Here is a 43,688-nt window from a genome sequence, read left to right on the forward strand (position 1 = left end):
AAAAATGCCACCCTGAATACCGGAGCGCTTAGCAGCGTATTGTTTCACCATGCTAACCAGGTGGGCTATCAGGCCACGGACGTGGACAGCATTATTTTCAGCAATGGCGGCACTATCGACGTCAGCACTGAAAACTCAATACTGTATCAGGTCAGTAATGGTGGCGATGTCTATGCGCGGGTGCCCGGTACGGTAACGTTGAGCGGAGCCAATACCACCGGTGTGTCGGTAGCCGGCGAAACCTCCTACGCCTATCGCACCGATGTTTATAACGTTAACGGTCGGGATGCCGCAGCGATACGCGTATACAGCCTCGGGGAAGCGATCGTCGGTAGCCCAATCGCGCTTAATGGAGAAAACGCCACGGCGGTGGTAACCACCGGCGACCGGGCGACGGTTTATGCCGCTTCCAGCATCGGCGGGAATGGTCGAAATATCACCGCTTTTGATGCCGGTGAATATTCGGCGATATTCAATCAGTATCAGGGCGTGGTGGATGTAAATGGTCCAGACAGCACCGGCGCGCGTGTGCATGACAGCGCGACGTTCATTAACCGGGGCAAGGTGCGCGTGGCATCGGGCATCGGCGTGGACGCCACCGGCGGGGCTGGCTATTACGAAGCGGTGGACAGTAGCCAGCTGCGCGTTGATGACGGCATTGCTGCGTTACGGGTCGGCAGCGGTGCCGGGCTGAATGTGCAGGGTGACGGCCAGGGCTACAGTACGATAAGCGCCAACGGCAGCGCCGATGGGGTATTACTGGAAAAGGGCGCGGAGTGGTTTTTGGCTAACGATATCACCATCGGCGCTTACGGCAGCGGCAGTACGATTAATAACCGTGCCGGAAGCGACGTGATAGCGCTGCGTAATGTCCGGCTGGAGAGCGGGCGCGGTGCCGCGATTCGTTCGGCGGTGTCGTTCGATAGCGGAGGCTACGCACAGATTTACGTCGGCAATGGCGGTACCGGTTATCTGTTTGCCAATGAAGATGGGTCAACTACCAGTAACGATCTGGTCATCGGCCAGGGCTACTCAATTGTGGTGCCCGGTGAAGGCACTGGCGTACGGGCGAATACCACCGGCGAGGTTCTGGTGGGCGGTATCATCGATATTCAGTCTGCCAACGGCGGCTCGGCGATTATCACCCGCACCGCCAGTCGGGTCATCAACCAGGGTGCCATATCATCGCAAAGCGTGGTCGCGCCGATCATCGATTTGCGCGGTGGCGAGTCAGTGTTCATCAATGAAGGCACCATCACCGCGCCCAATCCACAAACCGTGGTGGTTGCTGGCGGCGCCACCAACGATGTGGTCGCACTGCTGAATGGCAACGTACTCGGCGATATCAACACCGGCAACGGCAGTGATTCGGTGTTTGTCACCGGCGGAACGCTGGAGGGTAGCCTGACGATGGGCAACGGTCGCAATAATATTGCCACGGTGCAAAAAGTTAGCCTTGCCAATACAGAGCATATCACGACGCAGGGTGGCGTCGGCAGCACGCTGAATCTGAGTGAAGTTGCGGCGCGCGGCGGATCCTTCGTCAGTGATGATTTAAACAAAGGTACCAACATTGGTGCGGGCTGGAGCACCCTGAACTTCTACCGTAGCCAGTGGACGCTGACTGACAACATCAAACTCGCCCACAGCACCATTAATGTGGACAGTGAATCGACGCTGTTTGCGGGCGATGGCGTCCATTCACTGTTGCAGGGAGCAACCAGTGATTCTCTGGTGGTCAATAACAGCGGCACGCTGGATCTGACTAACGGCGACGGGGCAGCCAGGGATACGTTGACCATCATTGGCGATCTGTCATCGATGAATGGCACGTTGCGGCTCAATTCCGCCGCCACCCAGAGCGACAGTTTGCGCGTCAACGGTAACGTCAACGGAACCACCCTGGTCGAGGATTCGCTGATCGGCGGTGCGTTGATGGATACCAACCGTGACGGCACGATCGACGCCACGGAAGGGCTTTCGCTGGCGCAGGTTTCTGGCAGCGCCACGGCGGGCAGCTTTGCAGTAAAACGCGGCTACGTGGCATCAGGGCCGTGGCAATACAGCCTCTACAGCTTTGCGCCGGGCAGCAGCGACGGCAGCCAGCGTCAGCTCAACGGCAGCGGTGACAGCTTTTGGGATTACCGGCTTGCCAACACCTTCGTGTGTGATGCGGGCACGCTATGCCAGCCGCAGGCAGGTAGCGGCATAACAGGCGTGCGTCCGGCCGTGACGCCGCAGGTGCCCGCCTATCTGAGCGCCCCGCTCGGTTTGGCCTATTACACGCTGGCTATCACCGATGATTTGCATCAACGGCTTGGCGAACTGCGTCATCAACCAGCGCATTCAGATGCCGTTGGCGGTGAAATGTTTATTCGTTATCTTGGTTCGAACATGAAATATCAGAGCAATCGCGGGCTTAGTGACTACGGCTTTGACTTCGATCTCGACTACAGCGCGGTCCAGCTTGGCGGCAACCTGTTACGCATGGAGGGGGCCGAGGATAGCCTGCGTGGCGGCGTGGCTTACACACGCGGCAATGCGCGTATTAAACCTCAGGCTGCAGATGGTTACAGCTCAACCGCTTTTGACAGTGACAGCGTGGCACTGTATGGCATCTGGCAGCGTAACGGCGGTTTGTATATTGATGGCTCATTATCCTGGAACCGTTATCGCGGCGAAACCGATATTGCTCGTCAGAAAGCGGTGGCGTCACCAAAGGGCAGCGGCTGGACGGCTTCTCTGGAATCGGGTTACTCATTTGAACTGAGCAATGGCCTACGGTTTGAGCCGCAGGCGCAACTCACCTGGCAGCGTGTGAATATGGACAGTTTTACCGATAAGGATCGAACGCGTGTTACCTATACCAATGATGATCAGACCATTGGCCGGCTTGGTGCGCGGCTGGATCGCACATGGCAGGATGACAGTCTGCGCCAGTATACGCCCTATTTGCGAGCCAACTATTATCACGGCTGGGGTAAAACGGCGAGGGCAACCATCGGCTCTGTCGATAGCCCAGCCAGTGAGCGTTTTAACAGCGGCAAATTCGGTCAGATGTGGGAAACCGGCCTCGGTGGAACGGTGAGCTTCAGAAACGATCTCTCCCTCTATGCCGAAACGGATTATCGCAAAGAGATTGACGGCAACGGTGCGCATGGCTGGCATTATAACGCAGGCGTTCGCTGGTCATTTTAGCAGTATGCCGTGTGGCCTGCGGGCCACACGGCCAATGACAGCAGCGTGCCTTTTTTGCGTTGATCTCGCCTGCTTTACCTGAAATAGCGTTAATGACGACGTCCTGCGACCTGGCTCCTGAACAACCGTCAGAGCACGGTTAAGGTCAATAAGGGTTAGCTCATCGCATTGCTCATCCAGGGATAGCATGCAATACCGTAAAAGTGCTTCAAATTATCAGCACAGACTGTCAGGTCAGGTTGATTTTTTCCAGGCCCCGCCAGCAGCGGCCTGAAGACTCAGTCACCATCACACCCGGCGCAGGTAAAAACTCAGTCAGCAGGTCGTGCACCTTATCCATTATCTCGTAGCGCGTCAGAAAGCCCTGGTAGCTGAATACGTCACGAGGCAACCAGTAATGCATACCCGTTTTGTCAACAATATTATGCCTGAACCCATGTTCATTCATCATCTCCCGTAGCCGACGATAGTCTCCAGCTGCATCAACCTCACCACGTAATTCAATAGAAATATCAAAATTTGGCATGGCAAAACTCCTTCTTTGAAATAAGAGATTTAAGTTTACTTAAATTTCTTGCTTATGCCACCCTTTATATTGCTGGTGAAAATAATTGATGTTGACCAATAGCTTTTTACAATGTCAAAAATGTTGCTTCACTTATTGTAATTTTTGAATTTTGACCAAACCTGTACATTAATAATGTTCTCTGTCCTGTGTATCACGGTATTTCTTTCTGGTTGAAGAGTGCGCCTTTGCCACACGAATTGTTGAATAAAACCCTTTCACAATCAGTATGTAAATTTCTTCATTCCGAAGAAAATCCTTTATTGCAACTGGCATCGGGCGATGGTGGCGCTAATATTTGTCCAGGTTACTGCACTAAAAAAGGTTTTTGTACAACTTTCCTTACGGCTGAATAAGTCAACTTTTTGCGCCGGAAAGAAACCGCTGCGGGCAATAATGAATTTTTAATTTCGCGAGGATGATCGTGAATCAGAGCATAGCCATTGACTGATTACAGCCGTGCTGGGTTCAGGATAACTATTCATCCCGCCCGGCAGACAGCGAAAAGATAAATGAGACGCTACATTGATAAGCGTTGATGTGCGCGGATAAGAAAGAAGATGTTAACGCCAGGCTACAGGGATTTCTTTTATTTGTTTAAAAACAATGTTTTATGTTGAGGTGTTGAGAATAAAAAAATGCTTTCAAGACAGAGATCATAAATATTGTTCGGTCAGAATGTGTTGAATGAAAAAATGTGACTAAAGGGCTTCTGCACCAGGCAAATATTACCTCAGTGCATCTTTTTCATTAGCATTTTGATCACCTTCAAGCAGTTTTCGTGTGTGTCAGGGCTGGACGATGTCTGACTTAAAATATGTAATGCATCGGTTAACTGCTGCGGTTGAATGACACTGTGCTGAACCAGTAAATCCCTGACAATTTTGCCAATAAGTGCGTGTGTATCTTCAGATATAGCGGTTTCTTTGTTGTTCAATACGCCTCCATGTTATGCACACATAGTGAATAATCTGTGCTTATCCAATACTCTGCCACCGATGATTGACGTCTTCGGGTAGATCACAGGAAAATTTCAGCTTACTCAGCCCACCTTTATTTAAAACAGGTTAAGGAGAGCCGCTAAACCATCGGCGCCAGTATGAGTCACCCTGAACAGGAAAGATACCGGAAACGCTAACAGCTACAGCAATCGCAGAGATAAACGTTTTTATTTTGCCATTTTAATGAGTGTTGCGCGCAATTCTGTAACTTAGGGCTACAGTCACAGGTGAGGTTGTCATTAATCGTGCAAATGGAGGATTTACCTTGTTACTTCAAGACGACGAGAAAGGCCACGTCATTATTGGTGAGGCGGCGTTGCACCTTGCACTGGCAAACAGAGAGATCAATGTGGTGTCTCTTATTGCTGAGCTTGGATGTATGGCTGTAGACATTAGCAGCGATGCACGGTTAATCGAGCTGTCGGAGGCCAGACGCTGGCTGAAGAGTTTGATTACGCCTGTTCATGCTAATCAGCCAATGCCGTTCCTGCGTACTTTTGCAGGCCTGAACGAAGAAAAGAACTGACACCAATGGACGTAGTCCGGCTCCGGCCGGAAGACGACGACGACAGATGACCTCATCGGTCGCGTGAAAGCGCAACCGGCCGGAGAAAATGTCATGGATGACGCCTCCGCTCCCTGTATTGTTGTTACGTCCCCTTCTGCAACACCACCTTCCTTTTAGCCGCTCCGTTGATGTTCGCGGGCATGCCATGCTGGCAAGACAATCGCGCCTTTTACCTGGCTGGGCGATGGACACTATCAGCAACATAACTCATGTCGGGCAAAATAAAATCGATAACAGAATCAACGTAACGCTCACGTATGCCACCATAGTGAGCGTCTATTTTGCTGGCCAAACCTGTACAAAATTTAAAGTCGCGTATAACTTTAGAGTCAAAGAAGGTTATTTCCTGAACATCTGGAGAAGCAAAATGCGCCACGAGACTTGTACGTTATCAACCGGTCAAAACACGTTTCGGCCCGGCGACATGGAAGCCGGATCCTCCGCTCACCGTGCCATTATGCCTGTCCCAGGTGGCGATGAGGCGGATAAAACAACCCGCTGTATGCTGCTGCTGCGTCAGCTTGCGGCCGCTCGCAGCTCGGAAGAGGAAGCCCGGTGTCGCGAACAGTTACGGGCATTGCCCGGCTGGAACGTCGGCAGTTAACCGCGCGTGGGCACCTGATTTTGCTGTCTGGTACCAAACAATGGATTTACGCCAAAAGGGTATTATCGTTAGAGCCAGGCGAGAGATGGGGGTACATTGTGCGGCTTCAGCAATACGATTGCTGCGCAGCTGGCTGTGAAAGGGGAAGTAGAGTTAGCCTGACTGTACTTCCCCTGGAAATAACGCGCGTATTCACTCAACCTGAAGACGATGCGTTACCGCCGTCGGTCAGCGTTGCCCGTACGTGAGGAAGGCCGTGAGGATAGTTTTTCTGAATAAATTCAATCATTTTTTCCCGTACGTGACAGCGTAAATCAAAGGCGGTGGGCGAATTCTGCGCTGTCATCAATAATCTGATGGTCATGGTTTTGTCATCAGTATCCGTAACCTGCAACACCTGAGTTTCCTTATCCCACAGCTTTGTTTCACTCAGCACCTTTTCAAAATGCTCGCGCAAAGGCGCTAAAGGCATCGAGTAATCAACGTAAAGAAAAACGGATCCGAGAATTTGTGCGTTATTACGCGTCCAGTTCTGAAACGGATTTTCGGTAAAGTAAGTAATGGGTAACACCAGGCGACGCAGATCCCAAAGACGCACCACAATATAGGTTAAATTGATCTCTTCAATCCATCCCCACTCTTTTTCAACCACCACGGCATCATCAATCTTTATTGGTTGCGTAAAGGCTATCTGAATGCCGGCAAACAGGTTAACCAGCGACTTCTGTAACGCAAAGCCAATAATTATCCCGGCAACACCGGCACCGGCGAGAATAGTAGTACCAAATTTACGGACGCCGGGGAAACTGAGCAGGATCAGAGAAACACAAAAGGTTACCAGCACAACGATAGCGATCTTTTTAACATACATGATCTGTGTGCGAATCTTGCGGGCACGAAGATTGTTAGAAAGATTAATGTCATAGCGTATAAACAACATATCCTGAGCAACATTGGTCAATCGAATTAATATTGAGCAGAAAGATAATATGATGAATATATTGATGGTTGTTACAATAAAACTCAGCGATCGCGGATCAATATTTACATAATTAACCCCTAAGCTAATTAACACCAGGGGAATAAAAAGAAACATCGATCCACGAAGATGTTTTTCCAGGGATTTAAACAGTTTTCGGTCGCGGCTCTGCCAGTAACGAATGAATCTGAGAATGATAAATCGCGCCAGAAAACCCAGTGCGAGCGAGACAGTGACGAGCAATACAGCAGGCACCCATGTTGGCATACCAGATAACTCACCAAATATCAGTGGCATCATTTTCCCTTATATCTAGCCCGCAACAGCGGTTGTCGGGCAATTCAAAAAATCAGTAACCCTTATCGTTCAGGTTATCTGAAGCTAAGCTGATTTACGTCCACCATTATATGAAAGAAGGCGTGAAACAGCCTCCTTGCAGCAAAAAAATATCCGGGCGTGCTGAGTGTCGCCCGGTGTGCGCAGTAATGGCGATGTTGTCGTTAGCCTGAAATTTAGCCGCCATTGCCATGCAGCAGCATGATGCGCAAGCCAGCCTGCTGCGGGTGAAGCGCGCATGGACTGACTGGCATAACGGATGATGAATTATTTATCATGCGCAATATGAATTAACACCTGCCTGGCCAGAAACCAGGAGAAACACCAGACAAAAAATAAGGCACCCGAAGATGCCTTGCTGTTCAGGCTGATTTCTCTGCCCACCACAATCGCAGCTTTAATCCGAAGCTGCTGGTCCAGCCGCTGGTTGTGCTTGCCACCTCACCCTGGTACAGCACGACAAAGGTTGGCGTGGCATTGATGCCCCAGCGCTCGCTCAGTGCGCCGCTTTCGTCATTGACGATAACGCCCTGCACCCCCTTTTTTTTCAGCCAGGTGTCTACGCGCTGGTCATTGCCGGATCGCAACGCCACGCTCACTACCTGTGTGCCGTTCTGGCTCAGAGATGCCACGGCAGGCGTCGTCAGCTTGCAGACGCCGCACCAGGTGGCCCAGATATACACCAGCACCGGGCGCTGCTGGCTGAGCTGTGCCAGATCGGCTTCGCCCTGCAGCGTGCTAAGCGGCTGCTGAACCAGGCTCTCCGGCAGCTGCGGCGTGCGCAGCCAGTCCATGCCAAACAGTATCACCGCGACAATTAGCGCCATCACTGTCGCTTCGCGCAACCAGCGTTTCAGGCGCGGCATTACGGCTTCGCCTGCAGTGCACTTTTCACCGCTTCCTCAAGTTGCGCATAGGGGACGGCGCCGCTGATCAGCTGATCGCCTACCAGCGTTGCCGGGGTGCCCTGTACGCCCAGCTGCTGCGCCAGCGTCAGGTTGAGGTTGACGGTATCGAGGCTGGCTTTGCTGGGATCTTGCAGCTTAATGCCGGTTTTCTTCAGCGCCGCTTCAATGCTGGCTTCGTCGTGGTTGCCCTTTTTGGACATTAAACGCTCATGCAATTTAAGAAAGTTACCGGGCTGCTGTTCCCACACCGTGAGCGCCAGCCGCGCTGAGGTGAGCGAGCTTTCTGCCCGATACGGCAGTGGTTTAAGCACCACCGCCACCTGCGGATAGGCTTTAAGGATTTTATCGATTTCAGCTTCAAACTTTTTACAGAATACGCAGTTGTAGTCGGTGAAGTAGACCAGCGTCAGCGTCGGCTTTGCTGCACCAATACGTGGAGAACCGGCATCGTTAAACAGTGCCTCATGGTTTTTCGCTACCATTTGCGCGACCACATCTTGCTGCTCGCGGGTGGCTTGTTTATCAAATGCGTCCGCTGCTTCGGCCAGAATGGAGGGATTCTGCACCAGGGTTTCGCGAATCAGCTCCCTGATGCGCGCTTCCTGCTCAGGTGTAAACGGTTGAGCGGCCAGCGCAGGCAGAGCGAGAAACATCAGGGAAAGTAACAGGGATTTGTTGATCATTTTTTTGCCTCAGAAAGGGTTAACATCAGCGCTTCGCGATTTAGCAGCGGCGATAAAATCTGGCCCTGCGGCAGTGCAGGACCATAAATCTGGTTAAATGGAATGGCGACACGATCGCGCCGCCGTAAAAAATCACCGATTGCCGGGTCAGGCTGGGTCCAGTCTCCCTGCAACAGCACCACATCGTCAGCCTGCAGCGCCGCGCGCACCTCGGGCTGGTTCAAAACGCGGGATTTATTGACTTTGCAGGTGATACACCAGTCAGCGGTGACATCGACAAATACTCGCTTATTGTCCTGCAACGCCTGTTTGATTGCGGATTCGGTCAGGGGCTGCCAGTGCAGGCTCTGTACTTGCGGCTCAATTCTGGTCATCAGGAACAGGGCGCCTGCCAGCGTCAGTGCGATAAAGCTGACGCCAGCCTGTTGCAGCGCCCGACGCGTGATCAGCCAGCCAAACAGCACCAGCAGCAGAACGACAGCCAGCAGGCTGGCGAAAGCCGCGCCCCAGTGTGGAATCAGCAATGTGACCAGCCATAGCGTCGCCATCAGCATCAGTAGCGCCAGTCCGGTGCGCAGATGCACCATCCAGCGTCCAGGCCGTGGCAGGCAGCGCGCCAGGCCCGGCAGCGCTGCTACCAGCAGCCACGGCAGGCTCATGCCCACACCCAGCGCCACAAACAGCAGCCACAGCTGTGGCAGCGGTGCGGTCAGCGCATAGGCAACGGCCGTACCGAGAAACGGTGCGCTGCATGGCGTGGCCAGCAGCGTGGCAAACACGCCCTGGCCGAAGTGGCCGGGCAGGCCATCACCGCCCTGAGTGGCGAGCCGGGTGTTCAGGCCGGACGGCAGGCGCAAGTGCAGGAGGTCAAACAGGCTGGCGCTGAACAGGAACATTACCAGCACCATCAGCAGCAGGAAACCGCCGCTCTGGAACTGAATGCCCCATCCCAGCGCCTGACCGCTGAGGCGCAGCACGGTCATCAGCAGCGCTAACAGCAGGAAGGAGAAAAGGATGCCAGCGCTGGAAGCAAGGAACTGTTGTCGCGTCTGACGGCGCGATTGCCCCTGCTGCTGCACCAGGCTGCTGAGCTTGATCGCCAGCACCGGCAGCACGCAGGGCATCAGATTGAGGATCAGGCCGCCGAGCAGCGCCAGCAGCAGCACGGACCACAAGGTGGTGCCCTGCTTCTGGCCATAAAATAATGGCTCCGCGCCGATGCTGACGTTGCTCTGTTGAGCAATACCGCTATCGGCAAGCACCAGCGACAGGTTTTTTCCGCGCAGGTCTGGTGCGGCTTCGCCCCATTCGTCGGTTACCGGCACGCGCGCGTTAAGGGTATCGCCTGTGACGCTAATCTCTGGTGCCGCCAGCATGCTGTCCGGCGGATAGTCAAAGAACAGTTCCGGCTGACTCCAGCCCAGCTGGCGCTGTGCGCGAATCTGCAATTCGCCGTTCACAAAGCTGACGTTGAGCCGATCGGTCAGTCCGCTTTCTGGCGGGATTTTGCCCATTGCCTGAGCGAAATCACGTGTAAAACTGGCCTCTGCGGGCTGGCTGAGATCGAGGCTGAACGGGAAGTCGGTGAAGAGACAGACATCGCTGCAGGTCGACAGCGTCAACGTACCGCTAAGCGTTGAGCCGGTCAGGTTACTCAGCTCGATGGGCAGCGTGATGCCACCTTTATAGCCTTGCGTGGTGAGGCCGCTAACATCGAAGCGTGCCGGGGTCGGCCAGTGCCACTGCGCCTGTACGTTAGGCGCGTTCCAGCGAATTTCCGGCGCAACGCCCCCTTCGCCTGGCGTACGCCAGTAAGTTTTCCAGCCTGGCTGCAGGCGAATTTCCAGCAGCAGCTGCTGCTCTTTACCCTGTGCAGCAGTGCGCAGGCGTACCTCGGCATGGCTGTTTTGCGCATTGCGCAGCCAGCCACTGTCAGCGGCCTGCACAACAAACGCGCAGCTCGCCAGCAGGAGCATCAGGCTCCTGATCAGAATGTTCATGTTTTTTCTCCGGTGAATAACAGGGTTACGCGATGCAACGCGTAGCGTTATTCCCGAAAGACGCAGAAAGTCAGATGACGTCGCCGCAGCGGCGGCAGAAGCGGCGTACGGCGATAACCGGTGAGCGGAGTTGACTGAAATAGCGTGGCGATCAGCGCCAGCAGCAGGATGAGAAACGGTAAAGCGGTATCGAGGAGTGGCGCACTGCCGCAGAGGGATTTTGCGCCCAGCGCGCAGGGTTTATCGCTGCTGATAAGATCATCTGCGTGGCTGGTTTGCGCGGAAACAGTGACGGGCAACACAGGTTGCGTCGGCAGATTGAAGCTGCGTTGCACAAGGCAAAACGCCAGCACCAGACAAACCAGTGCCAGAATCGATTTTGCACGTTGGGGCGATATGATCATGCCGCAGCCTCAGATAAAAGTGCGGGCATTTTATGCAATCACAGCAGAAACACCAAGCGCTGCCGTGTAAACTTTTGTCTTTATCAGGATGTGGATCCCGGGCGGGAATATCGAAAGCAGCCTGTGCCTGCTGTTTTTATGAGTGAACAGCGGATTTCTGAGGCTGGTTTATCCGTGGGCATAAGCTGGCGTGCCGGGAGCAGTGGTAGAGATAAAACAGTGCTGCACAGGACAGAAATCATGCCGCAGGCGCATGACACATCTCTTTAAAAGGCGACGTGATACTGTTTGGTCAATGCACTATCCCTCATTCATCAGCCTTACTGAAATCAGGATAACGACGCAATGACAGCAAAAAAGATACTGCTTACCGGTGCAAGTGGCCGTATTGGACGGACCTTTTTCCAGGCAATGAGCGCGACCTATGACTTTGTTTTGACCGATCTTAACCCGCCAGATTATGCGATTGCCTCTCCGCATCGGTTCATTCAAACGGACCTGTCGCTGGCGGCGTCGGCGAAAAAGTTGCTGGCCGAGGCACAGCCGGACGCGATCGTTCACCTGGCAGGCATTCCTGATGCGGATGCCGCATTTGAAAAGCTGCTGCCGGCTAACATCCTGTCTACCACCTGGCTGCTTGAAGCGGCGGCGACCTCATCCTGCCAGCGTTTTGTTTTTGCCAGCAGCGCCCAGACGATTGAAGGATATCCGGTTGATGTGCAAATCCATCCGGGTCTGGGCGTATCGCCCGCCAATCTTTACGGCGTAACGAAGTGTTATGGTGAGGCGCTCTGTTCCTTTTATGCCACTCAGCATGGGCTTTCCTGCGTAGCACTCAGGATCGGCGCCTTTGAGCATAAAGAGGCTGACGCGCTTAAAACCGCCAGGGATTACAGCGCCTGGCTTAGCCCCGGAGATGCAGTAAATTTAATCACCCGCGCAACAGAAGCTGAAAACATTACCTTTTTTATTGGTTATGGCATTTCAGATAATCGCTTCAAGCGATTCGATCTCTCCCGTACGTGCGAAGTGTTGGGTTATCAGCCGGTCGATGACGCTTTTAAAGAATTTGATCCGGCAGCGGTGCTGCTTCAATGAGTCGTTTACCGCGGTGATGTCTCATTATCGTGAACCAGAAGCCGCAGTAGCGCCTGTAACCTCATCCAGCACGAACCGCCAAAAGGCACGTTAAGGCGCTTGCCTGCATACAGACCACAGGGTTTAAAGCGCGCTGATAGCCAGCCTGCAACGACTATCGACGCGCAGGCTGTTTCCTGCATCGATTCAACGAACCGGTCGGCAAAAAGCGAGCTTATTATATCTGCGCCGCGCCGCCGTCGACGAACAGCTCACTGCCGTTAACAAAGCTGCTGTCATCAGAAGCCAGAAACAGCGCGGCGGCGGCGACTTCCGACGGTTCTGCCAGCCGGGCTAACGGCGTGCTCTGTTCTACCGCGCGCACCATCTGCTGGTTCATCGCTGCATCTGAGGACAAACCGTGCCAGCCTGGCGTAGCGGTCGCGCCGGGCACCAGCACGTTAACGCGAATTTTGCGCGGAGCCAGATCCAGAATCCAGGCGCGAGCAAAGTTGCGTAATGCCGCTTTACTGGCGCTGTAAACGCTGAATGCAGGCACGCCGGTGGTGGCGCTGGTTGAGCCGGTCAGGATGATGGAACCGCCATCCTTCAACAACGGCAGCGCTTTTTGTACGGTGAACAGCGTGCCCTTGACGTTGGTATCAAATATGCGGTCGTAATGCGCTTCGGTGATCTCCGCCAGCGCGGCAAAGTCACCGCCGCCGGCATTGGCAAACAGCACATCAATCTGCCCGGCCTGCTGGCGAACGGTTTCAAACAGCCGATCGAGATCCGCCAGCTTTGACACGTCACTGACGATGCCGGTTGCGCCGTGCCCGACGTCGCTTACCGCCTGCTCAAGCTCACTGGCGCGACGCCCGGTGAGAAACAGCCGTGCGCCCTCCGCCGCAAAGCGTTTAGCCGATGCGAGACCGATGCCGCTATTGGCGCCGGTAATAACCACAACTTTTCCTGTCAGCTTACCCATGATGTTCTCCGCATGAAGAGGTGAGAAACGAGTGTAATTTCTTACTTTCCTGTAAGCTAGTACCTACCAAAAGGTAAGTATGGAGAAAAATCATGGAACCTGTTTGTGGCCTCGACGTGGCACTGCGTTATATCGGGGGTAAGTGGAAGCCGATCCTGCTGTTTCATCTGCAATATGGCCCGCGCCGTTTTGGCGAGCTGAAGCGTCTGGCGGAAGGGATCAGTGAAAAGGTGCTGATTCAACAGCTGCGCGATCTCACGCAGGATGGCATTTTGACCCGGCATGATTTTCAGGAGGTACCGCCGCGAGTGGAATATACGATTACCGATTTTGGCCGCACGCTGGCGCGGGCGTTGCAGCCGCTGTGCGAATGGGGAAATGCTAATCGAGCCAGCATGCCCGCGGCGCTGGATCGGCGTGCGGGCAAGGGCTAGATTGCAACGGTCCAAAGGCGTGGTACATGCTGGCCTGTTCAGTCTGCAGCGATAGCGGTTTCCTGCAAAAAGCGCCACACCGGTTGACCGTCGATGATATCGATTACCGCCAGCGATCGGCGGCTGGCGCTCTCGCCCTCACGGTGATGCGTCTCTTTGTAGCGGCAAACCACGCTGTCGTCGCTGCTGAGCAGGGTTTCGCATTCATCGATGGCGATGCGCAGCGTGGGACGTGCGCCAGCCAGCGTGCGAAACAGCGTCTCAATATCGCACAGCCCAACGTGCTGACCGGCGGTGGTCACCATACGAAACTCCCGGCTGAAGCTGCTCATCAGGTTCTCCAGCACCGACGGACGATCGGTGCGGCCGGTAAAAATCTCCTCAATCCATTGATGCAGTTCAACCACGCTATGATGGGCAATCAGTTCAGCTTCTGAGCGCATACGGCTCCTTTAATTGTCAGGTTGCAGCAGGCTGACCGCTGTGGGTCAGAATGTCGTAGTGCTAAGCGTAGTGCGCGGCTAAAGCAGAGCAATATTTCAGTGAAAAAAAGCGAGCTGATGCACAAAAAATCCTGGCTGGCGCACATTATCATATTGGAATTAAGGCGTTTTTTATTGCCTGTGCCACACTACCCGCTCTCACTGTCAGCGAAGGATAGAAGATGAAAACGCGTTATCGCCTGCTCTGTGTGGCCACCAGCTTGTGGAGCTGTTCGCTTATGGCGTTGCCTCTGCCGGTCAAACCGCCGGAAACGTTGGCACCTAAAAATTACATCTCGCAGGTTAACAGCGACCGTACCATTACCTGGCGGCTCTGGGCACCGTCGGCGAAGACAGTGGAGGTGGTAACCGGCTCAACGCCCGACAGCTACGTCTCTCATTCCATGCAGAAAGATGCGCAGGGCATCTGGCATTTTACCAGCACGCCACAGACGCCCGATCTCTATGAATATTTTTTCAACGTGGATGGCTTCCGTACACTGGATACCGGCACTGCGCAGGCTAAACCACAGCGTCAGATCAATACCAGCCTGATTCTGGTGCCTGGCAGCCTGCTGGATGAGCGCAACGTGCCGCACGGGGAAATTCATACGCTCACCTGGCACTCCGCGGTGCTGAATCGAGAACGTCAGCTGGCGGTTTGGGTGCCGCCGGGTGCTGAAAAAAGCAGCACGCCGCTGCCGGTGCTTTACTACTATCACGGCTTTGGCGATACCGCGCTGTCGGCAATAAATCAGGGACGCGTGCCGCAAATCATGGATAACCTGCTGGCCGGGAAGAAGATCAAACCGATGCTGGTGGTGATCCCGGATACCGAAACCGATATTGCCGATGCGATTCCGGAGAATTTTGCCCCTGGCGAACGCCGCAAGGTGTTTTATCCGCGCAACGCCGATGCGGCGGATAAAGAGTTAATTCAGGAGATCATGCCGAAGATCGCGGCGCGCTATCACGTGCGCAGCGATGCGGAAGGTCAGGCGCTGGCGGGATTGTCGCAGGGTGGTTATCAGGCGCTGGTTAGCGGTATGCGCCATCTCGATCGCTTCGCCTGGCTGGGCGTATTCAGCGGCGTTACCACAGCAACGGTGCCCGACGCGCAGGTGGCCGCCCGACTGGCTAACCCGGAGGCGATCAATCAGCAGCTGAAGCTGTTTACGCTGGTGGTCGGCGATAAAGATGTCACCACCGGTAACGACGTGAAGGTGTTAAAAGCGCAGCTCGACAAAGGTGGGGTGAAAACCGACTGGCACAGCTATCCGCAGTTGGGGCATGAAATGGGCGTCTGGCGTCCAGCTTACATCGACTTTGTGCAGAAGCTGTTCCGTTAAGTAAGCACCATGATAAACGCCTCGCGCTGCGGGGCGTTATTGCATTGAGCTTTCCAGCGGATAGGTGACCTTTCCCACGCCGTTGAGCTGCGGTTTGGCAAACAGAAAGCCCTGAAAGTAGCGAATACCTACCGCATCAAGCCAGTGCCACTCTTCCGGCTGCTCTACCCCTTCCGCAATGATCTCAATTTCCAGCGACGAGCAGCATTCGATGATCGCCCGCACAATCGCCTGTCGCGCCTCACTTTTATGCACGTTGCTGATAATGGCACGATCGATCTTAATGCGATCGGGCTGAAAGCGCGCCAGCAGCGACAGCCCGGCATAACCGGCACCAAAGTCGTCAATCGCCAGCACCAGCCCGGCGGATTTGAGCCGACGGATCACAATCTCAAACTCGTCAAAACGGGAGATCATTTCGCTTTCGGTGATCTCAACGATCACCTGCTGCGGCACCAGCCCACAGCGCGCAATCTCATCCAGCAGAAATTCCACCGCATTGGGCACGGTGATCAGCGACATCGGCAGCAAATTCACCGAAATCGACGTGCATCCCAAATCGATTTTCTTCGCCAGTTCAAAGGCGTAGCGCTTGGATTGCAGATCGGTTGTATAGAGCTGCTCACCGGAGAGCGCGGCAAAGAAGGCTTCCGGCGAACCGCCCTGTGGCGAGCGAATCAACGCTTCCAGCGCCACCACCTGTTTATCCACCGCATCGATAATCGGTTGCATGGCGAACTGGCAGGGCTGATGCAAGGCGTCGTCGGCGAGCTTAAATGTCGTATCCTGAGTAGTAAAACGGGTTGCCACAATCTGTTGTTGTGGCACCAGCGTATGACGCCAGCGACCCGCAATAAACGCCTTGATGAATTTCAGCACCCGATCGTCATAACTAAACTGTGTATTGATGGTGCTTTTTTGCAGCAGCGCCAGCAGCAGGTTCTCTTCGGGATAATCGCGCAGATCGACGGTTTCCATGCCGAGCTTGCCGAAGCGGCGGCTCGGAGCATAATCACGCATGATTTCAACAATCTGGTAATGGCGAGCATCAGCGCTGATGCGATCAAATACCCGGTTTACCGCGTCAACCGGCCCTTCCAGCACCTGGAAAAAATGCGTGCCGTCATAGAGCAGAATACCGGTGACGCTGACGCGTTCGTTTTTATGGCGGGAGTGCGCCACAATCTTGTTCAGGCTGTCGGCATCCATGCTCTGCTCCGGGCAGCTACGGTAAATTATTGTCGAAAGCATCAAGGGTTCCTGTGAATGCACAGCCATTCGTTAAGGATAATTATTACAGAAAACTGAATGTTTAAGCCGTTGAGCGTCAGTTTTTGCCATCGCTTTAACATTAATGCGCTCACTATGCCACGCGCAGGCGCCGCGCCGTTATTCCCTTATCGGCCTGACGCGTTTTTTATTTATCTCATTGGCGGTCATTGCCGCGAGAGATCGGCAAAAATATAGGCACCGCACAAAATACACATTTAAATATTTAAATGTATAAATATAATGCGCGCTCATTTTGCTAAGGATTAATGGTTATGTCTGCACCTTCTCTGTTCTCTCCTCTCGCGCTCGGCGAGCTGACGTTACGCAACCGAATCGCCCTGCCGCCGCTGACCCGCTGCCGCAGTGAGCAGCCGGGTAACGTACCTGGCGATCTGATGGTGGAATATTATCGCCAGCGCGCCAGCGCCGGTTTTATGGTCACCGAAGGCACGCAAATTGAGCCGCGCGGTCAGGGCTACGCCTGGACACCGGGCATCCACAGCGCCGAACAGATTGCGGGCTGGAAGAAAGTCACCGACGCGGTGCATCAGGCGGGCGGCACGCTGTTTTGTCAGCTGTGGCACGTAGGCCGCGTCTCGCATAGCGCGCTGCAACCCGACAACCAGCCGCCGGTAGCCCCTTCTGCCGTAGCGGCAACCGGTGTGCGCGTGTTCATCGAAACCGGACCGGCAGAAGGCATTCTGACCGCGCCAGAGATGCCGCGCGCCCTGAGCACGGAGGAAGTGAAAGCGATTGTTGAGCTTTATCGCACTGCGGCAGAAAATGCCAAAGCGGCAGGCTTCGACGGCGTTGAGCTGCACGCGGCCAACGGTTATTTGATCAATCAGTTCATCTCTGAGCACACCAACCTGCGCACCGATGAATATGGCGGCTCGCTGGAAAACCGTCTGCGTTTCCTGAAAGAGATCGTTGAAGCGGTTAGCGCGGTGTTTGGCAGCCAGCGCGTCGGCGTGCGTTTTGCGCCACTGTTTACCAGCACCGACGAAGAGCGCGTTTATCTTGGCCTGGTGGAAAGCGATCCGCATCACACCTACATCACCGCCGCTAAACTGCTGGATACGCTGCGTATCGGCTATCTTTCCATTGCCGAAGCGGACTGGGATAACAGCCCGGACATGCCGGAAGATTTCCGCGCCGATCTGCGCCGCACCTTTAGCGCCACCATCATGTATGCCGGTCGCTATACGCCACAGAAAGCGCAGACGATGCTGGAAAAAGGCTGGGGCGATCTGTTTGGTTTTGGACGCAGCTTTATTGCCAACCCCGATCTGCCAGCACGCATTGCGGCGGGACATCCGCTGAACGAGGCGGATAGCGCATCGCTGTATGGCGGCAACCATAAGGGATATACTGACTACCCTTATTATTCATCCTGATACGTCTGTGAGGCGGCATGACACCTGAAAATGCCATAAAGCTGTTGGCAAACCCAACGCGCGTGGCGGTATTGAAGTGGCTGAAAAACCCGGCGGAGTCGTTCGCTGGCTACAGCCAGCTGTACGATTTTGACGTTTACGGCGTGTGTGCCAGCCTGATTCAGGATAAGGCGGGCTTGTCACAGCCCGCCACCTCGCTTTGCCTGAAGGCGCTGCACGATGCCGGGCTGGTTGAGGCGAGCAAAGTGGGCAAGTGGACTTACTATCGCCGCTGCGAAGCGCGTATGCAGGAAACCATGGCTTCCGTGACGCGCTGTTTACAGGAGCTGTGATCCACTGCCCACCCTGTGCTTAGTTAAATACCATGCCGCCATCGATCAGCAGCGACTGGCCGGTCATGTAATCGGAATCGGGGCTGGCCAGATAGGCCACGCAGGCGGCAACGTCTTCCGGTTCGGAGAGCCGTCCCAGCGTGATGCGTTTGGCGAACTCTTGCGTACCGTAGCCTGGCGCTTTGCCCGCGGCGCTGGAAATCTGCCGATCGATCTCTTCCCACATCGGCGTTTTTACAATGCCTGGACAGTAAGCGTTAACAGTGATGCCCGCCGGTGCCAAATCCCGGGCGGCGGTCTGGGTTAAGCCGCGCACCGCGAATTTACTGGAGCTGTAGACCGCCAGCTCTGGATTGCCGACGTGGCCCGCTTGCGAACAGGCGTTGATGATTTTACCGCCCTGACCCTGCGCTTTGAATGCCTTAACCGCAGCCTGAATGCCCCAAATCACCCCTTTCACGTTGATGTTGTAGACGTTGTCGATCACCTCTTCGGTGATTTCGTCGATAGGTGTTGACGGCGCAATGCCCGCGTTATTCACGATCACGTCAAAGCCGCCCAGTTTCTCGCGCGTCTGTTCTACAGCGGCAAACACCTGTTCACGGCTGGCGACGTTAAGCTGTAACGCCAGCGCTTTGCCACCGGCGCCGTTGATTTCCGCCGCGACCTGCTCTGCGGTAGTGGCGTTGTAATCGGTGACCGCCACGGCAAAACCCTCTTTTGCCAGACGCAGGGCAATCGCCCGTCCAATTCCCTGGCCTGCGCCAGTGACAAGTGCAACTTTGGTTTTCATGTTCTCTTCCCTCTTAATGATCACAGAATCTGATTCAGATGCAGCTGACCCATCAGCAGATGGTTGTCGGCATAGTCAACCGGCACCGCCACTACCGCCGGGCCCTGCACATCCATCGCTTTACGCAGAGTCGGTTCCAGTTCGGCAGCGCTGTTGACGGCAAAACCGGCGGCGCCAAAGGCTTCGGCATAGGCTTTGAAATCAACCGGGCCAAACTTCACGCCGGAAACGCGCTGATATTTTTTCTCTTCCTGCATCGCCACCATGTTGTAGGCCTCATCCACCCAGATGATGTGTAGCACGTTGGCTTTGAGCCGCACCGCGGTTTCCAGCTCCATGCTCGACTGCAGGAAGCCGCCGTCGCCGGAGACGGACACCACTTTGCGGCCAGGATCGACCAGCCAGGCACCGATGGCCCACGGCAGCGCGACGCCCATGGTTTGCTGGCCGTTGGAGATCATGATTTGACGCGCACGGAAGCTGTAGAGATAACGGGCGATCCAGATATGGAAACTGCCCATATCCACCGTCAGCGTGACGTCGCTGTTAATGATGTCCTGCATTGCCCGCACAATACGCAGCGGGTGCAGGGCAAACTGGTTGAGGTTTTTGCCCTGTAGCGCCAGCAGCTCACGCTGATGCTGACGATCGTCGAGCACGGCGGCGGCGGCCTGGCTGAGCTGCAAAGGCTGTTCAATGCGCGCAGCGAGCTTGTCCAGGGTGGCGGCGATATCGCCTACCAGCTCGGCATCCGGCAGATAGCGGTTGTCGGTTTCCGCCGGGATCACATCAATGTGAATCAGCGTGGCGTTGCCGCTGTTCCACATCGCCGGTTCATATTCCACCGGGCTGTAGCCAATGGTGACGATCAGATCGGCCTGTTGCAGCAGGCGATCGCCCGCCTGATTGTTAAACAGACCAACGCGACCGGCAAAACGGGAGAAGTGCTCCTGACGTACCGCGCCCGCTGCCTGATAGGTGCTGGTGACCGGAATATGGCTGCGCGCCAGCAGGCGATGCAGCGCCTCGCTGTTTTCCGGCTGGCTGGCCATCAGGCCGAGCAGAAACACCGGGTTTTTCGCTTGCGCAATCTCGCGTGCTACCGCATCGATAGTGGCATCCGGCGCCGCGCCGAGCTGAACCCGCGCCTTGCTGCTCAACAGCTGGCCGCTGGCGGGCTGGTCGACAATATCCTGCGGCAGGCTGATAAAGCTGCTGCCGCCGCGGCCCTGCTCGGCATAGCGAAAGGCGTTGGAAACCGCTTCTGCCAGTGCGGACGAATCGGTGACTTCCACCGCATATTTGGTGACCGGACGGAACATCGAGACGGTATCCATGCTCTGATGCACCAGCTTGGCGCTGTCGGCACGCTTCACCGCGCCGCCGATAGCCACCACCGGATCGCCTTCGCTGGTGGCGGTGGCCATGCCGGTAATCAGGTTGGAACAGCCAGGACCGGAGGTAACCAGCGCCACACCTGCGTTGCTGGTCAGGCGACCCACCGCCGCGGCCATAAAGGCGGCGTTGGCTTCATGGCGCACCGGAATGGTTTGAATGGTGGAATCGAGCAGCGAATCAAACACCTTATCGATTTTTGCACCGGGAATGCCGAACACATGCTTAACGCCCTGCGCTTCCAGCTGTGCCACCACCAGATCGGCGCCGTGTTGCCAAATTTTGCTTTCAGGATTCTTCATGGTTTTCGCCTCAGGTTAGCTTTCAACCGCGCGGATAGCCGCGTCGAGATTGTCAGGGTTCAGGTTGGCGCGCAGAAAATCGTTATCGCGCGGCAGATCGATCACTAATTTGCTGATCTCGCCAAAGGTCAGCACGCCCGCTTCCAGGACATAATCGAGCAGATGGCCGCCGCCCTTGCGATCGCGGGTAATAAAATGTTCGTGGTAACCGGCAACGTTAATGCCCTGCATATACTGCGGCGTACGGAAGCCGATCAGTTCGCCCTGACAGTCGTTGAAGCGGAACACCGGCTGTTTATCCAGCACTTCAGGCATGGAGCGATAAGGCCGGAACTGGCAGGGCACGGTGCGGGTTTGCACCGAGGAGAAGCGGCCGCTGATGCGCAGCGCGCAGAACTGATTATCGGAGCGCACCTGCTGATCAATCACCTGATGCACCTCGTCGCGGCTGGCGGCGCGGTCAAAACGATGTTCATACTGCGGATTGAAAAAGGTCATGACCGCAAACGGCGTTTTTTGCTCAGGATCCGCTTCCCTGGCGCTGCCGTCAGAGCGCAGTTGATAAACTTCGCTGTCAAACGCGATCAGTTCACCGTCGAGTTGATTGAAGGTGCCGAGGCCAAAATCCCCTTTTTGCAGTAACTCTGCCACGCGGGTGGTACCGTCATAAACGCCGCTGAGCAAGGCACTCATCAGTGAGGTTTGATAGATAACACTTTCTGGCTTGTTCTGCTGTAAGCCTCTGACGGTGTTTACAAGTTGTTCCTCGCATAAACAATCGGTTACAGAATTGGTCATACGTTACCTCGTCGATTAACTGTTAAGCTGGATTAACTTAATGTTGACTCGGTTCAGCGGTGAATACCAATACCGAAAGTCCACCACTTTGAGACGTTTTTGATATGGAACTTCGCCATCTGCGTTATTTCGTTGCCGTTGCGCAAACGCAAAATTTTACCCGTGCCGCCGAAATGCTCGGCATTTCACAGCCGCCGCTCAGCCAGCAGATCCTGCGGCTGGAGCGGGAGATCGGTACGCCGTTGCTTAAACGACTGACGCGCGGCGTAGCGCTGACCGAAGCGGGCAGCGCGTTTTATCAGGATGCCTGTCAGATTGTCGCACTGGCGGATCATGCGCTGGAGAAGGCGCGCGGCATTGCGCGTGGCATCAGCGGCCAGCTCTCGCTGGGTTTTGCCAGTTCAGTGGCCTTTCATCCGGCGGTGTTTCAGCTGCTGCGTGATGTGAGGGCGCGCTATCCGGCGCTGGACTTGCTGACCCGTGAAGAGAACATGGCGTCGCTGATGGAGGATTTGCAGGATGGGCTGCTGGATGCGGCGTTTATTCGTCTGCCGTGCGAAAGCAGCAAGGCGTTTAACCTCAAGGTGATCGCCACCGAGCGTATGCTGATTGCACTGTCGGCATCGCACCCGCTCAGCGGCAGCCCGTCGCTGTCGTTAAGCCAGCTGATCGGCGAGCAGATGATCATGTTTCCGCGTGAAGTGGCGCCCAGCCTCTATGAGCTGGTGATCAGCAGCTGCCTGCGCGCCGGTTTTCATCCCGATGCGCTGCTTCAGTCGCCGCAAATCGCCTCTTCGCTCGGCATGGTCGCCGCGGGCTGCGGTTTTTCCATCGTGCCGGAATCGATGACCTGTATCAGCCATCCCCACGTGCGCTTTCATCCCATTAGCGGTAACACGCTGTTTACCGATGTGGCGCTGGCGTGGCGGCGTAATAACCCGTCGGTAGCGGTGCGTCATCTGATCGGGCTGCTGGCAGAACAGCAAGAGGCGGGCAAATCCACGTCATGACCCCGGCGCAGAATTGATAATTATTATCACCTGCACTATTGTGGCTGCGCTTTTTTGCCGGTCACACAGGATTTGATCATGACAACCGACTCTTCGCCGCTGGCCCAGCCGGACGCGATGGCCCAGTATCAGCGGGTGCTGCGCCGCCGCCTGCTGTGGATTGGCGTGCTGCTGCTGGCGATTCTCGCTTCGCTGCTGCTGGATTTCACTCTCGGTCCCGCCGGACTGTCGCTGGAGACGTTTTGGCATGCGCTGCGCGAACCGGCCAGCGTGGATGACGGTACGCGCATCATCGTCTGGGATATTCGTCTGCCCTATGCCCTGATGGCGATGGTGGTGGGTGCCGCACTTGGCCTCGCCGGTGCTGAAATGCAGACCATCCTTAACAACCCGCTGGCCAGCCCCTTTACTCTTGGCGTCTCATCGGCGGCGGCATTTGGCGCGGCGCTGGCGATCGTGCTCGGTATTGGCATTCCTGGCATCGCCGATCAGTGGTTTATCTCAGCCAACGCCTTCGTGTTTGCCCTTTTTGCCGCGCTGATGCTCGACGGCATCAGCCGCTGGACCCAGGTTTCCTCATCCGGCGTGGTGCTGTTTGGCATTGCGCTGGTGTTTACCTTCAATGCGCTGGTGTCGATGATGCAGTTCATCGCTACGGAGGATACGTTGCAGGGCCTGGTGTTCTGGACCATGGGCAGTCTGGCGCGCGCATCCTGGGACAAGCTCGGCGTGCTCAGCGCCGCGCTGCTGGTGCTGCTGCCCTTCTCGCTGCGCAGCAGCTGGAAGCTGACCGCACTCCGGCTGGGGGAAGATCGGGCGGTGAGTTTTGGCATCGACGTGCGCCGTCTGCGGCTGACCACCCTGCTGCGCATCAGTATTCTGTCGGCGCTGGCGGTGGCGTTTGTCGGACCGATCGGCTTTATCGGCCTGGTCGCCCCGCACATCGCCCGCCTGATGTTTGGTGAGGATCACCGGTTTTATCTGCCTGCCAGTGCGCTGATCGGCGCGCTGGTGCTGTCGATCGCCTCGGTGGTCTCGAAGAATATCGTGCCGGGCGTGATCGTGCCGGTGGGCATTGTGACCTCGCTGGTTGGCGTACCGTTCTTTCTCAGCATCATTTTGCGCCACCGGGGGAACGTATGAGCGAACAGGGATTACGCCTGCGCGATTTCAGCGCCGGGTATCGCAAGCAGCCGGTGCTGGAAAATTTACAGGTAGCGCCGCTGCCACCGGGTAAAATCACCGTGCTGCTCGGGCCAAACGGCTGCGGTAAATCGACCCTGCTGCGCGCGCTGGCGGGCCTTGGCAAAGGGCACGGTGAGGTCTGGCTCAACGGCAATGACCTGATGAAACAGCCGTTTGCCCAACGTGCTGAACGGGTAGTTTATCTGCCGCAGTCGCTGCCTGCGGGCGTGCATCTGCACGTACTCGAATCGATTATCGTGGCGCAGCGCGCCTCGGGCGGCAGGCTGAGCACGGCGGCGCAGCAGGAGGTGCTCGCGCTGCTGGAGCAACTCGGCATTGCGCATCTGGCGATGCGTTATCTCGACGAGCTATCCGGCGGGCAAAAACAGCTGGTGGGTCTCGCGCAGTCACTGATTCGGCGGCCACAGTTATTGCTACTGGATGAACCGCTGAGCGCGCTGGATCTCAACTATCAGTTTCACGTCATGGATCTGGTTCGTCGCGAAACTGCCGCCCGCAATATGATCACCGTGGTGGTGGTGCATGATATCAATATTGCCCTGCGCCACGGCGATCACGCGCTGATGCTGAAACAGGGCAAGCTGATTGCCGAAGGCGCGCCGGAACAGGTTATCGTGCCGGAGACGCTGGCCAGTGTGTATGGCGTTAAAGGCCGTATTGAGCATTGCTCACAGGGCACGCCGCAGGTGATCATTGACGGGCTAATGCCTGCGCGGCTGGGGTAAACGACACTATTTGCGGCTGGCGGGCTTCAGGCCGCGATAGAGATCCTGCAAGCGCTTCATGGTTTTCACGGTGCGCGTTGACATCGCCGTCGCCACCGACAGCACGATCATCTCCAGACAGACCAGCACCGTGCCGTGCAGCGGAATGCGGCCATTCTCACCGCCGCGCGGCACGTTGATCACCACATCCGCCTCGCGGGCAAAAAATGAATCGCTGGCGCTGGTGAGCAGAATAATGGGTACGCCAAGGCGTTTCGCTTCGCGGATCACCGTGGTGCCTTCGCGGTGTGCCGATTTCTGCGCCATCATGATCAGCACGTCGCCGCGCTGCAACGCCAGCAGTTGCTCCGCCAGCGCCACGCCCGACCGATTCAGGCTCACCGCCGGCAGGCCGATGCGAATGAACAGCCGCGTGCTGTAATCCGCCAGAATACCCGAGGCATTAATGCCAAAAATAGCCACCTGCCGCGCCTCGCTGAGCTGCGTCACCGCCGCGGTAACCGCCTGACGATTTGCCGCCGCCGCCAGCACTTCGCAGGCGCGCTGATGACCCTGCAACACAAAATCGATGCCCGCATTGACGTCGCTGGCCAGTTCACTGACCGTGGTGCTCATCTTCTCCGCTGAGTTCATCGCCGGGCCGAACCAGGCTTGCAGTGTCTGCTTCAGCTCGCGCAGGCCATCAAACCCCAACGCCTGCACCGCACGGATTACCGTGGCATCAGAGGTGTTGGTCGCCCGTGCGATCTCAATTGCCGTGCTGTCGAGCACGCTCTCGCGATGCGTATTGATGTAACGCGCCACCGCCTGCAGACGCGGCGAGAGCTGCGCCTCACGCAGGCGGAAACGTTCGCCCAGCAGGTCGGTACGATTTTTAAGGCTGTTATCGGCGGCCATCATCTGCTCCGGGTTAGCATTCAGTGTGTGAGGCAGGCGCCTGCGCCTGTTGCGTCCGGTAAGCTAATAATTGCAATCGTCCATTGCAAGCGGTGTTTGACGCGCCGTTTCTGTAGTGACTGAACGCACTGCGGCTTTTGCGCGAAGTGCTTATTACCCTTAATGAAATCAGGTATCAGCAGAGACTAATTAAAAAAACGTTATTTAACAGGAATAAAGAAACAAATCTTTGAGATTCACCGCCAGTTCAGCGCAGCGTCATTCTGTAGTAAACAGGCCGAAATAAAGATGTACTGCTACATCCTTTAATGTTTGAATGATTCTCAATTACATGACGGGTGCCGCACAGGCATCCGCGATTATTGCTTTGCTCTCCGGCGTTACGCCATTGGCGACATTCAGGGTCAGTAAACATCATGAACAAACCTTCACTCTCTGCTGCAAAACAGCGCACGCTGTTACTTTCGTTGTGTGGCGCGACGCTGGGCATCTCCGGCAACGGCGCGGCGGCGGATAGAGCCGATACGCTGGTGGTATCCGCCGCGCCGCGCGCTGAAGAAAGCTACGGCGCATCCACCGCGTCGGTGGCGGGCAAGACGCCAACTCGCCGCGTTGATGAGGCCAATTCGGTCAGCGTGGTGACGCAGCAGCAGCTGGATGATTATCAGGCTACCCGTCTCAGAGATGCGATGCGCTTCGTCAGCGGCGTTTCGGAGGCGAACACGCTGGGCGGAACCGAAGATGGTTTCGTGCGCCGCGGCTTCGGAGCCAATGCCGATGGCTCGATCTATCGCGACGGCATTCGCAGCAGCCAGGGGCTGAATCTTAACGCCGCCACCGAGCGGGTCGAGGTGCTGAAGGGATCGGCATCATTGCTCTACGGCATTCAGAATCCCGGCGGCGTCATCAACGTGGTGAGCAAAAAACCGCAGTACGAATGGCACAGTGCGGTCAGCGGCCGTTACGCCAGCGAAGGCGGAGGCGCGGGGACCGGGCCGCTGGGCAACGGTTTCGCCGTGCGACTGGTGGCGGAGAAGCAAAATCAGGATTACTGGCGCAATTTCGGCAGCGATGAGCACACGCTGATCGCGCCATCGTTGCAGTGGTTTGGTGAGCAGGCGAGCTTTTTAGTCAGTTACGAAGATTATCGCTACGACATTCCTTACGATCGCGGTACGGCGTTTATCAACGGCAAGCCGGTGGATATTGGCTACAAGGATCGGCTCGACGACACCGCCAATCACGCCTGGGGCCATAACAAATCGCTGAATGCGCATTATGACTGGCAGTTCAACGACAGCTGGAGCACGCGCGTCAGCCTCGGCTGGAACCAGCGCCGCTACGATAACAACGAAGTGCGCGTCACTGCGGTGAACACCAGCAGCGGCAAGGTCACGCGGCGCGCCGATGCCAATCGCGGCTTTAACCACAAAACCCGTTACGTCTCCTGGGAGCTGATCGGCAGCCCGGAGCTGCTGGGCATCAAACACGATCTGGTGTTCGGCACCGATTATGAGATGAATCAAACCTATCGGGCGCATCAGTATCAGGGCAAGGCGACCAGCAACTTCAACCTGTTCGATCCTGAATACACGATCAGCTCACCGATCGTGGACGACAGCAGCGAAAACCGCGCCAACGCTAACAATCTTAATCGCATTCACAGCCGTTCACTCTACGCTAAAGACAGCATCACCCTGACGCCAGCGTGGATAGCGGTGCTGGGCGGCCGATATCAGCACTATGAGCAGCGCGCCTCGCGTGGCTTTGATCCGGTGGTGCGGACGCTGGATGACGAAGGCAATCAGTTCCTGCCGCAGGCGGGTTTGATCTACAAGCTTACGCCGGACGTTTCACTATACGGCAGCGTCAGCCGTTCGTTTACGCCCTCCACCGACGTGGATGATGATGGCAACGTCGGTAAGCCCGAACAGGGCACCACCTGGGAAGTGGGCAGCAAGTGGCAACTCTCGCCACAGCTGTTCGCCTCGGTTGCGCTCTATCGCATCGATGAAAAGGATATGTCGCTGAGCATCAACGGCACCACCCGCGCCATCGATAAGGCGCGCTCCACCGGCGCAGAGTTTGAGCTGAACGGCGAAATCCTGCCGGACTGGGATCTCAGCGCCAGCTACAGTTATGACAAGGCGGAGATCGTTGACGACGGCGTGAATGCCGCCAACAACGGCAATCGTCTGCAAAATGCGCCGACCCATTCGGGCGCGCTTTACCTGAGCCATAACCTCACTATCCGTAGCGTGCCCGGTGACTGGCGCGTGGGCGGCGGCGCACGCTACATCGGTGCGCGCGCGGGCGATCCCGATAACAGCTTTACCCTGCCCGATTATGCGGTGGCCGACGCCTTTATCGCCTGGAACAACCGCCTGTTTGGCGAAAAAACCCAGCTGCGTTTGAACGTTAATAACCTGTTCGACAAGCACTATTACACCTCCAGCGGCGGCAATCTGCGCGTGCGTGAGGGCGAAACCCGCAACCTGATGGTACAAGCCCGTGTTGAATTCTAAGCGCGCCCTGTGGCGCACCTTCACGGCGGCCCTGCTGGGTCTGCTGTTGATCAGCCCGCCGGTGCTGGCGCGCACGGTCACCGATATTGATGGTCAGCGCGTTGAGGTGCCCGATCATCCGCAGCGCATCGTGCTGGGGGAGAGCCGCATGCTTTATACGCTGGCGATGCTGGAGCCTGGCAATCCGTTTCAGCGCATTGTTGGCTGGCCGCAGGATCTGAAAAAGTACGATCGGCAGACCTGGGACAGCTTTGCGCAGCGTTTTCCGGAGATGTTACAGATTCCCGCGCTGGGCCTCGACGGCATGAACGATATGAATCCGGAGCGGGTGCTGGCGCTGAAGCCCGATCTGGTGATCCTGCCGCAGCAGGCGCGCAAAGGTGATGCCGGTCAGCAGCTGTTGATCATGCTCAAGGCGGCACATATTCCAGTGATCACCGTGGATCTGCGGGTGCACATGCTGAAAAATACCGAAGCGAGCGTGGCGCTGTTTGGCGAAGTGCTTGGTCAACCCGCACGCGCCGCCCGATTTAACGCCTTTTATCACCAACACATGCAGCGTATTCAGCAGCGGCTGGCCGATTATCACGGACGCAAGCCGCGCGTGCTGTTACATCTGCATCTGGGACGGCGCAACGAATGTTGCGTGACGGCGGTTAACGGCAGCCTTGGCGAGCTGTTGCAGTTTGCGGGTGGCGACAATATTGCCGCAGGCGCGGTGTCTGGCGTGTTTGGTCGTCTTAACGAGGAAGCGGTAATTACCGCGCAGCCGGATCTCTATTTTGCCACCGGCACCGGCGGCCCCGAGGCTGAAGGCGCACTCCGCCTGGGTCCGGCGGTCTCCGCTGAGCAGGCTCGCGCCAGCCTGGATACATTGATTGGGCAGCAAAATGGCCTGAAAGCGCTGCGTGCGGTGCAGAACCATCAGGCCGCGGCGCTGTGGCATAACTTTTATCTCAGCCCGTGGCACGTCGCCGCCACTGAGTTCTTCGCCAAAACGCTCTATCCCGATCTGTTTCAGGATGTCGACCCGCAACAGACCCTCCAGCAGATCTTCAGCGATTATCTGCCAATCCCCTATTCTGGCACCTGGTTTATAGCGCCGACTAAGTGACGTTGTCACCGTGGTTCGCCGCGCTGCCAGAGCAGCAGCAGGCCGACAAGCGTCAGCAACACGCCGGGCACGGCTCCGGCGTGAAAAGGCTCGTGAAAGCCCGGCAACCACAGCGCCAGCGCCCACACCAGCAGATAACTGATGCTCAACAACGGATAGGCGCGATTCAGTGCCAGATGACGCAGCGCCGCGGTCCAACAAAGCATCGACAGCCCGTAAGCGAACAGACCGCCTGCCAGTACACTTAACGGCAACAGCGGTAAGGTTCGCCATTCGGCGCTGGTCAGCGGCAACTGCACCACTGACCAGCGCAGCATCAGTTGGGCAGCAGTAACCAACAGCATGCTGGCTAGCGCCAGTCCGCGTCCCTTCATGCGTATCGCCCCATTAATGCCACGCCCACTACAATCAGCAGCGTGCCCAGCCACTGCTGGCGCGACAGCTTTTCACGCCAGATTAGCCGGGCCGCCAGCGCCACCAGCATAAAGTTGAGGCTCAGCATCGGATAAGCCAGGCTGACCGGCAAACGTTGCAGCACACGCAGCCAGATCAGCATGCCCGCGGCCAGTAGCAGCAGGCCGCTTAGCAGCCAGCCGATGACGCCATAGCGAGTGCGCTGGCGCGCCGCCTGTTTCTGACACAGCTGGCCGCCACAGCTCAACAGGCTGGTAAGCAGTACCAGCAGAAGATTGCTGTTCATGGCGTCGGCTTATATTGCAGCAGCAACAGGCGATCGCTGCGGCAGACCACATCCGCGCGCGGCAGATCCGCAGGCAGCGGCTCGTCGCGATCCAGCAGCAGCACCAGCGAAACGGTGCCCTGCTGACGGTGCGCCGCCAGCCAGGCGCTGAAACGATCGCCGCTGACAAAACGGTCCTGCGCATCGGCATAGCTCAGGCCATAACGCAGCTCGCCCTGCTGGTCATATAACAAAATATCGCTGCGCCGTAGCGTCCAGGCTAGCGCCGAGGCAATACCGGGATTGTCGCTGAGCAGATAGCGGCTGCCGGTGAGTTTGTCACTGACGCTGTGGATAAAGCCCTGCGGCTGACGGCTGCTTTCCACGCTGCGCGGAATCGCCCCGCCGATACACAGCGCCAGCGCCAGCGGACAGAGCGCGGCCCATTGCCAGCGGCGCGCCGCCGATCCCAGGCTGAGCGCACCAGCCAGCGCCCAACCGGCGAAGGCGATCAGCGCCAGGCTCAGCGGCAGCAGTTCGTCGGCGGCATACAGCGGATGTTTACCAATGCCCCAGGGTGCCAGCACCAGAATGATCAGCAGCGCCGCGCCGCTGCCGAACAGCACATTAATCACCGCGTTAACGCGCAGCGTGCGCGACGCGCGGGCCGCCAGCGCATGTCCGTGCGCGGCAATAAGCAGGGCCAGCGGCGCAAAACAGGGCAAAATATAGGTGAGTAACTTGCCTTTGGCGATGCTGAAAAACAGCAGCGGCAGTAGCGTCCAGCAGAGCAGATAGAGCATGCCCGGCGCGGCGGTACGCTGACGCCACGCCGTGAACAGCGCACCCGGCAGCAGCGCCAGCCACGGCAGCGTGCCCGCGATCAACATCGGCAGGTAGTACCAGAACGGCGCCTTGTGCTGCGCATCCTGGTCGGCGAAGCGCTGTATGTGTTCAACCCAGAAAAAGTAGTGCCAGAAATCGGGCTGCTGGTGATAAATTGCCAGCGCCCAAGGGGCAGAAATCAGTGCCGCACTGAGCAGCGCCAGCGGGCCGTAGCGTAGTAATTCATTCAGCCGCCGCTGCCACGCTGCCCAGGGCACAATCGCCAGCACCGGCAGCACCAGCGCCAGAAAGCCTTTGGTCATAAAGCCCATGCCGCAGGCCAGGCCAAACAGCAACCAGCCGCCAAGGCGTTGCGCGCGGCTCCCGGCGTGACTTGCCCACCAGAACAGCGTCATGGCAGCAACCAGCCAGAGCGTGAGCATCGGATCCAGCACCGCATAGGTGCTGACGCCATACACCAGCAGCGAGGTCAGAAAAATCAGGCTGCCGGTGAGCGCGATGCGACGGCTGGCAAACAGGCGGCAGCCGAGCCAGTAAAGCAGCAGCGCGCTGGTGAGGGTGGAAGCGACCGCGCCAATGCGCACGGCGAAATTATTATGACCAAACAGCCACTGGCCGAGGTTATTGATCCAGTAGCCCGCCGCCGGTTTTTCAAAGTAGCGCAGGCCGAGAAAATGCGGCGTGATCCAGTTGCCGTTGTGCAGCATCTCGCGGCTGATTTCGGCATAGCGCATCTCGTCGGGCTGCCACAGCGGCCTGAACTCTAGCGGCAGCAGGTAATAGAGCGCGATCAAGGCCAGCAGTAACAGGCCACTACGACGATGATTCATGGCTCAACCCCAGTCCGTGTTTCGCAGCCGAGCCACCCTTCCCGCCCGGCGATCTGCCCACGCACCACTTTCCCCAGCGGCAGCCGGTTAATGTCGGCGGGTAGCAGCGCGCCCAGCGGGCAAAATTCGATGCCCTGCGCTTTACAGCGCGTCAGCAGATGATCAAAGGCGGCCAGTTGGCTAATGCCTTCCACCTCAGCATGAATGGTGTATACCGGTGTGCCGGAATCGGCCTGCATACGGCTGAGAATATAATCGTTGTAACCGGCAATGCTGGTTTGCGTGCCGACCACCTCATCCCAGGTGGGCAACGTCACCGGAATTTGCACCGTGCCCGGCTGGCCATTGGTGAGCAATGGGCGAAATGGCGCAGTGCCGCGGCAGTCGCTGTTATAGCGAAAGGCAAAATGCTCTTTGGCCTGCACCACACGGCCGTCGGCGCGCCAGCCCGCCGCCGCTGAACAGCAGATGGTGCTGCCGGTAATGTTTTCCAGCCGCGTCAGGCCGCGCTGGATCTCCTGACGAAGCCGCTCTTTCGGCCAGACGCCCGCCCAGGTTTGCCAGGCAAAATGATCCCAGGCGTGTAACCCGACCTCATGATGATCGGTGGTGGCGTTGATCACCGACGCCAGACCCTCGCCAATCACCCGGCCCGGCCACGCGGTACCCGCCAGCACGATGTCCCAGCCGTAAAGCGTGGCGGCGCGCGATCGCAGCATCTTCCATAAAAACGCCGGTTTCAGCAGCCGCCAGAGATGCCGCCCCATATTGTCCGGCCCCACGGTAAAAAAGAAGGTTGCCTGAATATCGTGCTTGTTGAACAGATCGAACAGCGCTGGCACGCCCCGTTGCGTGCCGCGCCAGGTATCCACATCAATGCGCAGGCCAATTTTTTTCATGAGACGTCGCCCTGCACCTCGACGGTGCGCAGAAAGAAATCGAGTGTGTTGTCGATGGTGGTTTCCATCGCCACCTGCGGCGTCCATTCCAGCAGGCGGCGGGCGTTGCGGATCGAGGGTTTGCGGTGCTCCACGTCCTGATAGCCTTTACCGTAGTAGCTGCTGCTTTCCACCTCGCGGAAGCCGGCAAACGGCGGAAACTGCGCGCGCAGCGGATGGCGCTCAAAGCTCGCCAGCAGCTGTTCAGCCAGATCTCTGATACTCGCCTCGTTATGCGGATTGCCAATGTTGATAATCTGCCCGTCACAGTTTCCTGCGCGGTTCTCAATAATGCGGAACAGCGCCTCAACGCCGTCGCTGATATCGGTGAAGCAGCGCTTCTGGCTGCCGCCGTCGATCAGTTTGATCGGCGAGCCTTCAACCAGATTGAGGATCAGCTGGGTAATGGCGCGTGAGCTGCCGATGCGGGCGGCATTGAGGTTATCGAGCCGCGGCCCCATCCAGTTGAATGGGCGGAACAGCGTAAAACGCAGCCCCTGCTTATCGCCGTAGGCCCAGATCACCCGATCCAGCAGCTGCTTGGACACCGAATAGATCCAGCGCTGCTTGTTGATCGGCCCGACCACCAGCCGTGAATGATCCTCATCAAAGCTGTCGTCATCGCACATGCCGTAGACTTCCGAAGTCGACGGAAAAATGATGCGCTTGTCGTACTTCACGCAGTCGCGAATGATTTTCAGGTTCTCTTCGAAGTCGAGCTCAAATACCCGCAGTGGATTGCGTGTGTACTCAATCGGCGTAGCGATCGCCACCAGCGGCAGAATAACGTCGCATTTCTTGATGTGATATTCGATCCACTCTGAATGGATGCTGATGTCGCCTTCCACAAACTGAAAGCGTGGATGGCCGATAAAACGGCTGATGGCGTCGGCGCTGATATCCAGCCCAAACACCTCAAAATTATCATCCTGTAGTAGCCGTTCGGTCAGGTGATTGCCGATAAAGCCGTTGACGCCGAGGATCAGCACGCGCGTGCGGCGTTTCGCCGTGGCCACCGGCTGTGAGCCGAGCAGCGCGCCCGGCACCACGCCAAGGCTTTGCGCCAGCTGGCTGCCGTTCATGTAAACGCCGTTATCTGCCTGGCCGGTAACGATCTCCAGCGCGCCTTCACCGCAGGCGATCACAAAGGGCGACGTCGAGATCACCGTGCCCGGCTTGCCCGCTGCGTCACCGGCCACGGCCACGACCCGGCTTTTCCAGACGGTGAATTTGGTGGTGCCCGCCCAGGCCAGGGCGCCGGGCCAGGGATCGGTCACCGCCCGCACCAGGTTGTGCAGCTGCGTTGCCGTCTGCGACCAGATCAAACGACCATCGTCCGGCGTGCGGGCACGCATCACCGTTGCCTGCTCTTCCCGCTGCGGCCTGCCCGCTATTTTCCCCTGTAGCATCACGGGCAGCGCGTCATTGAGCAGATTATCCGCACAGCGCACCAGCTTATGATGCAACGTCAGCGCCGTATCCTCGGCATCAATCTCTTGCGTCGCCTGCGCAATAATGTCGCCAGCATCGGCGCGTTTCACCATACGATGCAGCGTGACGCCGGTTTGTGTTTCGCCGTTAACCAGCACCCAGTTCAGCGGCGCACGGCCACGATACTGGGGCAGCAGCGAACCGTGCAGGTTAAATGCCCCCTGCGCGGCGCAGGCGAGGATCTCCTCGCCCAGCAGGTGTCGGTAATAAAAGGAAAACAGCATGTCAGGTGCCATCGTCCGGATACGATCGATCCACAGCGGATGATTAACGTTATCCGGGGCGTAAACCGGAATGCCGTTTTCCGCTGCCAGCCGGGCGACCGAGCCAAAGAAATGATTTTCGCTGGTGGCATCGGCGTGAGTAAAAATGGCAGCGATAGAGTAACCCGCGCGCAGCAGCGCAGTGATGCCGGTACAGCCCATGTCGTGATAGGCGAAGACGATGGTTTTCATGAGTCAGAGTCCTGTGCGGATGCGCCGGATTGGGGATAGATGACGCGCTGGATGAAATAACGAGGCCGGGCGCGCACGTCGTTGTAGATGCGGCCGATGTATTCGCCGAGTAAGCCCATGCCGATAAACTGCGCGCCGATAAAGATAAACAGCACGGCAAACAGCATAAAAATGCCGTCACCGGCCCAGGCGGATCCGAAGAACAGCCGCAGCAGTATCAGCGTGATTGAGAAGGCAAAGCCGGTCAGCGCGATCAGGCTGCCGAGCACGCTTAGCATGCGCAGCGGCGTGGTGGTCAGGCAGGTGATCAGGTCGTACATCAGGTTGATCAGTCGCATAAAGCTGTACTTCGACTCGCCAAACTCCCGTTCGGCGTGGGTGACCGGCAACTCAATGGTGCGGCGGGCAAAGGTGTTGGCCAGCACCGGAATAAAGGTGCTGCGTTCGTGGCAATTGAGCATGGCGTCGATAATGTGCCGACGATAGGCGCGCAGCATACAGCCGTAATCGCCCATCGCCTTGCCGGTTACGCGCTGAATCAGCAGGTTGATGGTGCGTGAGGCGCGGCGACGAAACCAGCTGTCCTGGCGGTTTTGCCGCACCGTTCCCACCACGTCGTAGCCCTGCTGCGCGGCGGCCACCAGCTGCGGAATCTCCTCCGGGGGATTTTGCAGATCGGCATCCAGCGTGACGATCAGATCGCCACTGACGTGGCTGAAGCCCGCCATAATGGCAGAGTGCTGGCCGTAGTTGCGGTTAAGCAGAATAGCGACAACGTGGCTACCCGGCTGTTTCGCCGCCGCAGCGATCATCTCACCGGAGTTATCCTGACTGCCGTCATCCACCAGCACGATTTCGTAATCGAGTTCGCAGCGCTGGCAGGCGGCATCGGTGCGCCGCAGCAACTCCGGCAGGCTCTCCTGCTCGTTAAACACCGGGATGACCACCGAGATTTTTTGTATGAGCATCTCCGTCATCCTCTGGCCCCGAGCATGCGCAGTGCGGTAATTACGCGCTCGACGTCGCTGTCGGTCATGTCGGGAAACAGCGGCAGCGAGCAGATGCGTTCGCTGTTCCACTCGGTGGCGGGCAGCGAGAGCTGTGGATAGCGCTCGCGATACCAGCGATGGGTATGCGCGGCGCGAAAATGCAGCCCGCTGCCAATATCCTGATCTTTCAGCGCCTGCATCAGCGCATCGCGGGTGATGCCGCAGGCCGCTTCGTCAACGCGAATAATAAACAGATGCCAGGCGTGCTGATGCGGCCAGGTGGGCAGCGCCAGCGGTGCAAAAGGCAGATCGCGCAGTGCGCTGAGATAGCACTGGGCGATGGCGTCGCGACGCGCGTTAAAGGCGGGCAGCCGCTCCAGCTGCACGCGGGCAATCGCCGCGCTGATATCAGGCAGGTTATATTTCAGTCCCGGCATAATGACCTCAGCCTGCGGTTGTCGACCGTGGGTAAAGCGATCAAAAGCGTCGACGCCCAGCCCGTGAAATTTCAGCATGCGCATGCGTTCAGCGAAGGCGGCATCATCGGTCACTACCATGCCGCCTTCGGCGCAGCTGATATTTTTAATCGCGTGAAAGGAGAAAATAGCGGTGCCGGTTTGCCCCACCGGCCTGCCCTTGTAGTGCGTGCCGATGGCGTGCGCCGCATCTTCAATCAGCGGGATCGCGTGACGTTCGGCCACCGTGCGGATAGCGTCGAGATCCAGCGGCGCACCGGCAAAGTGTACCGGTATAATCGCGCGTGTATTGGGCGTAATGGCCGCTTCAATCGCCTCAGCGCTGACCATCAGCGTGTCGTCATCGACATCAATCATTACCGGCGTAGCGCCCAATAAAGTGATGATATTCAGCGTGGAAACCCAGGTCATGGAGGGGGTGATCACCTCATCGCCCGGCTGCAATCCCAGCGCCATGAGCGCAACGTGCATGCCGCCGGTGGCGGAGCTCACCGCAATGGCGTGCTGATTACCGGTGAACTGACAAAACGCCTGTTCCAGTGCCGCGCATTGCGGGCCGGTGGTGATCCAGCCCGAACGAAACACCGCTTCAACGGCAGCCAGCTCAGCTGCACCGAGTGAAGGACGAGAAAAAGGAAGAAAAGCCATAACGTCTGTTCCTTAATGCGAAAAATGCCGTGCGGCAAGGGCGCCTGAACCGTTAAATAACCGGCAGCACAACGCCGCAGCGCAACGCTTCTGCACGGCTAAATATAAGGATAAAAGGTGGCCGGTTAAGACTTCAGCGAGAATATAAGCCGAACCTTAAAGGAACATTAAACGCGCTATTTTTTTAATTTGGGGAATAACCCCTGGAATGTAAGTAAACGCGTGCGGCGGTAATAAAAAAACGCAGGAAATATAAGAAAAACCCTCGATTGATGCGGATTGAAAGGCAGATTGCGCAGCAGGAGAACATATTTATTTACAGGTGAAAAAAATAAAGCAAGGGTTATTCCAGCATGCGTATTTACGGTTTATTGAGCTGCGGTTTAGATTAGAAAAATAAACCGCACTGTCATTATTATGAAATAAAGGCCATCTGCACGTGTTTATTTATCGCAACAGTGACCAACATATTTCATGCTGACATAACCTTATGGCACGCCACCTGATGCCCTTCAGCCACCTGCCGCAAACGCGGTGCCTCACTGCGGCACTGCGCTGTTGCCAGCGGACAGCGCGAAGAGAAGCGACAGCCCGGCGGCGGATTCGCCGGATCGGGAATATCACCCTGCACGATCTGTGACGGTTTCTGCTGCGGCTGGAGGGTCGGCACCGCCGCCAGCAGCGCCTGGGTATAAGGATGCAGCGGTTGACTGAACAGCCGGTCGCGGCTGGCGGTTTCCACCAGCTGACCGAGATACATCACCGCGACATCATCGCAAAGGTGCTCCACCACCCCGAGATCGTGCGAGATAAACAGAAAGGTGACGCCGTGATCGTCACGCAGATCGGAAAACAGGTTGATAATCTGTGCCTGAATCGACACGTCCAGCGCGGAAATCGGCTCATCGGCGACGATAAAATCAGGATTCAGGATCAGCGCGCGGGCAATACCGATGCGCTGTCGCTGTCCGCCAGAAAACTCATGCGGAAAGCGATCATAATGCTGCGCGGCCAGACCGCAAATGGTCATCACCTGCAGCACCTTGTCCCGCAGTTCTGCCCGGCTACACAACTTATGCTGCAACATCGCCTCGCCAATGGCGTCGCCGACGCGAATGCGTGGATTCAGCGCGCTGTAAGGGTCCTGAAAGACCAGCTGCATTTTTGGCCGCAGCGCCTGGCGTTGTCGCGCGGTTAACTGCTGCAGATCCTGACCCTGCCAGAGAATATGGCCTGCGGTTTGTTCATACAGCCCGAGCAGCGTGCGCCCTACGGTGGTTTTTCCGCTGCCCGATTCGCCGACCAGGCCAAAGATGGAACCGCGACGAATACGAAAGCTGACGTCATCCACCGCACGCAGCTGCCCGGTTTCCTGACCAAACAGGCCGTCGCGGATGGGAAAATATTTTTTCAGCCCGTCGACTTCAATCACATAGTCATGGTTCATGGCTGCGCCTCCGCGCGCTCACTGTGGAAGCAAGCCGCTCGCCGCACCTCACCGATCAGCGGTGGCACGGCACGCCGGCAACGTGCTGAAACGCGATCGCAGCGATCGGCAAAAGCACACCCGGCGGGCAGTGCCGCCAAATCCGGCACCTGACCGGGAATTGACCACAGGCGGCGACGGCGCTCGCCGGGCACCGGCCGTGAGGCGATCAGACCGCGGGTATAGGGATGCAACGGCTGACGCAGCACGTCGGCGGTAGGACCCTGCTCAACCACCCTTCCGGCGTACATCACCACCACCTGCTCCGCCATCTGCGCAATCACGCCGAGATCGTGCGTAATCAGCATCAGCGCCATCCGCTGTGCCCGCGCACGTTCACGCAGCAGCTGCAGGATCTGCGCCTGTACTGTGACATCCAGCGCGGTGGTCGGCTCGTCGGCAATCAGTAGCTTCGGCTGACAGCTGATCGCCATGGCGATCATGATGCGTTGCAGCATGCCGCCGGAGAGCTGATGCGGATAACAGCGCATCAGGCTTTCGGCCCGGCCCAGCCCAACGTCACTAATCAGCTGTATCGCCTGCTGCCAGGCCGCCTTCGGCGTGACGCCGCGATGGCGGATCAGCGGTTCACACAGCTGCTCACCCAGCGTTAACACCGGGTTCAGCGCGCTCATCGGCTCCTGAAAGATCATCGCCAGCGCGTTGCCGCGCAGATCGGCCATGCGCTTCGGTTTTAATTGCAGCAGATCTTCCCCCTCAAACCGGATGGCACCGCCATCGATGCGCGACGCCTGAGCCGGTAATAATCCCATTAGCGACAGCGCGGTAACGCTTTTGCCACAGCCCGACTCGCCGACGATGCCCAGCGTCTGTCCGGGTTGCAGGGAAAAACTCACCTGCTGCACCGCGCGTACCCGGCCCTGCTCGCCGGCAAAAGAGACCGATAAGTTTTCGAACGAAATTAATGGTGTACTCATTTCAGCCCCGGTTTCATTTTTGGATCAAGGGCATCGCGCAGGCCATCGCCCAGCACATTGATAGCGATCACGGTAAGAAAGATGGCAATACCGGGCGGCATCCATAACCACGGGCGGCGCTGAAAATCGATCAGGCTGTTGGCAGCGTCCATCATATTGCCCCATGAAGGCGTCGGCGGCACGACGCCAAGGCCGAGATAGCTCAGGGCGGATTCGGTGAGAATGGCGTTAGCGACCGCCATGGTCGCCATCACAATCAACAACGGCACGGTGTTTGGCAACAGATGGCGGAACAGCCGTCGACGCGACGACAGGCCAAGCACCTGGGTTGCCAGCATAAAGTCGCGCTCACGCAACGAGAGAATTTGTCCGCGCACCAGCCTCGCCAGCTTTGGCCACTCCAGCAGGCTCAGCATGATCACCACCATGTAAACACGCGACTCGGCGGAAAAGTCGAGCTCGGAGAGCATGGCACCGGCGACGATCAGCAGCGGCAGGCTGGGAATGGTCATCACCAGATCGGCCAGCCGCATCAACAGTTTATCGGTGATGCCGCCACGATAGCCGGCCAGCGCACCCAGCAGATAGCCCAGTGCAACCGAGAGCAGCATGGTCATCAGGCCGATCATCAGCGAGATACGCCCGGCCAGCAGCAGGCGCGTATAGACATCGCGGCCAAGGAAATCGGTGCCCAGCCAGTGCGCAGCACCGGGAGCCTTATTCACCATCAGCGCATCGGTGGCGTCGTTCTGCCACGGCGACCAGTAAGGCCCGACAACGCACCAGAGAGCCATAATAGTTAATAACGCCAGGCTCAGCATGGCCAGCGGGTTATGGCGCAGCGCGCGCCACGCCAGATGCCAGGGTGACGGTGTCACGTTGGCCATTGTCGGAATAATCGCCTTGCGCAGGCGACGGGTGGAAAACAGCGTACTTAACATGATTATTTCACCCGAATGCGCGGATCGGCCCACGCGTAAAGCACATCGGCCAGCAGATTGCCCAGAATGGTTAATACCGCGAGAAACAGCGTAAAGCCCATTAGCACCGGATAATCACGCGCGGCGAGCGAATCGAGATGAATATGCCCGGCACCCGGCCAGTTAAAGACTTTTTCCGTGATGATGGCGCCAGAAAACAGCCCTGGCAGCTCAAAGCCGAGCAGCGTAATCACCGGCAACAGCGCATTGCGCAGCGCATGGCGAAAGATCACCGTACGCTCGCGCAGCCCTTTTGCCCGCGCGGTGCGAATAAAATCCATCTTCACCACGTCGAGCATGCTGGCGCGAAAATAACGTGTCAGGCTGCCCGCTTGCAGCATCACCAGTGCCAGCACTGGCAGCACCAGATGCGCAGCAACCTGCACAACCCAGGCCCAGCCGGTCTCGTCGCTGCCGGTGTTGGTCATGCCGCCCACCGGCAGCCAGTGCAGATCCACCGCAAACCATTTGATCAGCAGCAGACAGAGAAAGAAGGTAGGAAACGACATCGCAGCGAAGACCACCACGCTGAGCAGATAATCAAACAGCGAGCCAGGCCGCATCGCGGAGATTACGCCCGCCGTCAGGCCGATGCCCCAGTAAAACAGCAGCGCAATGCTCGCCAGCAGAAATGAATTCCAGATGTACTGATTGAGCAGCTGGCTTACCGGTATCTGATACTGCAACGAAAAGCCAAGATCGCCGCGCAGCAGCTGACCCAGCCAGTGCAGGTAGCGCCACAGCAGTGGCCGATCGAGGCCGTAAATGGCCTTCAGCTCGGCGGCGCGCGCGGCGGTAAGCGTGACGTTGCCATCAATGAAATCGCCAGGCGTTTTGGCAAACAACATAAAGATGATCAGCGAGGCAAACAGCAGCATTGGCACCGTTTGCAGCAGCCGTCGGAGAATAAAGTTTTTCATGCACGTCTCTGCGCAATGGCCAGCCAGCGCTGGCCACCCGATTATTTGGCGATGGTGACGTTCGGCAGGCTGCCGGTCAGGCCGTTGTAGATATCCGGTTTAAAACCAGTGACGCGGGCGCTGCTGGCGGAGAGAATCTGCCGGTAAGCAAGCAAAATCGCCGGTGGATCCTCGGCCAGCACCTGATACAGCCGGTTGTAAATCGGCTTGCGCTTTTCCGGATCAAGCTCGGCGTTGCCCTGATTAATCAACGCGTCGACCTGCGGGTTGTTATAGCCCGACTCGGTGGCTTCCTTGCTGTAGAAATCCCACACGCCGTCATGCGGATCGTTCAGCGTGCTGGTGCTGAACGAGGCGAGATCGTAGTTCCCCGCCTTGCGTTGCGACATCAAGGCGTTGAAATCCACCACCTGTGGCTTGAGCAGCACGCCAATTTGCTGCCAGTTCTCTTTGGCGATCGGAATCAGTGCATCGTTCAACACTTTTTTGCTCACCAGCAGCGTCAGTTCCAGCCGTTTGCCCGCTTTGACGCGAATGCCGTCCGGTCCCTTCTTCCAGCCCGCTTCATCAAGCAGTTGGTTAGCGCGCGCAGGATTGTACTGATACGGATTCACGCCGTTAGCGTTCCATGCCCAGGAGATGGGCGCTATTGGCTCAATCGCCACCTTGCCGTAACCCTGATAAACCACATCAATCAGCTTCTGGCGATCCAGCCCGTAGATCAGCGCCTGGCGAACTTTTGCATCCTGCAACGTCGGGCGATGCAGGTTAAATTCCACTTTGCTGTAATCACTGGAGCCATACAGGTTGATGTTGGCAAAACCGAGCATGCGCAGCTGTTCAATATCATCCGGACGCGAGGTAAAGGCGTCGTAATCGGTCTCGCCGGTCTGGAATAGCTGGAAGTTGGTCGATGGATTGGTGACGCGATAAATAAAGCGAGGTACCGGCGGCGTGCCGCGATAGAAGCGCGTGTTGGCGTGGAAGCGAATTTCCTGGCCGGGAATATATTTATCGTAAACGTAAGGGCCGTTGCCCAGCGGCTTGCCGTTGAGCGTACGCAGATAGTCGAGATTGCCACGCTGATAATTTTTTCCATACCAGGCTTTTGACAGCACCGGTCCGCCAATTTTTGCCAGCGTGGTGGCACCTGGCTGCGTGGTGGTCACCTGCAAGGTCAGTGGATCAATCACCTTCAGCCCACTGACGCTGTCGGCTTTGCCCGCTTTGTAATCGGCTCCACCGGCAATGTTGGCCAGCGTGATATCCGTGTCGCCATCATATTTCGGATCGTGAAGCACGGTAAGGGTGAACGCGACATCCTCAGCGGTCAACGGCGAGCCGTCGCAGAAGGTTAAGTTCGGCCTGAGCTTAATGGTGTAAACCTTATGATCGTCGCTGACCGACCAACTTTCTGCCAGGCCAGGCACCAGCTTGCCCTGGCTGTCCCAGTCGATCAGCCGCGAGAAGATGACGTTAGTAACGTTCTCATCCCAGCCATTGACGAAGAAATAGGGATTAAAAATGCCCTGAGGTTCAGAGATACCCGCCACCACGGTGTCTTTACGCAGCTTCGCGGACGCCGGGATTTGGCTGATGTCAGTGGCTGGCGTGATGCCCGGCTTCAGAATCTCATCGGCATAGAGCGGCGAGGAAAAGGCCATGACGCTGGTTAACACGGCGAGTGTCAGCGCCTGCGCAATGCGCGTGGGTTGTGCATATCTGGACAAACGTATTCCCTTATCAAATGGTTGCCATGAAGTTTACAAATCATGACGAAAGATAAGAGTCGCGCTTAAGGCTGTCTAACAACGTAACGGCATGAGTTATAGCGATCTGTCCTTAGGAATTAAATGGCAAAGCTTTGCTGAATGACGTCTAAGTCGGCAGTCAAATCAGGTAACGCTTTGTTTAGTGCCAATATCGTTTGGCTGAATAAGATCATCTCTTGCTACTTTCGCTATGGCATTGATCTGAAAAGGCCCGTAGAGAATGCACAGATATAGCCAACGCTGATAATGAAAAAATCGGCTGCCTGGTGAAGCACGTTAAATTTCTTTCCCTTTCTGTTGCGCTGCTAAACAAAATACGCCTGCCGCCTTCCCTTTTTTGCTTTGAAAACGCCTGCTTCCAACTGCCTTTTAGCCCTCGCACCTGCCGTCCCGTTGGCAAAACATAAGCCAAATCGTCCCTGGCGACTATTTTGTGATCGTTTTCAATTAATGGAACGTTCCTGATATCGGTCTGCACGGTTAGCAGCTATGTTCTTGATGCGCTGTCAGTTATACAAAACGGTCAGTTCGCACAGCCCAGGCCATCAGTTTTTCTCATCATTCATCCTCTGGAAGGTCAATATGGCGATAAAAAGTAACCCGCAGGATATCGATAACCTCATCGATCTGGTTGGCGGGAAAAGTAATATAGCCACGGTTTCGCACTGTATCACCCGACTGCGCTTTGTGCTGAACGACCCCGCCAAAGCCCGGCCAAAAGATATTGAAAACCTGCCAATGGTTAAGGGCTGCTTTACCAATGCCGGTCAGTTTCAGGTGGTGATCGGCACCGACGTCGGCGACTGGTACAACGTGCTGCTGGAACGCACCCAGCTAAGCCGAACCGACAAAGAGAGCGCCAAGCGGGTGGCGCGCCAGAACATGAAGTGGCACGAAA

General features: G+C 57.0%; 40 protein-coding genes (1 of these 40 only partly in view). 14 read left to right on the plus strand and 26 right to left on the minus strand.

Annotation, left to right across the window (positions count from 1 at the left end; all coding sequences use genetic code 11):
• Window positions 1-3,198, plus strand: the 3' portion of a protein-coding gene (locus ACJY2L_RS07510) for an autotransporter outer membrane beta-barrel domain-containing protein (protein ID WP_439213457.1). The gene continues 2,814 nt to the left of window position 1, outside the view; 3,198 of the gene's 6,012 nt are visible here — the last part of the coding sequence; its start codon lies beyond the left edge, outside the window; the stop codon is at window positions 3,196-3,198.
• Window positions 3,199-3,427: 229 nt separating this feature from the next.
• Here ACJY2L_RS07510 and ACJY2L_RS07515 read toward each other — a convergent pair whose 3' ends face one another.
• Window positions 3,428-3,724: a hypothetical protein gene (locus ACJY2L_RS07515; protein WP_439213458.1), complete on the minus strand. Its 297-nt coding sequence runs from the start codon at window positions 3,722-3,724 to the stop codon at window positions 3,428-3,430.
• A gap of 772 nt (window positions 3,725-4,496) precedes the next feature.
• A complete protein-coding gene (locus ACJY2L_RS07520) occupies window positions 4,497-4,700 on the minus strand; it encodes a hypothetical protein (RefSeq protein ID WP_439213459.1) in 204 nt (67 codons plus the stop codon).
• Between the two features lie 329 nt (window positions 4,701-5,029).
• Between ACJY2L_RS07520 and ACJY2L_RS07525 the strand changes: the two genes are divergently transcribed.
• Together ACJY2L_RS07525 and ACJY2L_RS07530 are read left to right on the plus strand one after the other, a co-directional pair.
• A complete protein-coding gene (locus ACJY2L_RS07525; RefSeq protein WP_439213460.1) occupies window positions 5,030-5,290 on the plus strand; it encodes a hypothetical protein in 261 nt (86 codons plus the stop codon).
• An 88-nt stretch (window positions 5,291-5,378) separates the two neighbouring features.
• A complete protein-coding gene (locus tag ACJY2L_RS07530) occupies window positions 5,379-5,936 on the plus strand; it encodes a hypothetical protein (RefSeq protein WP_439213461.1) in 558 nt (185 codons plus the stop codon).
• A 196-nt stretch (window positions 5,937-6,132) separates the two neighbouring features.
• On the opposite strand, the gene ACJY2L_RS07535 is transcribed toward ACJY2L_RS07530, so the two are convergent.
• From ACJY2L_RS07535 to ACJY2L_RS07555, 5 genes are all read right to left on the minus strand, one after another.
• Complete coding sequence (locus ACJY2L_RS07535) at window positions 6,133-7,212, minus strand: mechanosensitive ion channel family protein (protein WP_439213516.1); 1,080 nt, start codon at window positions 7,210-7,212, stop codon at window positions 6,133-6,135.
• A 401-nt stretch (window positions 7,213-7,613) separates the two neighbouring features.
• Complete coding sequence (locus tag ACJY2L_RS07540; RefSeq protein ID WP_439213462.1) at window positions 7,614-8,117, minus strand: protein disulfide oxidoreductase; 504 nt, start codon at window positions 8,115-8,117, stop codon at window positions 7,614-7,616.
• Window positions 8,117-8,842, minus strand: coding sequence for a DsbA family protein (locus tag ACJY2L_RS07545; RefSeq protein ID WP_439213464.1), 726 nt, complete (start codon window positions 8,840-8,842; stop codon window positions 8,117-8,119). The genes ACJY2L_RS07540 and ACJY2L_RS07545 overlap by 1 nt, the downstream gene beginning before the upstream one ends.
• The gene (locus tag ACJY2L_RS07550; protein ID WP_439213465.1) at window positions 8,839-10,842 is read right to left on the minus strand and encodes a protein-disulfide reductase DsbD family protein; all 2,004 of its coding nucleotides are present in this window, start codon (window positions 10,840-10,842) and stop codon (window positions 8,839-8,841) included. Before ACJY2L_RS07550 ends, ACJY2L_RS07545 begins: the two co-directional genes overlap by 4 nt.
• Window positions 10,843-10,889: 47 nt before the next feature.
• Entirely contained in the window at window positions 10,890-11,246 is a 357-nt protein-coding gene (locus ACJY2L_RS07555) for a hypothetical protein (RefSeq protein ID WP_439213466.1), read from the minus strand.
• A 345-nt stretch (window positions 11,247-11,591) separates the two neighbouring features.
• On the opposite strand from ACJY2L_RS07555, the gene ACJY2L_RS07560 reads away from it, so the two are divergent.
• On the plus strand, window positions 11,592-12,344 hold the full coding sequence (locus ACJY2L_RS07560) for an NAD-dependent epimerase/dehydratase family protein (RefSeq protein ID WP_439213468.1): 753 nt from the start codon (window positions 11,592-11,594) through the stop codon (window positions 12,342-12,344).
• Window positions 12,345-12,561: 217 nt separating this feature from the next.
• Here the strand turns inward: ACJY2L_RS07560 and ACJY2L_RS07565 are convergent, their stop codons facing one another.
• Window positions 12,562-13,311 carry an SDR family NAD(P)-dependent oxidoreductase gene (locus ACJY2L_RS07565; RefSeq protein ID WP_439213469.1) on the minus strand — a complete coding sequence of 250 codons (750 nt, stop codon included), beginning with the start codon at window positions 13,309-13,311 and terminating at the stop codon, window positions 12,562-12,564.
• A gap of 92 nt (window positions 13,312-13,403) precedes the next feature.
• Between ACJY2L_RS07565 and ACJY2L_RS07570 the strand changes: the two genes are divergently transcribed.
• Entirely contained in the window at window positions 13,404-13,745 is a 342-nt protein-coding gene (locus tag ACJY2L_RS07570) for a winged helix-turn-helix transcriptional regulator (RefSeq protein ID WP_067435836.1), read from the plus strand.
• Window positions 13,746-13,783: 38 nt separating this feature from the next.
• Here ACJY2L_RS07570 and ACJY2L_RS07575 read toward each other — a convergent pair whose 3' ends face one another.
• Complete coding sequence (locus ACJY2L_RS07575) at window positions 13,784-14,188, minus strand: hypothetical protein (protein ID WP_439213470.1); 405 nt, start codon at window positions 14,186-14,188, stop codon at window positions 13,784-13,786.
• A 221-nt stretch (window positions 14,189-14,409) separates the two neighbouring features.
• On the opposite strand from ACJY2L_RS07575, the gene ACJY2L_RS07580 reads away from it, so the two are divergent.
• The gene (locus tag ACJY2L_RS07580; RefSeq protein ID WP_439213472.1) at window positions 14,410-15,576 is read left to right on the plus strand and encodes an alpha/beta hydrolase-fold protein; all 1,167 of its coding nucleotides are present in this window, start codon (window positions 14,410-14,412) and stop codon (window positions 15,574-15,576) included.
• 36 nt (window positions 15,577-15,612) lie between these two features.
• Here the strand turns inward: ACJY2L_RS07580 and ACJY2L_RS07585 are convergent, their stop codons facing one another.
• A complete protein-coding gene (locus ACJY2L_RS07585) occupies window positions 15,613-16,827 on the minus strand; it encodes a diguanylate phosphodiesterase (protein WP_439213473.1) in 1,215 nt (404 codons plus the stop codon).
• A gap of 293 nt (window positions 16,828-17,120) precedes the next feature.
• On the opposite strand from ACJY2L_RS07585, the gene ACJY2L_RS07590 reads away from it, so the two are divergent.
• A complete protein-coding gene (locus ACJY2L_RS07590) occupies window positions 17,121-18,245 on the plus strand; it encodes an alkene reductase (protein WP_209502838.1) in 1,125 nt (374 codons plus the stop codon).
• Window positions 18,246-18,262: 17 nt separating this feature from the next.
• Window positions 18,263-18,577 carry an ArsR/SmtB family transcription factor gene (locus ACJY2L_RS07595; protein ID WP_067435820.1) on the plus strand — a complete coding sequence of 105 codons (315 nt, stop codon included), beginning with the start codon at window positions 18,263-18,265 and terminating at the stop codon, window positions 18,575-18,577.
• Window positions 18,578-18,596: 19 nt separating this feature from the next.
• On the opposite strand, the gene ACJY2L_RS07600 is transcribed toward ACJY2L_RS07595, so the two are convergent.
• From ACJY2L_RS07600 to budA, 3 genes are read right to left on the minus strand one after another with little or no spacing between them, the layout of a single operon-like run.
• Window positions 18,597-19,370, minus strand: coding sequence for a (S)-acetoin forming diacetyl reductase (locus ACJY2L_RS07600; RefSeq protein WP_439213474.1), 774 nt, complete (start codon window positions 19,368-19,370; stop codon window positions 18,597-18,599).
• A 20-nt stretch (window positions 19,371-19,390) separates the two neighbouring features.
• A complete protein-coding gene (gene alsS, locus ACJY2L_RS07605) occupies window positions 19,391-21,067 on the minus strand; it encodes an acetolactate synthase AlsS (RefSeq protein ID WP_067435815.1) in 1,677 nt (558 codons plus the stop codon).
• 15 nt (window positions 21,068-21,082) lie between these two features.
• Entirely contained in the window at window positions 21,083-21,865 is a 783-nt protein-coding gene (budA, locus tag ACJY2L_RS07610) for an acetolactate decarboxylase (RefSeq protein WP_067435811.1), read from the minus strand.
• Window positions 21,866-21,969: 104 nt separating this feature from the next.
• Here budA and ACJY2L_RS07615 point away from each other — a divergent pair, with 104 nt between their 5' ends.
• The 3 genes from ACJY2L_RS07615 (at window position 21,970) to ACJY2L_RS07625 (ending at window position 24,806) form a co-directional block, all read left to right on the plus strand.
• The gene (locus ACJY2L_RS07615) at window positions 21,970-22,875 is read left to right on the plus strand and encodes a LysR substrate-binding domain-containing protein (protein WP_439213475.1); all 906 of its coding nucleotides are present in this window, start codon (window positions 21,970-21,972) and stop codon (window positions 22,873-22,875) included.
• 72 nt (window positions 22,876-22,947) lie between these two features.
• Complete coding sequence (locus ACJY2L_RS07620; RefSeq protein ID WP_439213477.1) at window positions 22,948-24,018, plus strand: FecCD family ABC transporter permease; 1,071 nt, start codon at window positions 22,948-22,950, stop codon at window positions 24,016-24,018.
• Window positions 24,015-24,806 (plus strand): ABC transporter ATP-binding protein, encoded by a 792-nt coding sequence (locus ACJY2L_RS07625; RefSeq protein WP_439213478.1) that lies wholly within the window; start codon window positions 24,015-24,017, stop codon window positions 24,804-24,806. The genes ACJY2L_RS07620 and ACJY2L_RS07625 overlap by 4 nt, the downstream gene beginning before the upstream one ends.
• A gap of 6 nt (window positions 24,807-24,812) precedes the next feature.
• Here ACJY2L_RS07625 and ACJY2L_RS07630 read toward each other — a convergent pair whose 3' ends face one another.
• Window positions 24,813-25,703, minus strand: coding sequence for a MurR/RpiR family transcriptional regulator (locus tag ACJY2L_RS07630; RefSeq protein ID WP_439213518.1), 891 nt, complete (start codon window positions 25,701-25,703; stop codon window positions 24,813-24,815).
• A 416-nt stretch (window positions 25,704-26,119) separates the two neighbouring features.
• On the opposite strand from ACJY2L_RS07630, the gene ACJY2L_RS07635 reads away from it, so the two are divergent.
• Entirely contained in the window at window positions 26,120-28,228 is a 2,109-nt protein-coding gene (locus tag ACJY2L_RS07635; protein ID WP_439213479.1) for a TonB-dependent siderophore receptor, read from the plus strand.
• 31 nt (window positions 28,229-28,259) lie between these two features.
• Entirely contained in the window at window positions 28,260-29,342 is a 1,083-nt protein-coding gene (locus ACJY2L_RS07640; RefSeq protein ID WP_439213519.1) for an ABC transporter substrate-binding protein, read from the plus strand.
• Between the two features lie 5 nt (window positions 29,343-29,347).
• Here ACJY2L_RS07640 and arnF read toward each other — a convergent pair whose 3' ends face one another.
• The 12 genes from arnF to ACJY2L_RS07700 all read right to left on the minus strand — a co-directional run bounded on the left by arnF (window position 29,348) and on the right by ACJY2L_RS07700 (window position 42,682).
• Entirely contained in the window at window positions 29,348-29,716 is a 369-nt protein-coding gene (gene arnF / locus ACJY2L_RS07645; RefSeq protein ID WP_439213480.1) for a 4-amino-4-deoxy-L-arabinose-phosphoundecaprenol flippase subunit ArnF, read from the minus strand.
• Window positions 29,713-30,042: a 4-amino-4-deoxy-L-arabinose-phosphoundecaprenol flippase subunit ArnE gene (gene arnE, locus ACJY2L_RS07650; RefSeq protein ID WP_067435777.1), complete on the minus strand. Its 330-nt coding sequence runs from the start codon at window positions 30,040-30,042 to the stop codon at window positions 29,713-29,715. Before arnE ends, arnF begins: the two co-directional genes overlap by 4 nt.
• Window positions 30,039-31,697: a lipid IV(A) 4-amino-4-deoxy-L-arabinosyltransferase gene (gene arnT, locus ACJY2L_RS07655; protein ID WP_439213482.1), complete on the minus strand. Its 1,659-nt coding sequence runs from the start codon at window positions 31,695-31,697 to the stop codon at window positions 30,039-30,041. The genes arnE and arnT overlap by 4 nt, the downstream gene beginning before the upstream one ends.
• Complete coding sequence (gene arnD / locus ACJY2L_RS07660) at window positions 31,694-32,596, minus strand: 4-deoxy-4-formamido-L-arabinose-phosphoundecaprenol deformylase (RefSeq protein WP_439213484.1); 903 nt, start codon at window positions 32,594-32,596, stop codon at window positions 31,694-31,696. The genes arnT and arnD overlap by 4 nt, the downstream gene beginning before the upstream one ends.
• Window positions 32,593-34,581, minus strand: coding sequence for a bifunctional UDP-4-amino-4-deoxy-L-arabinose formyltransferase/UDP-glucuronic acid oxidase ArnA (arnA, locus tag ACJY2L_RS07665; RefSeq protein ID WP_439213485.1), 1,989 nt, complete (start codon window positions 34,579-34,581; stop codon window positions 32,593-32,595). The genes arnD and arnA overlap by 4 nt, the downstream gene beginning before the upstream one ends.
• Entirely contained in the window at window positions 34,578-35,558 is a 981-nt protein-coding gene (gene arnC, locus ACJY2L_RS07670; protein ID WP_439213486.1) for an undecaprenyl-phosphate 4-deoxy-4-formamido-L-arabinose transferase, read from the minus strand. Before arnC ends, arnA begins: the two co-directional genes overlap by 4 nt.
• The gene (arnB, locus tag ACJY2L_RS07675) at window positions 35,555-36,694 is read right to left on the minus strand and encodes a UDP-4-amino-4-deoxy-L-arabinose aminotransferase (RefSeq protein WP_439213487.1); all 1,140 of its coding nucleotides are present in this window, start codon (window positions 36,692-36,694) and stop codon (window positions 35,555-35,557) included. The genes arnC and arnB overlap by 4 nt, the downstream gene beginning before the upstream one ends.
• Window positions 36,695-37,166: 472 nt before the next feature.
• The gene (locus ACJY2L_RS07680; RefSeq protein WP_439213488.1) at window positions 37,167-38,141 is read right to left on the minus strand and encodes an ABC transporter ATP-binding protein; all 975 of its coding nucleotides are present in this window, start codon (window positions 38,139-38,141) and stop codon (window positions 37,167-37,169) included.
• Entirely contained in the window at window positions 38,138-39,118 is a 981-nt protein-coding gene (locus ACJY2L_RS07685; RefSeq protein ID WP_439213489.1) for an ABC transporter ATP-binding protein, read from the minus strand. The genes ACJY2L_RS07680 and ACJY2L_RS07685 overlap by 4 nt, the downstream gene beginning before the upstream one ends.
• Complete coding sequence (gene opp4C / locus ACJY2L_RS07690; protein WP_439213490.1) at window positions 39,115-40,059, minus strand: oligopeptide ABC transporter permease; 945 nt, start codon at window positions 40,057-40,059, stop codon at window positions 39,115-39,117. The genes ACJY2L_RS07685 and opp4C overlap by 4 nt, the downstream gene beginning before the upstream one ends.
• A 2-nt stretch (window positions 40,060-40,061) precedes the next feature.
• Window positions 40,062-41,018, minus strand: a complete 957-nt coding sequence (locus tag ACJY2L_RS07695) for an ABC transporter permease (RefSeq protein WP_067435748.1) — start codon at window positions 41,016-41,018, stop codon at window positions 40,062-40,064.
• 41 nt (window positions 41,019-41,059) lie between these two features.
• Entirely contained in the window at window positions 41,060-42,682 is a 1,623-nt protein-coding gene (locus ACJY2L_RS07700) for an ABC transporter substrate-binding protein (RefSeq protein ID WP_439213521.1), read from the minus strand.
• Between the two features lie 690 nt (window positions 42,683-43,372).
• Between ACJY2L_RS07700 and ACJY2L_RS07705 the strand changes: the two genes are divergently transcribed.
• On the plus strand, window positions 43,373-43,688 hold a 316-nt coding region (locus tag ACJY2L_RS07705; RefSeq protein ID WP_439351291.1), incomplete at its 3' end, for a glucose PTS transporter subunit EIIB.

The organism is Duffyella sp. Ts4 (assembly GCF_051851875.1).
GTDB lineage: Bacteria > Pseudomonadota > Gammaproteobacteria > Enterobacterales > Enterobacteriaceae > Duffyella > Duffyella gerundensis.

Bases quoted from the DNA above. Each gene is read 5' to 3' on its own strand.
- ACJY2L_RS07515 (WP_439213458.1), bottom strand. From the start codon at position 3,724: ATGCCAAATTTTGATATTTCTATTGAATTACGTGGTGAGGTTGATGCA.
- ACJY2L_RS07530 (WP_439213461.1), top strand. From the start codon at position 5,379: ATGTCATGGATGACGCCTCCGCTCCCTGTATTGTTGTTACGTCCCCTT.
- ACJY2L_RS07535 (WP_439213516.1), bottom strand. From the start codon at position 7,212: ATGCCACTGATATTTGGTGAGTTATCTGGTATGCCAACATGGGTGCCT.
- ACJY2L_RS07540 (WP_439213462.1), bottom strand. From the start codon at position 8,117: ATGCCGCGCCTGAAACGCTGGTTGCGCGAAGCGACAGTGATGGCGCTA.
- ACJY2L_RS07545 (WP_439213464.1), bottom strand. From the start codon at position 8,842: ATGATCAACAAATCCCTGTTACTTTCCCTGATGTTTCTCGCTCTGCCT.
- ACJY2L_RS07550 (WP_439213465.1), bottom strand. From the start codon at position 10,842: ATGAACATTCTGATCAGGAGCCTGATGCTCCTGCTGGCGAGCTGCGCG.
- ACJY2L_RS07555 (WP_439213466.1), bottom strand. From the start codon at position 11,246: ATGATCATATCGCCCCAACGTGCAAAATCGATTCTGGCACTGGTTTGT.
- ACJY2L_RS07560 (WP_439213468.1), top strand. From the start codon at position 11,592: ATGACAGCAAAAAAGATACTGCTTACCGGTGCAAGTGGCCGTATTGGA.
- ACJY2L_RS07565 (WP_439213469.1), bottom strand. From the start codon at position 13,311: ATGGGTAAGCTGACAGGAAAAGTTGTGGTTATTACCGGCGCCAATAGC.
- ACJY2L_RS07570 (WP_067435836.1), top strand. From the start codon at position 13,404: ATGGAACCTGTTTGTGGCCTCGACGTGGCACTGCGTTATATCGGGGGT.
- ACJY2L_RS07575 (WP_439213470.1), bottom strand. From the start codon at position 14,188: ATGCGCTCAGAAGCTGAACTGATTGCCCATCATAGCGTGGTTGAACTG.
- ACJY2L_RS07580 (WP_439213472.1), top strand. From the start codon at position 14,410: ATGAAAACGCGTTATCGCCTGCTCTGTGTGGCCACCAGCTTGTGGAGC.
- ACJY2L_RS07585 (WP_439213473.1), bottom strand. From the start codon at position 16,827: ATGCTTTCGACAATAATTTACCGTAGCTGCCCGGAGCAGAGCATGGAT.
- ACJY2L_RS07590 (WP_209502838.1), top strand. From the start codon at position 17,121: ATGTCTGCACCTTCTCTGTTCTCTCCTCTCGCGCTCGGCGAGCTGACG.
- ACJY2L_RS07595 (WP_067435820.1), top strand. From the start codon at position 18,263: ATGACACCTGAAAATGCCATAAAGCTGTTGGCAAACCCAACGCGCGTG.
- ACJY2L_RS07600 (WP_439213474.1), bottom strand. From the start codon at position 19,370: ATGAAAACCAAAGTTGCACTTGTCACTGGCGCAGGCCAGGGAATTGGA.
- alsS (WP_067435815.1), bottom strand. From the start codon at position 21,067: ATGAAGAATCCTGAAAGCAAAATTTGGCAACACGGCGCCGATCTGGTG.
- budA (WP_067435811.1), bottom strand. From the start codon at position 21,865: ATGACCAATTCTGTAACCGATTGTTTATGCGAGGAACAACTTGTAAAC.
- ACJY2L_RS07615 (WP_439213475.1), top strand. From the start codon at position 21,970: ATGGAACTTCGCCATCTGCGTTATTTCGTTGCCGTTGCGCAAACGCAA.
- ACJY2L_RS07625 (WP_439213478.1), top strand. From the start codon at position 24,015: ATGAGCGAACAGGGATTACGCCTGCGCGATTTCAGCGCCGGGTATCGC.
- ACJY2L_RS07630 (WP_439213518.1), bottom strand. From the start codon at position 25,703: ATGGCCGCCGATAACAGCCTTAAAAATCGTACCGACCTGCTGGGCGAA.
- ACJY2L_RS07635 (WP_439213479.1), top strand. From the start codon at position 26,120: ATGAACAAACCTTCACTCTCTGCTGCAAAACAGCGCACGCTGTTACTT.
- arnF (WP_439213480.1), bottom strand. From the start codon at position 29,716: ATGAAGGGACGCGGACTGGCGCTAGCCAGCATGCTGTTGGTTACTGCT.
- arnE (WP_067435777.1), bottom strand. From the start codon at position 30,042: ATGAACAGCAATCTTCTGCTGGTACTGCTTACCAGCCTGTTGAGCTGT.
- arnT (WP_439213482.1), bottom strand. From the start codon at position 31,697: ATGAATCATCGTCGTAGTGGCCTGTTACTGCTGGCCTTGATCGCGCTC.
- arnD (WP_439213484.1), bottom strand. From the start codon at position 32,596: ATGAAAAAAATTGGCCTGCGCATTGATGTGGATACCTGGCGCGGCACG.
- arnA (WP_439213485.1), bottom strand. From the start codon at position 34,581: ATGAAAACCATCGTCTTCGCCTATCACGACATGGGCTGTACCGGCATC.
- arnC (WP_439213486.1), bottom strand. From the start codon at position 35,558: ATGACGGAGATGCTCATACAAAAAATCTCGGTGGTCATCCCGGTGTTT.
- arnB (WP_439213487.1), bottom strand. From the start codon at position 36,694: ATGGCTTTTCTTCCTTTTTCTCGTCCTTCACTCGGTGCAGCTGAGCTG.
- ACJY2L_RS07680 (WP_439213488.1), bottom strand. From the start codon at position 38,141: ATGAACCATGACTATGTGATTGAAGTCGACGGGCTGAAAAAATATTTT.
- ACJY2L_RS07685 (WP_439213489.1), bottom strand. From the start codon at position 39,118: ATGAGTACACCATTAATTTCGTTCGAAAACTTATCGGTCTCTTTTGCC.
- opp4C (WP_439213490.1), bottom strand. From the start codon at position 40,059: ATGTTAAGTACGCTGTTTTCCACCCGTCGCCTGCGCAAGGCGATTATT.
- ACJY2L_RS07695 (WP_067435748.1), bottom strand. From the start codon at position 41,018: ATGAAAAACTTTATTCTCCGACGGCTGCTGCAAACGGTGCCAATGCTG.
- ACJY2L_RS07700 (WP_439213521.1), bottom strand. From the start codon at position 42,682: ATGGCCTTTTCCTCGCCGCTCTATGCCGATGAGATTCTGAAGCCGGGC.